45 protein-coding genes (1 of these 45 running past the window's edge) are annotated in these 57671 nt (G+C 67.0%); 29 read left to right on the forward strand and 16 right to left on the reverse strand.

The window, feature by feature from the left end; translation table 11 throughout:
- Window positions 1–271 precede the first annotated feature (271 nt).
- Genes F1654_RS12715 through astB form a run of 5 tightly spaced genes read left to right on the forward strand, consistent with a single transcriptional unit; the run spans window position 272 to window position 6692 of the window.
- Window positions 272–1564, forward strand: coding sequence for a cystathionine gamma-synthase family protein (locus tag F1654_RS12715; protein ID WP_150023942.1), 1293 nt, complete (start codon window positions 272–274; stop codon window positions 1562–1564).
- Between the two features lie 25 nt (window positions 1565–1589).
- On the forward strand, window positions 1590–2846 hold the full coding sequence (locus tag F1654_RS12720; protein ID WP_150023943.1) for a hydrolase: 1257 nt from the start codon (window positions 1590–1592) through the stop codon (window positions 2844–2846).
- A gap of 20 nt (window positions 2847–2866) precedes the next feature.
- The gene (locus F1654_RS12725; RefSeq protein ID WP_150023944.1) at window positions 2867–3892 is read left to right on the forward strand and encodes an arginine N-succinyltransferase; all 1026 of its coding nucleotides are present in this window, start codon (window positions 2867–2869) and stop codon (window positions 3890–3892) included.
- Complete coding sequence (gene astD / locus F1654_RS12730) at window positions 3889–5343, forward strand: succinylglutamate-semialdehyde dehydrogenase (RefSeq protein ID WP_150023945.1); 1455 nt, start codon at window positions 3889–3891, stop codon at window positions 5341–5343. The genes F1654_RS12725 and astD overlap by 4 nt, the downstream gene beginning before the upstream one ends.
- The gene (gene astB / locus F1654_RS12735) at window positions 5340–6692 is read left to right on the forward strand and encodes an N-succinylarginine dihydrolase (RefSeq protein WP_150023946.1); all 1353 of its coding nucleotides are present in this window, start codon (window positions 5340–5342) and stop codon (window positions 6690–6692) included. Before astD ends, astB begins: the two co-directional genes overlap by 4 nt.
- Here astB and F1654_RS12740 read toward each other — a convergent pair whose 3' ends face one another.
- The gene (locus F1654_RS12740; RefSeq protein ID WP_150023947.1) at window positions 6693–7259 is read right to left on the reverse strand and encodes an acyloxyacyl hydrolase; all 567 of its coding nucleotides are present in this window, start codon (window positions 7257–7259) and stop codon (window positions 6693–6695) included.
- A 169-nt stretch (window positions 7260–7428) separates the two neighbouring features.
- On the opposite strand from F1654_RS12740, the gene F1654_RS12745 reads away from it, so the two are divergent.
- A complete protein-coding gene (locus F1654_RS12745; protein WP_150023948.1) occupies window positions 7429–8304 on the forward strand; it encodes a hypothetical protein in 876 nt (291 codons plus the stop codon).
- A gap of 10 nt (window positions 8305–8314) precedes the next feature.
- Here the strand turns inward: F1654_RS12745 and F1654_RS12750 are convergent, their stop codons facing one another.
- From F1654_RS12750 to F1654_RS12780, 7 genes are all read right to left on the reverse strand, one after another.
- Complete coding sequence (locus F1654_RS12750; RefSeq protein ID WP_150023949.1) at window positions 8315–9133, reverse strand: dienelactone hydrolase family protein; 819 nt, start codon at window positions 9131–9133, stop codon at window positions 8315–8317.
- A gap of 64 nt (window positions 9134–9197) precedes the next feature.
- A complete protein-coding gene (clpB, locus tag F1654_RS12755) occupies window positions 9198–11813 on the reverse strand; it encodes an ATP-dependent chaperone ClpB (RefSeq protein WP_150023950.1) in 2616 nt (871 codons plus the stop codon).
- Window positions 11814–11945: 132 nt separating this feature from the next.
- The gene (locus F1654_RS12760) at window positions 11946–13688 is read right to left on the reverse strand and encodes a SulP family inorganic anion transporter (protein ID WP_150023951.1); all 1743 of its coding nucleotides are present in this window, start codon (window positions 13686–13688) and stop codon (window positions 11946–11948) included.
- A 5-nt stretch (window positions 13689–13693) separates the two neighbouring features.
- Window positions 13694–14101, reverse strand: coding sequence for a TIGR01244 family sulfur transferase (locus tag F1654_RS12765; protein ID WP_150023952.1), 408 nt, complete (start codon window positions 14099–14101; stop codon window positions 13694–13696).
- 951 nt (window positions 14102–15052) lie between these two features.
- A complete protein-coding gene (gene argC / locus F1654_RS12770) occupies window positions 15053–15997 on the reverse strand; it encodes an N-acetyl-gamma-glutamyl-phosphate reductase (protein WP_150023953.1) in 945 nt (314 codons plus the stop codon).
- Window positions 15994–17337, reverse strand: coding sequence for an acetylglutamate kinase (locus F1654_RS12775; RefSeq protein WP_150023954.1), 1344 nt, complete (start codon window positions 17335–17337; stop codon window positions 15994–15996). The genes argC and F1654_RS12775 overlap by 4 nt, the downstream gene beginning before the upstream one ends.
- Before the next feature lie 59 nt (window positions 17338–17396).
- Window positions 17397–18398 carry an N-acetylornithine carbamoyltransferase gene (locus tag F1654_RS12780; RefSeq protein ID WP_150023955.1) on the reverse strand — a complete coding sequence of 334 codons (1002 nt, stop codon included), beginning with the start codon at window positions 18396–18398 and terminating at the stop codon, window positions 17397–17399.
- 112 nt (window positions 18399–18510) lie between these two features.
- On the opposite strand from F1654_RS12780, the gene F1654_RS12785 reads away from it, so the two are divergent.
- Window positions 18511–19428 (forward strand): histone deacetylase family protein, encoded by a 918-nt coding sequence (locus tag F1654_RS12785; protein ID WP_150023956.1) that lies wholly within the window; start codon window positions 18511–18513, stop codon window positions 19426–19428.
- A gap of 99 nt (window positions 19429–19527) precedes the next feature.
- Here the strand turns inward: F1654_RS12785 and F1654_RS12790 are convergent, their stop codons facing one another.
- The 3 genes from F1654_RS12790 to F1654_RS12800 all read right to left on the reverse strand — a co-directional run bounded on the left by F1654_RS12790 (window position 19528) and on the right by F1654_RS12800 (window position 21398).
- Window positions 19528–20691 (reverse strand): hypothetical protein, encoded by a 1164-nt coding sequence (locus F1654_RS12790; protein ID WP_150023957.1) that lies wholly within the window; start codon window positions 20689–20691, stop codon window positions 19528–19530.
- Window positions 20692–20861: 170 nt separating this feature from the next.
- A complete protein-coding gene (locus F1654_RS12795) occupies window positions 20862–21020 on the reverse strand; it encodes a DUF2256 domain-containing protein (RefSeq protein ID WP_150023958.1) in 159 nt (52 codons plus the stop codon).
- A gap of 3 nt (window positions 21021–21023) precedes the next feature.
- Complete coding sequence (locus F1654_RS12800) at window positions 21024–21398, reverse strand: thiol-disulfide oxidoreductase DCC family protein (RefSeq protein ID WP_150023959.1); 375 nt, start codon at window positions 21396–21398, stop codon at window positions 21024–21026.
- Between the two features lie 66 nt (window positions 21399–21464).
- Between F1654_RS12800 and F1654_RS12805 the strand changes: the two genes are divergently transcribed.
- From F1654_RS12805 to F1654_RS12865, 13 genes are all read left to right on the forward strand, one after another.
- On the forward strand, window positions 21465–22451 hold the full coding sequence (locus tag F1654_RS12805) for an NAD(P)/FAD-dependent oxidoreductase (RefSeq protein ID WP_150023960.1): 987 nt from the start codon (window positions 21465–21467) through the stop codon (window positions 22449–22451).
- 76 nt (window positions 22452–22527) lie between these two features.
- Window positions 22528–23511, forward strand: a complete 984-nt coding sequence (locus F1654_RS12810) for a ZIP family metal transporter (RefSeq protein ID WP_150023961.1) — start codon at window positions 22528–22530, stop codon at window positions 23509–23511.
- Complete coding sequence (locus tag F1654_RS12815; RefSeq protein ID WP_150023962.1) at window positions 23508–24197, forward strand: ZrgA family zinc uptake protein; 690 nt, start codon at window positions 23508–23510, stop codon at window positions 24195–24197. The genes F1654_RS12810 and F1654_RS12815 overlap by 4 nt, the downstream gene beginning before the upstream one ends.
- Window positions 24198–24225: 28 nt before the next feature.
- Window positions 24226–24780 (forward strand): DUF3299 domain-containing protein, encoded by a 555-nt coding sequence (locus F1654_RS12820; protein WP_233205292.1) that lies wholly within the window; start codon window positions 24226–24228, stop codon window positions 24778–24780.
- 377 nt (window positions 24781–25157) lie between these two features.
- Window positions 25158–25814, forward strand: a complete 657-nt coding sequence (locus tag F1654_RS12825; protein ID WP_150023963.1) for a class I SAM-dependent methyltransferase — start codon at window positions 25158–25160, stop codon at window positions 25812–25814.
- Window positions 25815–25869: 55 nt separating this feature from the next.
- A complete protein-coding gene (locus F1654_RS12830) occupies window positions 25870–26316 on the forward strand; it encodes a MarR family winged helix-turn-helix transcriptional regulator (RefSeq protein ID WP_150023964.1) in 447 nt (148 codons plus the stop codon).
- A gap of 125 nt (window positions 26317–26441) precedes the next feature.
- On the forward strand, window positions 26442–27863 hold the full coding sequence (locus F1654_RS12835; protein WP_150024118.1) for an NAD(P)-dependent oxidoreductase: 1422 nt from the start codon (window positions 26442–26444) through the stop codon (window positions 27861–27863).
- A complete protein-coding gene (gene gltB / locus F1654_RS12840; RefSeq protein WP_150023965.1) occupies window positions 27860–32365 on the forward strand; it encodes a glutamate synthase large subunit in 4506 nt (1501 codons plus the stop codon). Before F1654_RS12835 ends, gltB begins: the two co-directional genes overlap by 4 nt.
- Window positions 32366–32459: 94 nt before the next feature.
- Window positions 32460–33086, forward strand: coding sequence for a peptide-methionine (S)-S-oxide reductase MsrA (gene msrA, locus F1654_RS12845; RefSeq protein ID WP_150023966.1), 627 nt, complete (start codon window positions 32460–32462; stop codon window positions 33084–33086).
- 175 nt (window positions 33087–33261) lie between these two features.
- Window positions 33262–34551 (forward strand): adenylosuccinate synthase, encoded by a 1290-nt coding sequence (locus tag F1654_RS12850; RefSeq protein WP_150023967.1) that lies wholly within the window; start codon window positions 33262–33264, stop codon window positions 34549–34551.
- Between the two features lie 6 nt (window positions 34552–34557).
- Window positions 34558–35325: an SDR family NAD(P)-dependent oxidoreductase gene (locus F1654_RS12855; protein ID WP_150023968.1), complete on the forward strand. Its 768-nt coding sequence runs from the start codon at window positions 34558–34560 to the stop codon at window positions 35323–35325.
- A 144-nt stretch (window positions 35326–35469) separates the two neighbouring features.
- Window positions 35470–36405: an alpha/beta fold hydrolase gene (locus F1654_RS12860; protein WP_150023969.1), complete on the forward strand. Its 936-nt coding sequence runs from the start codon at window positions 35470–35472 to the stop codon at window positions 36403–36405.
- 35 nt (window positions 36406–36440) lie between these two features.
- Window positions 36441–38348 (forward strand): N-acyl-D-amino-acid deacylase family protein, encoded by a 1908-nt coding sequence (locus tag F1654_RS12865; protein WP_150023970.1) that lies wholly within the window; start codon window positions 36441–36443, stop codon window positions 38346–38348.
- Here the strand turns inward: F1654_RS12865 and F1654_RS12870 are convergent, their stop codons facing one another.
- Entirely contained in the window at window positions 38349–38978 is a 630-nt protein-coding gene (locus F1654_RS12870; RefSeq protein ID WP_150023971.1) for a hypothetical protein, read from the reverse strand.
- Between the two features lie 121 nt (window positions 38979–39099).
- Between F1654_RS12870 and F1654_RS12875 the strand changes: the two genes are divergently transcribed.
- From F1654_RS12875 to F1654_RS12910, 8 genes are all read left to right on the forward strand, one after another.
- Window positions 39100–40125 carry a lycopene cyclase family protein gene (locus F1654_RS12875; RefSeq protein WP_150023972.1) on the forward strand — a complete coding sequence of 342 codons (1026 nt, stop codon included), beginning with the start codon at window positions 39100–39102 and terminating at the stop codon, window positions 40123–40125.
- A gap of 73 nt (window positions 40126–40198) precedes the next feature.
- Window positions 40199–45067, forward strand: a complete 4869-nt coding sequence (locus F1654_RS12880) for an alpha-2-macroglobulin family protein (protein ID WP_150023973.1) — start codon at window positions 40199–40201, stop codon at window positions 45065–45067.
- Window positions 45068–45164: 97 nt separating this feature from the next.
- Window positions 45165–47183, forward strand: coding sequence for a penicillin-binding protein 1C (pbpC, locus tag F1654_RS12885; protein WP_233205295.1), 2019 nt, complete (start codon window positions 45165–45167; stop codon window positions 47181–47183).
- A 77-nt stretch (window positions 47184–47260) separates the two neighbouring features.
- Window positions 47261–49309, forward strand: coding sequence for a S9 family peptidase (locus tag F1654_RS12890; protein WP_150023974.1), 2049 nt, complete (start codon window positions 47261–47263; stop codon window positions 49307–49309).
- Between the two features lie 106 nt (window positions 49310–49415).
- Window positions 49416–51725: a S9 family peptidase gene (locus F1654_RS12895; protein WP_150023975.1), complete on the forward strand. Its 2310-nt coding sequence runs from the start codon at window positions 49416–49418 to the stop codon at window positions 51723–51725.
- A gap of 72 nt (window positions 51726–51797) precedes the next feature.
- Window positions 51798–52733: a cupin domain-containing protein gene (locus tag F1654_RS12900; protein ID WP_199200580.1), complete on the forward strand. Its 936-nt coding sequence runs from the start codon at window positions 51798–51800 to the stop codon at window positions 52731–52733.
- A 75-nt stretch (window positions 52734–52808) separates the two neighbouring features.
- Window positions 52809–53591, forward strand: coding sequence for a hypothetical protein (locus tag F1654_RS12905; RefSeq protein ID WP_150023976.1), 783 nt, complete (start codon window positions 52809–52811; stop codon window positions 53589–53591).
- Between the two features lie 9 nt (window positions 53592–53600).
- A complete protein-coding gene (locus F1654_RS12910) occupies window positions 53601–54017 on the forward strand; it encodes a DUF1489 family protein (protein ID WP_150023977.1) in 417 nt (138 codons plus the stop codon).
- Between the two features lie 11 nt (window positions 54018–54028).
- On the opposite strand, the gene F1654_RS12915 is transcribed toward F1654_RS12910, so the two are convergent.
- The 4 genes from F1654_RS12915 to F1654_RS12930 form a co-directional block, all read right to left on the reverse strand.
- Window positions 54029–54811 (reverse strand): META domain-containing protein, encoded by a 783-nt coding sequence (locus F1654_RS12915; RefSeq protein WP_150023978.1) that lies wholly within the window; start codon window positions 54809–54811, stop codon window positions 54029–54031.
- A 34-nt stretch (window positions 54812–54845) separates the two neighbouring features.
- Window positions 54846–55304, reverse strand: coding sequence for an META domain-containing protein (locus tag F1654_RS12920; protein WP_150023979.1), 459 nt, complete (start codon window positions 55302–55304; stop codon window positions 54846–54848).
- Between the two features lie 83 nt (window positions 55305–55387).
- Window positions 55388–56356, reverse strand: a complete 969-nt coding sequence (locus tag F1654_RS12925) for a glutathione S-transferase family protein (RefSeq protein WP_150023980.1) — start codon at window positions 56354–56356, stop codon at window positions 55388–55390.
- A gap of 46 nt (window positions 56357–56402) precedes the next feature.
- Window positions 56403–57233, reverse strand: a complete 831-nt coding sequence (locus tag F1654_RS12930; RefSeq protein ID WP_150023981.1) for a pirin family protein — start codon at window positions 57231–57233, stop codon at window positions 56403–56405.
- A 193-nt stretch (window positions 57234–57426) separates the two neighbouring features.
- On the opposite strand from F1654_RS12930, the gene rimK reads away from it, so the two are divergent.
- On the forward strand, window positions 57427–57671 hold the start of the coding sequence (gene rimK / locus F1654_RS12935; RefSeq protein WP_150023982.1) for a 30S ribosomal protein S6--L-glutamate ligase. Its footprint extends 1165 nt past the window's final position; 245 of the gene's 1410 nt are visible here — the first part of the coding sequence; it begins with the start codon at window positions 57427–57429; its stop codon lies off the right edge, out of view.

Below are 57671 nucleotides of genomic sequence, written 5' to 3' on the forward strand. Positions count from 1 at the left end.
CGTTCCGACCCCGGACGGCGTGCGTGAGCCGCTCAACCGGCGTGTGGAAGTCCTGATCAACCTCAACTGATCACGGATAAACCAGGACTAAAAGCGCGGCCCGCCGGGATGTCCCGGCGGGCCGTTTGCTGTGGGGGGTCGAGGTTTCCGGGGCGGCTAGGCCAGCGCCCGGCTTGACCGGCGCGTGCGCCCGTCGCAAGACAGGGGGCTAGCTGATCCCATTGCAATACGCCGTGCGGGCGCGTCCATCGCGCCCCGGCAGGAGCCCGCCATGAGCAAACCTGAAACGCCCTACCGCAAGCGCGCCCTGGGCGCGCGCGCCCTGAGCCCGGAAACCCTGATGATGAGCTATGGCTTTGACGCCAAGCTGTCGGAAGGGTCCATCAAGCCGCCCATCTTCCAGACCTCCACCTTCGCCTTCGCCACCGCCGAGGAGGGCGCAGCCTTCTTCCGCGTCATGGGCGGGCGCGCGCAAGCGGGCGATCCGGTGGAGGCGGGCCTGCTGTATTCGCGGTTCAACAACCCGAATATGGAGGTGCTTGAAGACCGGCTCACCCTGTTTGACGGGGCCGAGGATGCGCTGGTCTTCTCCTCGGGCATGGGCGCCATCTCCACCGTCATCATGGCCCACGCCCATGCCGGCGACGTGGTGCTGCAATCGACCCCGCTCTATGGCGGCACCGAGACTCTGATCCGCGCCATCCTGCCTCAGTACGGCATCCGAAGCGCCGACTTCTTCGCCGGCGCCAGCGAGGCGGAGATCAATGAGGCGGTGGACGCGGCCCTGAAGCTTGGCCGCATCGCGGTGATCTTCTGCGAAACCCCGACCAATCCCACCAATGAGGTGGTGGATCTGGCCGTGATGAAGCGTCTGGCAGACGAGATTGGCGCGCGCCAGGGCCATCGCCCGCCCGTGGTGGTGGACAACACCATTCTCGGCCCCATCGGCCAGAGCCCGCTGGCTCATGGCGCGGACATTGCGGTCTATTCGCTGACCAAATATATCGGCGGGCATTCCGACCTGATCGGCGGCGCGGCCATGGGGGCCAGCGCGCTGATGGCGCCGGTGCGCAAGCTGCGCTCAGGCATGGGCACCAATCTCGATCCCAATACCTGCTGGATGCTGGCGCGCTCGCTGGAGACGGTCTCCTTGCGCATGAAGGCGGCTTTCGAGGGCGCGCGCCGTGTGGCCGAGTATCTCAAAGGCCATCCCAAGGTGGAGAGGGTGCGCTATCTCGGCTTCCTGGAGCCCGGCTCGCGCGACCATGAGGTTCATAACCGCCAGTCCGGCGGCCATCACGGCTCCACCTTCGCGTTTGACGTGGCCGGAGGCCAGGAGGCCGCCTTCCGCATGCTCAATGCGCTCGGCGTGCTGAAGCTGGCGGTAAGTCTTGGCGGCACCGAAACCCTGATCTGCCATCCCGGCAGCACCACCCATGCCGGCGTGGACGAGGCCCTGCGCGAGCGTCTGGGCTTTACCGGCGGCATGGTGCGGGTCTCGGTGGGGATTGAAAACCCCGATGATCTGATCGCCGATCTCGAACAGGCGCTGGAGCAGGCCTGAAGCTGAAACGGACGGCACGCATATCATGACATCGCTGACGCTGGACCGGGACGAAAACGCCGTCCTCGACTGGATCGAGGGCGAGGGGGACGCCATGGCGGCGCTGGTCAAGCGCTGGTCGGCGATCAATTCGGGCAGCCGCAACGCCGATGGTCTTGAAGCCATGCGCGCCGAGTTGGAAACGGCTTTCGCGCCGCTGGAGGGTGAAATCCGCGCGGTGGAGCTCAAGCCCTCCCTGACGGTGGAGGTTGATGGCGAGCTGCGCGAGGTGGCCTATACGCCCGCCTTCCGCCTGACCAAACGGCCCGATGCGCCGGTGAAGATCGTCCTGACCGGCCATCACGACACGGTGTTCCCGCCCGGCTCCGGGTTTGATGAGTGGCGCATGCTGGACGAGGACACCATCAACGGGCCGGGAACCGCCGACATGAAGGGCGGGCTGATCGTCATGCTGCACGCCCTGATGGGGCTGGAGCGCAGCCCCTGGGCCAGTGAAATCGGCTATGACTTGCTGATCAGCCCGGACGAGGAGATCGGCTCGCTGGGCTCCGGCCCGGTGCTGGCCGAGCTGGGCGCCAAGGCCCATGTGGGCATGACCTATGAACCGGCCCTTGTGGACGGCTCGCTGGCGGGCGCGCGCAAGGGCTCGGGCAATTTCTCCCTGCGCTGCCGGGGCCGCGCAGCCCATGCGGGGCGGGAGCATCATCTGGGCCGCAACGCCATCGTGGCCGCCGCCGATTTCGCCCGCCAGCTTGACGCCCTCAACGGCCAGCGCCCGGACGTGACCTTCAATGTCTCGCGCATTGACGGGGGCGGAGCGCCCAATGTGGTGCCGGAGCTGGGCATTTGCCGCTTCAATGTGCGCGTGAAGACCGAGGATGACGCGGTGTGGGCCAAGCGCGAGATCGATGCGCTGGTCCAGCGCGCCAATGCGCGCGACGGCATCACGGCCGACCTGCATGGCGGCTTCACCCGTCCGCCCAAACCAATGAGCCCGGCCAATTTGCGCATGTTCGAATGGACCCGCGCGGCCGGCGAGCCGCTGGGCCTGGACATTCGCTGGAAGGACACCGGCGGGGTGTGCGAAGGCAATAATCTGTGGGCGTCGGGCTGTCCGAATGTGGATACTCTGGGCGTGCGCGGCGCCGATATTCATTCCAGCCGCGAGATCGCCAAGCTCTCCAGCCTGCCCGAGCGCGCCCGGCTCTCGGCGGTGATGCTGATGCAGTTTGCGCGCGGGCGCTTCGACGCCGCCGAGGCGCGGGCCTTGGCCAAGGGGTAGGGCGGGGACAAGGGGGTTTCATGCTGGTGGTGCGCGCAGCCCGGTCGGGCGATGTGGACGGATTTCTCAAACTGGCCGGCGCCGCCGGGCCCGGCTTCACCAGCCTCGCCCTGCCCGATGACGCCCTGGCGGCCAAGCTCGCCGCGTCCGAAGCCGCCTTTGACGGGCGCCTCTCCGATCCGTGCGACTGCAGCTACCAGCTCATGCTCGAAGACACCGAGACCGGCGCGATCCTGGGCACCTCGGCGGTGAAGGCCATGGTCGGGATCAAGAAGCCGTATTTCGACTTCAAGATATTCACCTTCGCCCAGGCCTCCAAGGAAGCGAACCGGCGTTTCGACATGGACGCCATGCTGCTGGTCAATGATTTCGCCGGCTCCACCGAGGTGGGCTCGCTGTTCGTCAGCGATGAGGCGCGCGGCGCCGGGGCGGGCAGCCTGACCGCCAAGGCGCGCTACATGCTGGTGGCGTCCGCGCGCGAACGCTTCGGCAAGCGCATCCTGTCCGAATTGCGCGGCGTGGTGGACGAGAAGGGCGATTCCATCTTCTTCGAACATGTCACGCGCCCCTTCTTCAAGATGAGCTTTGAAGAAGCCGACCGGCTCTCGGCGGCCACCGACAACCAGTTCATCCTGGACTTGATGCCGTCCCATCTCATCTATCTCGACCTGTTGCCGCGCGAGGCCCGCGCGGTGATCGGCAAGACCCATCCCCATGGGGTGAACGCCCTGCGCCTGCTGGAGGCCGAGGGCCTGCGCTATGAGCGCTATATCGATATTTTCGACGGCGGCCCGCTGGTCTCTTGCGGGACCGATGAGGTGCGCACCATCCGCGACAGCCAGCGTGTGAGCGTGGCGGACGGACCGCTCGGGGGCGGGCGCGTGCGCGCGCTGGTCTCCAACGATCGCATTGGCGATTTCCGCTGCATCTACGCCGACATCACGCCGGGCGAGGGCGCTGCGGCGCTGAGCCCCGAAGCCTGCCGCGCGCTGGATGTGACGGCGGGCGAGCCTGTACGCATCTGGACCAAGGACACTGTGTCATGAGCGGATCGCTCTATATCAACGCCGCCTGGCGCGAGGGCGCGGGCGCGCCCTTCACCTCCCTCAATCCGGGCAGCGGCGAGGTGGTATGGGAAGGCGCAGCCGCAGACGCCCATGATGTGCGCGCGGCGTTCGCCAGCGCCCGCGCGGCCTTCGCGGACTGGGCGCTGGCCGGGTTCGAGGCGAGGAAGGCCGTGGCCGAGCGCTTCGCTGGCCTCCTGAAAGAGCGCAGCGAGGCCATCGCCGAGCTGATCGCGCGCGAGACTGGCAAGCCGCTGTGGGAGTCGCGTACCGAAGCGGGCGCCATGACCGGCAAGATCGCCGTCTCCATCGCAGCCTATCTGGACCGCACCGGAACCACGCGCACCGCCACCGATTTCGGCGAGCAGACGCTGGAGCACAAGCCGCTGGGCGTGATGGCGGTGCTGGGGCCGTATAACTTCCCCGGCCATCTGCCCAACGGCCATATCGTCCCGGCCCTGCTGGCCGGAAATACGGCGGTGTTCAAACCGTCTGAACTGACCCCGGCCGTGGGCGCCTTCATGGCATCGCTGTGGGACGAGGCGGGCCTGCCCGCGGGCGTGCTCAATCTCGTTCAGGGCGGGCGCGAGACCGGCGCGGCCATGCTCGATGACCGCGATCTCGACGGCGTGTTGTTCACCGGCTCCTGGGGTGTGGGCTCTTTCATCCATAAAAAATTCGCCGGGCGCACCGGCATCCAGCTGGCGCTGGAGATGGGCGGCAATAACCCGCTGGTGGTCTGGGACGCCGCCGACGCCGAGAACGCCGCGCGGGTGGCGGTGCTGTCGGCCTATATCACGGCGGGCCAGCGCTGCTCCTGCGCGCGCCGCCTGATCGTGCCGCAAGGAGCGGCCGGTGATCAGGTGATCGAGGCCATCGCCGCCCTGATCGCCAGACTGCCCATCGGCGCCTGGGATGCGAGCCCCGAACCCTTCATGGGCTCGCTGGTCAGCGCCCATGCCGCCGATCAGGTGCTGAAAGCCCAGGACCAATTGCTGGCCTCTGGCGCGCGCGCCATCGTCAAGGCGAAGCGCGGGCAGGGCCCCGCCTTCGTCACCCCCGGCCTGATCGATGTGGACGGGATCGAGACACCCGACGCGGAAGTGTTCGGCCCGCTTTTGCAGGTGCGCCGCGCTGCGAGCTTCGACGCCGCTATCGCCGAGGCCAATAACACCGCCTATGGCCTGGCCGCCGGGCTGGTCAGCGATGACTCGGACCTGTGGCCGCGCTTCCGCGCGCTGGTGCGCGCGGGCATCGTGAACTTCAACCGGCCCACCCCCGGCGCGGCCTCCACCATGCCCTTCGGCGGTCCCGGCCAGTCGGGCAATCTGCGCCCCAGCGCGTATTACGCGGCCGATTATTGCGCCTACCCCGTGGCGGCCCAGGCCGCGCCGGCGCTGATGCGCCAGGCGATCAAGGGGCTGGATGCATGAGCGGCGCGGTAGAAGCCAATTTCGACGGGCTGGTCGGCCCGACCCATAATTATGGCGGGCTGGCGCCGGGCAATCTGGCCAGCGCGAAAAATCGCGGCTCGGTCGCGCGCCCGCGCGACGGGGTGATCGAGGGCCTGGCCAAGGCGCGCAGCCTGGCCGATGCGGGGCTGGCTCAAGGCATTTTGCCCCCGCAGGAACGCCCGGACATCCCGGCCCTGCGCGCGCTGGGCTTTGCGGGGGCCAGCGATGGCGCGGTGTGGGAGGCGGCCTATAAGGCCGCGCCGGAACTGGCGCTGAACATGCTCTCGGCCTCGTCCATGTGGGCGGCCAATGCGGCGACCGTGTCGCCGGGCGCCGATACGTCCGACGGACGGGTGCATTTCACCCCGGCCAATCTGGTCACCGCCCTGCACCGCTCCATCGAGCACGCCCAGACCGGGCGGGCGCTGGCGCGCATCTTTGCTGACGAGGACCGATTTGAGGTCCATGGCGCGCTGCCCTCCCAATCCCATTTCGCTGATGAGGGCGCGGCCAATCATGTGCGCCTGTGCGCTGATCATGGCGCGCCGGGGGTGGAGATTTTCGTCCACGGGCGCGATGCGTTCGAGGACTGGCAGGCGAAATTTCCCGCCCGCCAGACCCTGCAGGCCTGCCAGGCGGTGGCGCGCCGCCATGGGCTCGATCCGGCCCGCACCGTCCATATCCGCCAGTCGCGCAAGGCCATCGAGGCGGGCGCGTTTCATAATGATGTGGTGTGCGTGGGGACGGGGCCGGTGCTGTTCTATCACGAGCATGCGTTCGAGGACCGGGACGCGGCGCTCGCCGCCATCCGCAAGGCCGCTGACGGGCTGTTCGAGCCGGTGTTTGTGGAGGTCCCCGACGCCGAGGTTCCGCTCAGCGACGCCATCACCTCCTATCTCTTCAACTCCCAGCTCCTGATCTGGCCGGGCGAGGGGCGTCAGGTGCTGCTGGCCCCCAAGGAGACCGAAGAGACCGGCTCCACCCGCGCCTATTGTGAGCGCCTGACGGCGGGCAACGGCCCCATCGGGGCGGTGCGCTTCGCCGATGTGCGCCAGTCCATGCGCAATGGCGGCGGGCCGGCCTGCCTGCGCCTGCGGGTGGTGCTGGATGAGGCCCAGCGCGCCGCGGTCAATCCGCGCGCCTGGCTGACGCCGGAACGCCATGAGGAGCTGACCGCCTGGGCCAACGCCCATTACCGCGAGACGCTGGCGCCGGACGATCTGGGCGATCCCGCCCTGGTGGACGAGAGCCGCGCCGCGCTGGACGCGCTGACGCAGATTTTGGGGCTGGGATCGGACTTCTATCCATTCCAAAGAGCCGGGGCCTGATTACCGACCGAAACGGTAGCCCAGCCGTACACCCACCTCGTCCAGGGCCTGGTTGCGGCCATTGCCCAGGATCTGGCCGTGGGAATAGTGCTCGTAGAACACGCCCACGCGCCACTGGTCGGTGAGGGCGTAATCGGTCCCCAGGCGCATGTGGAACAGGGTGCGCGAGCCCAGCGCGGCGCGGGTGGAGGCCAGACGCAGGCGCTCGGGATCATCGGGCGGCAGGTGGGCGAAGTCCTTCACTCCGTCATTATACGAGATGCCGAAAGAGCCCTCGACCGAGAAACGCTCGGTCAGACCACCCTCCCAGGCCAGTCCCGCCGCGCCCAGATTGGTGAGCCCTGCGGTGTTGAACGAGCCCATCAGATAGGGCCGGGGCGAGAACGCCCAGCTGAGGAAATCGGGGCTGTCAAACAGCGCCTCGACCACGATCTGCACCCCGTCCTCGGTGCCGTTATAGACGTCATGGGCGGCCACCCCGGCGCGCAGCTCGCTGAGCTGGGCGTGGGCGGGCGCTGCGACCGCGCAGGCGATCAGGGCGCTGGACGCGAGCAGGGCAAGGCGCATGGTGAAGTCCCCCGGAAAAGAAAATCTGGCGCGAATCTAAGGTGCTTGCCGCGCGGCGCCTAGCGGGGATTTTCGGGGCGGGGCTCAGCCGCGTTCAGTGGGCTTTTTGTATTATGCGGACATCACGAATCTACAAAGAATGTCATGGCGTCGCCGAACGAGGTTTTCATTGGACAAGTACCAAAAATACTGGCCTGGCATAGTGGTTGCTGGCGTTGTTGTGCTGTTCGTTATCGCGAGTTTGGTGCCTATTTATCAATTGCGTTTGGGTTCGAATTTTCAGGCAATTTTTGAGTCTGATGACATAAAGCGAAAGCTCGCCTTATGTGCAGAGGTTGAGAGCCAAATTGAAGAAGTTTCCTGCCAGATTGAGGTGTTGCGGTCGGACGGCCAACTCCAACAATCCGCTTTTCTGGCAAGAATTCAGCGCGACTCGGCAGCATTTACTAAAGGTCTGATGTTAGCAGGGTTCGTTGGGTTGCTACTTTCTGGTGTTGGTATTTATTTGATTTTCCAGACCTTTCGTGAAACTCGGAATTTGGCTGCGGACACAAGGCGAATTGGTGAGGCGCAAGTTCGACCATATTTGCACATAAGTGACCTGTCAGTAAAAGTCACCAGAGATGGTCGATTGGTTTTTGCGTTAAAATGCAAAAATACTGGACTTTCCCCAGCATATGATGTGATTGCCTCACTTGGGTTTGATAGTTCGGAGTTGAAGCTCGGAACTTTGTATGCAGAATTCGGCACATTGCCATCCCAAACTGAATTTACAAGAGAGATTAGGCTTAAGGATGAGCTGTTTACAGGGGAAAAGCTCGAATACGATAAAACAATAGCGGTTGATTTGGTTTTATTTTATAGGAGTATTTTTTCTTCGAAAAATGGGCTCGATGGGTATTTCTCATATCGATTGCGGGTTCTGAATAAATCGGGGAGGCTGAGAGCGGCAATTGGACACAAACCCACATTAAGTAAGGGATACATCAATAAGCGCTGTTTATTGCATTTAAAGGCCTACGAGATAGCAAAGGAAGGCGATTAATTTTGATCATTTATATGCAGTAAATCAGCCGCGCAGTCAGATAGCCCAGCACCTCGCGCGCGGCTTCAAATGTCGGCTGGCCGTCGGCGGCGATGAGGTCCCGGGTTAGGACCGCATGGGGGAAGGGATTGCCCCCGGGGTTCTTGGCCTCGTCGGGCAGGACGCGGGTGAGGGCGCGCTCCGGGCCGATGAGATCGGTGAGGGCGGCGAAACGCTCGGCCTTGCACGAGGGGTCGCCGTCAAAGCGCAGCGCCATGACCGGCAGGTCCGCGCGCGCTTTCAGCCCCTCGGCCTCGTCGCGCGACAGATGCAGCCCGCCCGGATTGTTGAACGGCACGGCGGGCTCGGCAGCCACGGCGGCCTGAACGCTGGGCTCCACCGCCACCGACCAGGCGAAATTGCCCGACAGGCACAGCCCCACCGCGCCCACGCCCGGCCCGCCGCACTCGGCGTGAACCTGACGGGCCAGCGCGCGCAGCCAGTCGGAGACCGGGCTGCCGCCCTCGCGCGCGAACAGGCGGATCTCTCTGGAGACGCAGGCGCGCGCCATGCCGCCCACGCGGCCATGCAGGGCCAGCACCTCTTCCAGCGCGCTGCCGGCGGGGTCCAGATAGGCCGGGGCATAGACCCGGAATCCCGCCGCCTCGATCCAGCGCGCCAGGCGCCAGAATTCGCTCACAAAGCCGGGCAGTTCATGCATCAGAATGACGCCCGGCCCGTGCCCGCTGGCCAGCACCGGATGGGCCATGCCGGCGGCCTCGAAATCGAACATGTCCTCGAACGGCGTGCGGTTGTCCGTATGGAGGATGTCGGCGAAGGGCTGGGGCATGGGGGCGTCCTTGGAAGGGCCGGGCGGCGGGATCATTCCCCGCCCGGCCCTCCAGGTAAAGCGCCTACTGGATCACCGCCTGCGCCGGCGGGCGCGCATTGCGGCTGACCGCGCGGCCATTGACGGTAAGGGCGCCGGCTTCGGACGAGACGGAGAGGGCGTCGCCGTCTTTGAGCGTGCCGTCCAGGATCAGCCGGGCCAGCGGATCCTGCAGCTCTTTCTGGATGACGCGCTTCAGGGGACGCGCGCCATAGGCCGGGTCATAGCCCTTCTGCGCAAGCCAGGCCCGGGCCGCGTCGTCCAGCGCCAGCGTCATGCGCCGGTCGGCCAAGAGGGCCTCAAGGCGCTTGAGCTGAATGTCCACGATTGAACCCATGTGCTGCTCTTCCAGGCGCTTGAACAGGATGATCTCGTCAATCCGGTTCAAAAATTCCGGCCGGAAGGCGGCGCGCACCGCGCCCATCACATCCTCGCGCGCAGACTCCACATCGCCTGAGAGCAGGAATTCGGAACCCAGATTGGAGGTCATGATCAGGATGGTGTTGCGGAAATCCACCGTACGGCCCTGACCATCGGTCAGGCGGCCATCATCGAGCACCTGCAGCAGCACGTTGAACACGTCCGGGTGGGCCTTCTCCACCTCGTCGAACAGGATCACCTGATAGGGCCGCCGGCGCACCGCCTCGGTCAGGGCGCCGCCCTCGTCATAGCCCACATAGCCCGGCGGGGCGCCGATCATGCGGCTGACCGAGTGCTTCTCCATGTATTCGGACATGTCGAGCCTTGTGACCGCGCCTTCATCGTCGAACAGGAACTCGGCCAAGGCTTTCGTCAGCTCGGTCTTGCCCACGCCCGTGGGGCCCAGGAACAGGAAGGAGCCGATGGGCCGGGCCGGGTCTTTGAGTCCTGCGCGCGAGCGGCGCACGGCGTCGGAGACCGCTTCGAGCGCATCGTCCTGACCGACCACGCGCGCGCGCAGCCCGTCTTCCATCGCGATGAGTTTCTCGCGCTCGCCCTCGAGCATCTTGTCCACTGGTACGCCGGTCCAGCGGCTGACCACGCCGGCGATTTGCTCCTCGTCCACCACCTCGTTGACCAGGGCGCCCTGGCCATTGGCCGCGCTGGCGGCCTCGGCGTCGGACAGGCGCTTTTCCAGCTCCGGGATGCGGCCGTATTTGAGCTCCGAGGCGCGGGCGAGATCGCCCCGGCGTTCGGCGTCGGCGAGCTCGGCGCGCAGCCGGTCGAGCTGCTCCTTCACCTCGGTGGCCGAGGCCAGCTTGTCCTTCTCGGCCCGCCAGGCGGCGGTCATTTCGCTGGAGCGCGATTCCAGATCGGCGAGTTCCTTGGTCAGCGCCTCCAGACGGGTGCGCGAGGCCTCGTCCTTTTCCTTCTTGAGCGCTTCGGCCTCGATCTTCAGCTGGATGATGCGCCGGTCGAGCTCGTCCAGCGCCTCAGGCTTGGAATCCACCTGCATGCGCAGGCGCGCCGCCGCCTCATCCATCAGATCGATGGCCTTGTCGGGCAGGAAGCGGTCGGTGATGTAGCGGTTGGACAAGGTCGCGGCGGCCACAATCGCGCTGTCGGCGATGCGTACCCCGTGATGGACCTCGTACTTTTCCTTCAGGCCGCGCAGGATGGAGACCGTGTCCTCAACGCTGGGCTCGTCCACGAAGACCGGCTGGAAGCGCCGCGCCAGGGCGGCGTCCTTCTCCACATGCTTGCGGTATTCATCCAGCGTGGTGGCGCCGATGCAGTGCAGCTCGCCGCGCGCCAGGGCGGGTTTGAGGAGGTTGGAGGCGTCCATCGCTCCGTCCGTCTTGCCCGCGCCTACCAGGGTGTGCATCTCGTCGATGAACAGCACGATGCCGCCACCCGCCGCCTCCACTTCGGAGAGGACGGCTTTCAGACGCTCCTCGAACTCGCCGCGATATTTCGCCCCGGCGATGAGGGCGCCCATGTCGAGGGCCAGCAGCTTCTTGTCTTTCAGGCTCTCGGGCACGTCGCCATTGACGATGCGCAGGGCAAGTCCTTCGGCAATCGCGGTTTTGCCCACGCCCGGCTCGCCGATCAGGACCGGATTATTCTTGGTGCGCCGCGAGAGCACCTGCACGGCGCGGCGGATCTCCTCGTCGCGGCCAATGACCGGGTCGAGCTTGCCGGCGCGCGCGGCGGCGGTGAGGTCGCGGGCGTATTTCTTCAGCGCCTCATAGCCGTCCTCGGCCGACTGGCTGTCGGCGGTGCGGCCCTTGCGCAAATCATTGATGGCGGTGTTGAGGCCCTGGGCCGTCACGCCCGCCTGCTTGAAAATCTCCGCCGGCTTGGTGCCCTGCACCACGCTCAGCGCCTGAAGCAGGCGCTCGGCGGTGACATACTGGTCGCCAGCCTTCTTGGCGGCGTCCTCGGCGGTGGTGAACACCTCCGCCGTGCGCGGGGCGAGATAGAGCTGGCCGCCGCCGTCCACGCGCGGCAGGGCTTCAAGGGCGCGGTCGGTGAGGTCCGCCACCAGTTCCGGGCGTCCGCCTGCGGCGCGGATCAGATTGGGCGCCAGCCCGCCCTCATCCTCCATCAGCGCCCTGAGCAGGTGCTCGGGCGCGAAGTGCTGGTGGCGGCGCTTCATGGCAAGCCCCTGGGCGGCTTGCAGGATCGCTCGGGCGCGATCGGTATAGATCTCGATATTCATGACAGGTCCGTCTCCTGAATGTCAGCGAGACAGGCGGGCCGGGACCTTGCTCGAGGCGCCCCGTCCGCCCGGTTCAAAGCGCATGTAGGTGTTGCATATCGGGCACACAAGAGCCGGCAGACTGCGGCGAATTTACACTGATTTGTCCGCCAGCGCGCGCTTTGCCGTTTCCGGGTCCAGCGCGGCGAAGGCCTCGTATTGCGACAGGAACACCTCGCCGGTCAGCGCGTCCAGGAAATGCGAGCGTTTGAGACGGTCCATCACCGGGCCCTTCACCTCGGACAGGTGGAGCTTCACGTCCGTGCTGTTAAGGCGCGTATTGATGGCTTCGAGGCTTTCGAGCGCGCTCATATCGATGAAATTGACCGCCGGGCACATCAGGATGACATGGCGCGCATCCGGATTGTCCGCGATGAGCTTGTAGATGCGATCTTCGAGATAGCGCGCATTGGCGAAATACAGGCTCTCATCCACCCGTAGCGTCACGACGCTGGGCGAGGTGATGACGGCGTGGCGGTCCACATTGCGGAAATGCTCGGTGCCGGGCACCTGGCCCACCACCGCCGCGTGAGGCCGGCTGGTGCGGTAGAGGAAGAGGGCCAGCGACAGGATCACGCCGACGGTCACGCCGGCTTCGACCCCGAACACCAGCGTCACGGCGATGGTGGCCGCCATGGCTGCGAAATCGGCCTTGGAATAGCGAAACGCCCGCCCCAACGCGCCGAAATCCACCAGCGACAGCACCGCCACGATGATCGTCGCGGCCAGCACCGCCACCGGCAGGTGATAGATAAGCGGGGTCAGGAAGGCGGCGGCCAGCAAGATGCCAACAGCTGTGAAAGCGCCCGCCGCCGGGGTGGCCGCCCCGGCGTCGAAATTAACCACCGAGCGGGCAAAACCGCCAGTGACCGGAAACCCGCCGCTGAGCGAGGCCGACACGTTCGAGGCGCCCAGCGCCACCAGCTCCTGATCGGGATCGATGCGCTCGCGCTTCTTGGCCGCCAGCGTCTGGGCCACCGAGACCGATTCCACAAACCCGATCACCGAGATCAGCATGGCCGAGGCCAGCAGTAGCTGGACCAGCTCCAGCTCAAAGCTGGGCAGGGTGAAAGGCGGGAGGCCCTGGGGCACAGTGCCCACCACGGCCACGCCCTTCGCGCCCAGATCGAAGACCACCACCGCGCCGATGGAGGCGGCCACGGCGAAGACCGGCCCGGCCTTTGTGATGATGTCGGCGGCCCGTGCGGGCAGGCGCAGCCTGATCAGCAGGGGCTTTAGCCCGGTGCGCACGAACAGCAAAAAGCCCAGCGCCGCCGCGCCCACCGCCAACGTGTAGACATTCGTATCCATCACCGCGCCCGACAGGCTCACGGCGATGTCGAGAAGCGTGTGGCCGCCGCCCGGCACGCCGAGCAGATAGCGCAGCTGGCTGGCTGCGATGATCACACCCGAGGCCGTGATGAAGCCGGAAATCACCGGGTGGGACAGGAAATTGGCCAGGAAGCCCAGCTGGAACACGCCCATCAGCAAGAGGATCACGCCTGACAGGAAGGCCAGCGTCAGCGCCGCCGTGGCGTATCCTATCGTGCCGGTTTCAGCGATCTGTCCCACCGCCGCCGCCGTCATCAGCGAGACCACCGCCACCGGCCCGACCGCCAGCGCCCGGCTGGTGCCGAAAATGGCATAGGCGACAAGCGGCGCGATGGAGGCGTAGAGCCCGGCCTCGGGCGGCAGGCCCGCCAGCATGGCGTAGGCCAGCGATTGCGGGATCAGCATGATGGTGACGATCACCGCCGCCATCAGATCGCTGGAGAAGGCCGCGCCATTATAGCGCCGGCCCCAGTCCAGGATCGGCAGATAGCGCGACAGGCGCACGGGGCTCAGTCCCCCAGACGCGGGCGCAGGCCCGAGAGGTCATAGCCCGCATTGGCCGCGCGCGCGATGATGTCGTCCCCGCTCATCTCGCCAGCCTGGCCCAGCGCCCACAGCACGGTGCAGCGCGTGCCGGTGCGGCAATAGGCCAGCGTCTTACCCTGCGCCGCCGCCGCCTTGAAGCCGTCCACGGCGTCTTTGGTGAACTGCCCGCCCGAGACCGGGATATGCACATAGGTCAGCCCCGCCGCCTCGGCCAGCGCCTGCAGGTTCGCCGCCTCCGGCTGTCCGGGATCCTCGCCGTCAGGCCGGTTATTGATGATCACGTCAAAGCCCGCCTCGGCGGCGGCCTTGATGTCCTCGGCGCTGATCTGGGGGCTGACCGAGAGCTGGTCAGTGAGCGGTCTGGGGGTCATGGCGGTTGGTCTCCATGGATGTGGAGCGGAAACTATGTCGTCCCACTCATACGCCGCCGGGCAAGTGGCGTCGACCAGCCCGGCTCACAAGGGCGTCACAGCGCCGCAGGGGGCTATCCTATGGGGTGTTGACATACCTCCATACCTCTATACTATCTGACTGTCAGATATGGAGGTCTCTATGCGTTCGATTGAGGTTTCTACCGATGTTTTTGCGAAGATTTGGGCGCTCAGGGCGCCCTGTGAGGACTCGGAGGATCAAATTCTGCGAAGGGTTTTGAGCTTCACAGACCCAGGTGCTCCAAAGACAATTAGCGGGCAGCTGTCAAAGGGAGGAGCCGTAGGATTCTATGACTCTAGGCACGATGTCCGCTTTCCTGAGGGTTTCGAGGTGTCGCGAACATACCTCGGAGTCAATTATAGCGCCCAAGCGCAAAATGGTGTGTGGCGGCTGCAAGGAGACAGTCGCGCATATCGGAGTCTGAACAGCTTAAGCCGTGCGATAGGAGCTAAGACGGAGAATGCCTGGATCAACTGGTTCTACCTTGACGAAGCTGGAGTGCGCCGCCCGGTTTCTGACTTGCGGAAACCCGAAACTGTGGCAGCGCGACACGCACCGCAGACTATGAATGCTGGCGAGGACACCAAGCCAGTCATTGATGAGTCAGAGAAAACTGACGGGGAAGAGCGGGTAACTTGGCGTGACGATGTGCAGTCAGCACTTTCGCGCCTTGGCGGGCGCGCATCGCTGGCTCATATCTATCAGGAAGTCGAGAAGGCCCGTGGCGCGGCTCGCCGTTCCTTGCCGCGCACACTGGAAGCGACAGTGCGCAAAACTCTAGAGGAGCATTCGTCTGACTCACACAATTATCGTGGCGGGCCCGATTTGTTCTTTATGCCAGAGGGAAAAGGTGCAGGTATCTGGGCTTTGCGGGAATGAGCACCTGATCCTCAAACCCCCAACCCCTCAAACTCCGGCAGGTCCAGCGCCAGGGCGAGGTTCTGCATCGCCTGGACGGCGGCGCCTTTGAGAAGATTGTCCAGCGCGCACACGATCACGGCCCGGCGTCCGTCAGCGGTCAGAGACAGCCCGCCCAGCACCGCGCCGGGGATGTTCGCCCCGTCTGTGATCTCCGGTATGGCGTCTGTGAGGCGGATCAGCGGCTCGCCCTCATAGGCCTTCGCGTACGCCGCGCGCAGATCCGCTTCGCTCACGGGCGTTTTGAATTCCAGCTGGGCGGTCATCACAATGCCGCGGAAGAAGGCCGCCACATGGGGGCTGAAGCGCACTTCGTGGCCGAGATGCCGGCTCATCTCGCGCTCATGGATATGGCCTGTGAGCGTGTAGGGCATGAGATTGTCTTTGAGCGCGGCAAGATCATTCTTGCGGCTGGGCGTGGTGCCCGCGCCGGAATAGCCCGACACGCCGAACAGATGGGCCGGGCCGGACAGCCATGGGCGCACCGGCGCCGTGCACAGCTGCCCCGCCGTGGCGTAGCAGCCCGGATTGGAGATGCGCCGCGCGCGCTTCAGCCGCTGGCGTCCATAAATCTCCGGCAGGCCATAGGCCCAGCTGTCGTCAAAGCGGTAATCGGCGGAAAGATCGACCAGCACGATGTCCGGCGCGGCGGCCTCAAACGCGGCGACATAGGCTCCCGCCTCGCCATTGGGCATGGCCAGGATCACGGCGTCCGCCCCGCGCGCGGCGCAGGCTTGCGCGTCCAGCGCTTCAAACTCCAGCCCGTCCGGCGCTTCGGGCGCCAGATCGCGCACCGGCTTGCCGGCCATGGCGCGCGAGACGGCGAAGGTCAGGCGCATGTCGGGCCTGCGCGCGATCAGGGCGATCAGCTCACGGCCCGTATGGCCGCGCGCGCCAACGAGGCCGACGGTCTTCATGCCTCCTCCAGCGTGGGCGGCAGGGCGGCGATGCGCGCCACCATCTGCGGGATGCGGGTCAGATCATCCTCGCCGCGCCAGAACACGGTCCAGCGCCCCTGCTTCACCGCGCCATGACAGGTGGAAAAGTAGAAATCATTGACCGGATTATCGCTGCGCGAACGCCAGTAGAGGCGCGGCGCGTGGGCGATCAGCCGCTTCCACACCGCCCCGCCCAGGCCCTCGCCGCGCGCCTCGTCCAGCACCGCGAACTTGTCCAGATACACTGCATCGCCCAGGCGCGCCGTGATGGCTGCGGCGCGGTATTGCTCGGTGACGAAGGCGCGGTCGAAATCGAGCCGATTGAAATAGTCCGCTACCGGCTTGCGTCCGAATGAGCGCTCGATCAGCTCGGCCATGCGCGGCTGGTCCATCTGGTCAGTAGAAGCCAGCTCCAACATGCGTTCGCCCCGGCGCACCAGCGTGCCGGCGCCGGCATGGGTGAACAGCTCCTTGGCGAGCTCCGAAGGCCGGGTGATGGACACCGAGCTCGACAGCGGCAGATCGTCCAGCAGGCGCTTGATCTCCTGCAGTTTCAGGCGCATGCCCCCGGTCACCCAGTCCGCCGCCATGAGGTCATCGTGGTCTGTGGCCAGGTTGATCGCCGAGATCGGCGCGCCTTGCGCGTCGAGCAGGGCTCCGGTCCCGGTCAGGAACACGATCTTGTAGGGCTGCAGCGCATGGACCAGCGCGCGCACCGCGCTGTCGGCGTTCACATTGACCAGCCGCCCGTCAGCCGTATCGCCCAGACAGCCCAGGATCGGCGCCTGGCCTGCGCGCGCGGCGGCGGCCACGAGATCCAGGCGCACGCCGGACGGCTCGCCCACCCGGCCGAGCTTCACCTCGTCGATCAGTTCAGCCTCGAACACGCCCGACGGAATGGCGGCGGCGCGCCCGCCGCAATCGCGCACGGCCTGGACGAGTTTGAGATTCACCGCCGTCAGCGTGTCGCGCACAGCGCCCATGGCGTCCGGCGGGGTGATGCGCAGGCCGTCGACGCGCTGTTCGGGAAACCCGGCCGCTTCCAGCGCGGTGTTGAGCTGCGGCCCGCCGCCATGAACGACGATGGGCGCCAGCCCCACCGATTGCAGGAAGGCCAGCGCGCCCGCCAGCGCCTCGAGATCCTCCTCGATGATCGCCCCGCCCACCTTGATCACGGCGAAGCGCTCCTGGTCGAGGGCGGAGAAGCGGGTGAGGTATTCGCGGATCTCCTTGCCGTCGCGCATATTGGACAGAAGCTGCACGATGGCGGCGCGCACCGGCGCGGGCTGGGCGGCGGGAGAGGCGGATTCGCGGGTCATGGGCGGATCATCCGGTCAGAGGCGTATCGAAGGAAGAGGGCGGCAGGTAAAAGCGGCCCTCATCGCTCCTGGATCATGCGCTCCATCAGCGCCTTCTGCACGTGCAGGCGGTTTTCCGCCTCCTCGATCCCGAGGAAGGCCGGGCTGTCGACCACGGCGTCGGCGATCTTCACATTGCGCCGCATGGGCAGGCAGTGGCTGACCACGCCCCCATCGGTGAGCGCCATCTTGGCCTCGTCGATCATGAAGCCCGCGCCCTTGGCGCGCACCGGCGCCTCGTCGGCCCAGCGGCCATAGAAGGGCAGGGCGCCCCAGCTCTTGGCGTAGACCGCATGGGCGCCGGCATAGGCGGCTTGCGGATCGGTGGTGACGGTGAGCGAGGTTCCGGCCTCGGCGCAGAAGCGCTGCGCCGCGCCCATATAGCGCTCGTCCAGCCGGTAGGCCTCGTCGGGGATGAGCAGGCGCACATTCATGCCGAACTTGGACGCGATCAAAAGCGCCGAATTGGCCACCGCCGTGTTGAGCGGCTTGGGATGCGGCACCCAGGTCAGCAGAAACTCCTTGCCGCGCACATCGCCCAGACGCTGCTGCAGCGCCATCATCAGGGCCAGTTCCTGACAGGGATGGACGATGGTCTCCATATTGATCACCGGCACAGTGGCGTGCCTGGCGTAGGCGGTGATCAGCGGGTCCTCGCGCTCGGACGCCCAGTCCTGGAATTTCGGGAAGCAGCGGATCGCGATCAGGTCCACATAGCGCGACAGGACGCGCGCGGCTTCGCGCGCATGCTCCTCGGGCTCGCCATCCATTACCGTTCCGTCACCGATCTCCACCGGCCAGGTCTGGCCGCGCGCGTCCAGCACGATGGCGTGCCCGCCCAGCTGGCGCGCGCCCAGATCAAACGAGGTGCGCGTGCGCAGGGACGGGTTGAAGAACATCAGCGCAATGGACTTGCCCTTGAGAGCCTCGCCATGGGGGCTGTCTTTGAGCACGCGCGCGCGGTCGATCAGGGCCTGCAGCTCGGTGCGGGACCAGTCCTCGGTGGTCAGGAAATGACGCATGGCGTTCAGCTCCGGCGCGCGCGGCGATAATCGAAGCCCAGCGGTGTAATCGCCTTGCAGGGCCTTGGCAAATGGCGTTGCAGGCGCGCGCCGGGGCGCTAAGTCTGTCCTCATGGTCGAGCTGGTGTTTCATGATGCGTATGTCGCGGCGGGCGTGCCCGCTAGCCACCGCTTTCCCATGGGCAAGTTCAGGGCGGTGGCCGAAGAACTGGTGCGCGCCGGTCTTGTGACGGGGTGGGACGGGTTTCACCGGCCCGCCCCGGCGCCGGCGGCCTGGCTGCAGCTGGCTCACGACCCGGCCTATGTGGATCAGGTGCTGGGCGCCGCCGTCCCGCCCCCACTCGCCCGGCGCATCGGGTTCGAGATGACGGCGTCCGTGGCCCTGCGCTCGCGGTGCGCGGTGGCGGGCACGGCTCTGGCGGCAAGACTGGCGCTGGAACATGGCGCGGCGTGCAATACCGCCGGCGGCAGCCATCACGCCGACGCGGACGGCGGGGCGGGGTTCTGCGTGTTCAATGACGTGGCGGTGGCCGCCCGGCTCCTGCTGGCCGAAGGGGCGGTGGCCCGCGTGCTGGTGATTGATCTCGACGTGCATCAGGGCGACGGCACGGCGCGCATTTTCGAGGACGATCCGCGTGTTTTCACCCTGTCCGTCCATTGCGAGGACAACTGGCCGCGCCGCAAGGCCATGTCGGACATGGATATCGGCCTTTCCAAAGGGACCGGCGACGACGCCTATCTCGCCGCGGCGCGCGCGGCGGTGGATGATGCGCTTGAAGCCAGCCGCCCCGATCTGGTCTTCTTCAATGCCGGGGTCGATCCCCACCGCGAGGACCGGCTCGGCCTCCTGGACCTCACCGATGCGGGGCTCGCCGCACGCGAAGCCATGGTGTTTGAAGCCTGCCTGAAACGCGGCGCGCCTGTGACAGGCGTCCTCGGCGGCGGCTATGCGCGCGATATCGAGGCTTTGGCGCGGCGCCACGCCTTGCTGCACCACGCGGCGGATGCGGCATTGAGGCGGTGGGGGTGATGCTGAAAAAACTTGTGGGACTAATTAGGCAATCTGTCTGACAGCAGATCTAATATACGTTTACAATATTGTGTGCCGACGCAATATTAATTAATGCATTTATAGGGCCTCGAACGCATCAATAATTTTTTCGACGTGCGCCACAATAATTTTGAGTGTAGACACAACTTCATGCCCGGCAAAATCCCCAGAATCATCAAAAACCACTTGGAAAAAAGGGGGAAGATCATCCTCAATATCTAAATGTATAGGAATTCCAGTGTCAAGTATTTCTCCAGTCTCTAATTTAACAAACGCACTATCTATATCTCGCATAAGATAAATCCCTTTCTTTGGGTTGATGCGCATTGTTGCTTGTACCGCTTGCCCAAAAATAAGAATGATTAATTTATGCTTATCTATAATATCTAAGTTGTGCAATCCTCGAAGAATGGAGGTGTCGCCGACTTTTGGGCTGCCTCCAGCATAAGGATTAAAGGTTTTAAGGAGTTCCACAGCCCTATCGCCGGCACGGGTAAACTTATTTTTCTTTATTAATTCCGGAAGTGATTCCTCGTTAATCGCAATAGGGAAGTATACTCCTTTTCCATTGCCATGGTTTTTTTCTGCCATCTGCACTGCAACATGATCAAGCGCCGATCTGGCATTGTGGATCGCATCCCCAATCATAGCTGGTAATATTTCAGGAGGGGGGTGAAGCACATCTATATATCGAGTATAGTGAGAAAATGAATCTGGCTTTCTATAAACTCTATAGGGTTTGGAATTTCTATAGTCATCTAATGTTGACTCAATTTCTTTAATATGCGACCTTGCCCTTGCAGCCTTAACCCGTGCGGAGCTTATTTGTGTGGGTATGGGCTCAGATATAGGATAAAAATCAGGGTTTTCATTGTTCTCATCGAGCTCAATTGAGCAATAATTAACGCTGTAAACCGGAGGGTAGATCAGTTCTGCAATTAATAACCCCTGAGAGTGCACTCTAATATATTTATTAAGATTATATTCGACAGCTATTGAAAAATTTCCAGATCCGTTAAGTTTTACGGGCATAGATGAAAGCTTAATCACATATTCTGACGGAAATATAAGTACGAAATTGAAAATATTTTTCTCTTGTGTTATAAAAAGAGAGCAAGCTATATTTCGAAATATGTTTATGGCCAAACCTATGGGAACTTCATCATATATCTTCCCGAGGCGCGGCTGAACGGTCAGTTTGCGTGATTTGTATATCAAGTTTTTTGAAAAAACTGTATCCATTTCAAATCACCATTGCAGTAAAGACATGTGCGTGTGTCCTAGGAAACCCTTTTGATGCGGCACTGGAATCTAACATACAGCCTCAGATGCGCCGCAGTGGATTGTGTAAGGAATGAAGCAACCACATGCAATTTTGGCATTTTAAAAGATTATTCAATAAGATGCGACATCTAACCCCGCCCCCCGCACCGTTTCGAGCAATATTTCACCTCATCCCAGACCCGCGCCCATTTCTTGCGCCAGGTGAAGGGGCGCCCGCAGGTGGCGCAGGTCTTTTGCGGAAGATTGCTTTTGGCGACCGTCTTGCGGCGGTTTGAGCCCTTGGCCATAGCTCAGCCGGTCTTGCGCCGGGCGAGGCGCTGCAGGGCGGGGCGGAAGATCAGGAAGGCGCGATAGGCGACTTCAGCGATCCAGACGAAGGGCGGAAGGGCTGTGAGATGGCCAAGCCAGCGCCAGCCGGGCGTGGCTTTCCACAGCGCGGCGAAGGCGGCCGCGCCCGAGACCAGCGTCCCGTCCGCCCGGCGCACATGGAAGCGTTTGAGCGCCGCTTCGGGCGTGATCTCTCGAGGCGCGCTGCCCGCGCTCACATCGACAAAGCGCGCATCCGCGCCCTGGCGCTGATACAGCCCGATCTCGGCCCGGCACAGCGGGCAGGCGCCGTCAAAATACACCTCGCAGGCGGGCTGCGCAGGCGCTTCACCGGTCATTTGCGTTTCCTGTCGCATAGGGTCACACATAGGGCGCACTCGTGGCCAGGAAATGGAAAGCGCCCAATGCTCGCAGCGGTCATCGGAGCAGGACTGGCCGGCGCCGCCGCGGCGCGCGCCCTGGCCGCAGCGGGCGCGGACGTCATCCTGTTCGACAAGGGGCGCGGGCCGGGCGGGCGGCTGTCCACCCGCCGCGCCGAGACCCCGCTGGGGCCGGTGCGCATCGATCACGGCGCCCAGTTCGTCACCGCCGAAACCCCCGCCTTCCAGGCCCTGCTGGACGAGGCCGAAGCCGCAGGCGCGGCGCAGGTCTGGGACGCGCGCCTGGTCTCCATCGACCGCTCGGGCGGGGTGGAGGCACTGCGCCCCAAGCCGCGCTGGATCGGGACGGGGGGCATGAACGCGCTGGTGCGCACCGCGCTGGCGGGGTTCGACGTGCGCTTTGGCGCGCGCGCCCAGCGCCTCACCGGCGGGCCTGGCGCCTGGCTCATTCATTTCGACGACGCGCGCATTGAAGGCCCGTTCGAACGCGTGGCCATCACCCTGCCGCCCGAACAGCTCATCGATCTGCTCGCCCGCTCCGACGCCGATTTCTCCGGCCTCATCGCCGAAGCCCGCGCTGCGCGCATCGGCCCCTGCTGGACGGTGATGGGCGTGCATGAGGCCGCGTTCGATCCCGCCTTTGACGGCGCCCAGATGCTGGGCGGGGCGATCCGCTGGATGGCGCGCATGAATGCCCGCCCCGGTCTGGACGGCCCCGAATGCTGGGTGCTGCAGGCCTCGCCGGACTGGTCGCGCGCGTTTCTGGAGGATGAGCCGGAAACCGTGGCGCGGCGTTTGAGCGAGGAGGCCTTCATCCGCTTCGGCCTGCCGGAGGCCGTCTGGCGGCGCGCCCATCGCTGGCGCTATGCGCTGGTGGAGGCCGCGCCGGGATCGCCCTCCGCGCTGGATGCGTCTGCCACGCTGGGCGTGGGCGGCGACTGGCGCCTGGGCCCGCGCGCGGAGTTCGCCTGGACGTCCGGGCTGGCGCTGGGCGCAGCGCTGGCGGCTTGAGCCTTGCCAGAGCCGGTGTCAGCCGGTAAGACGGGGCGTAACATTATAACACTCTTCTGATGGAAAGGCGGCGCGGGTGGGTCCGGTCGGTTCGGCATTGATCTTCGCAGCGCTGATGGCGGGCGCGGTGGCGCTGGCCCTGGTGATGGCGTTGAGCGCAGCCGGCTTCACCCGCCGTCATGCGCCGCTCTTCGCCGCGTTTGCGGGCGGGCTGATCGTCACCCTGGCGGTGGTGGAGATGATTCCCGCCGCCTTTGCGCAAAGCGCTTACGGGCCGTGGCTGGTGCTGGCCGGTTTTGCTGGCGGGTTTTTGCTGCAGGGGCTGACCGGCGGATCGGCGGGCGCGGCCGCGGCGAAAGCCGGCACGGGCCGAGGGCGCGCTGCTGCGCTGGCGGCGGTGGCGGCGCTGGCGATCCACTCGGCGCTGGACGGGGTGGTGTTCGCGGTGGCCCATGCGGTGGACCCGGCGCTGGCCGCTGGGGCGGCTGTGGGCCTCATCCTACACCAGGCGCCGGTGGCGGTGGTGTGCTTCCTTCTCCTGCAGCGCGCAGGCCTGTCCGACCGCATGGCCGCCCTTACGGGCTTCGCCGCAGCCGGGCTGACGGCCTCCATCGCCTCCATAAGCGCTGCGCCCTTCGCCGCTACGCTCGACATGGCGGTGCTGGGCGTCTTGATGGCGCTGGTGGCCGGGCTGCTCCTGCATGTGGGCGCGGCCCATCTGTTAAGCGAGGCGTTCGCTTCGGGCGTGGTGCGCGGCGGAGGCGCGGTGTTTGCAGGCGCAGGCGCGGGCGCGCTCATGCTCATGGCTCATGTCCATGATCATGATCACGCCCATGGCGACGCCGCCCATGCCGCGCCGCATCACCATCACGGCCATCATTTCGGCCATCCTCGCACCCACGATCATGAGCACGGGCATGACCATGATCATGCGGATGGCGCGCGCCACAATCACGCCCATGATCATGATCACGATGACCGGCGCGGACATCATCAACTCGGCCATGACCGCCATGGTCATGACCATCGCCATCATCCGGAGGAGGAGCCTTCACCATGACCGCTTTGCGACTGACCGCTCTGGCTGCTGTTCTGTCCATGGGGGCCGCCCCGGCGGCGCTGGGCGATGAAACCCATCGCCAGCTGGGCGCCCATGTCCATGGCGCGGCGGAGCTTGACGCCGCCATCGACCGCGAGAGCGGCGCGGCGCTCGTGGTGCTGTCGGGCGCGGCGTATAATTTCTTCGGCTTCGAGCGCGCGCCGGCCAGCGATGGGGAACGCGCGGTGATCGACGCGGCCTATGAGGCTTTCGCGCGCGTTCCGGTGGCCTTCCCGGCGGCGGCGGGCTGCACCCTTACCGATGCTGAGATCGAAGGCGTGCGCGGCGGCCACGGCCATGACCACGGCCACCAGCATGATCACGGGCATGAGCACGGCCCCGATCACAGCCATCACCATGGCGATGATCACGGCCACGGCCATGACCACGGCGATGAGCACGGCCACAGCCACAGCCACAGCCACAGCCATGATCATTCCCACGATGACGGGCGCTATGACGGCCATAGCGATATGGTGGTGAGCTGGACCTTCGCCTGCGAGGCGCCGGCGCGCGCCGGCCAGCTGGACGCATCAGGCGTGTTCGAGGCGTTCGGACATCTGGAGCGTCTGCAGGCGAGTTTCACCGACGGGCGGGCCGCCGTCACGCGCACCCTGACCGCCCGCAGTGCGGTGATCGCACCGTAACGCACACGCACCTGTTACAGGCGCGGGCTTGAAGACGGAGACCGGCGCGCGCATCTTGCCCGGCATGATGCGCGCGTTTTTCTTGTGTCTGATCGTGTCGGCGGCAGCCGCCCTGGCCGGCGCTGAATCGCGCGCAGGTGAATATCGCGATCTGATCTGGCACGACCTCCTGCCCGAGGGCGAGGCCGAGCGTATCGCCCGCCTGCAGCAAATGCAGGCCGTGGAGTTCGGCTTCAATCATTTCGGCACCGACCAGATGCCGCAATTGCGCACCTTCAACGTGGTCGAGGAGCTGGACGGCGAGCGGGTGCGCATCGCCGGCTTCGTGCTGCCGTTTGATTTCGCCGCCTCGGGCGAGGTGTCGCGCTTCCTTCTGGTGCCTTTTATCGGCGCCTGCATCCACGTGCCGCCGCCCCCGCCCAATCAACTCATCTATGTGCAGGCCGACCCTTCGGTGAATGTGCGCGGTATGTGGGATCCTGTGTTCGCTGAAGGCGTGATGCGCACACGCCGCCAGGACACAGATCTGGCTGACAGCGCCTACACGCTGGAGCTGACGGCGCTTCACCCCTACCGCAATTGATGACCTGAAGCTGAATGGGTCCGCCCCGATTGTGGCGGGTCCGCGGCGGCAATTCCTCATTCCCGAACGATTGGGGCCGCACTTGCCCGCCAGATTGAGTCTCAAGGTGGCGGGCGTGCTGATTTGAACGGCTCCGGTTTCTCCCCCCGATGGCGCCTTTCCCGGCGCGCCCGCCGCCTCCTGAAAGGATCGGACGCCGCCTAGCACGCGCCTTGCGGGGTCTGGTCCGGGGCTCGCCTCGAGTGTGCCAGCGCGGCACGCTTTCGTCAGAGGGGGGCGATCGAGCGCCAGCGCGGCCTCGAGGCGGGTCCCACCTTCCTCGTCCATCAGCGCCTTGCCCGCTGGCCAGACCGGCCCGGCGGGCGTATGCCAGCGCCATGACCCTGACGCCTGAGGCCGCAGAGGCCTTCATCCGCACCCATACCCGCATCGCCAGCGCTCCGCTGACGCCCGAACTGCGCTTTCATCTCGCCGACGAGACGGTGGAGATCTGGTCGCAGACCGAAGAGGCGCTGGGCGGGATGGGCCTGCCGCCGCCTTTCTGGGCTTTCGCCTGGGCGGGCGGGCAGGCGCTGGCGCGCTATGTGATGGATCACCCTGACATGGTGGCGGGCGCTCATGTGCTCGATTTCGCCTGCGGCTGCGGCATTGCCGGAATCGGCGCCGCGCGCGCCGGGGCGCGCCGGGTGGACGCCAGCGAGATCGACGCCTTCGCCGTGGCCGCCACGCGCCTCAACGCCGCGCTCAATGGGGCCAACCTGGAGGCGGCGCTGGGCGATGTGGTGGGCGAGGATGCGGGATGGGACGTGGTGCTGGCCGGCGACGTGTTCTACGAGGCGCCCGGTGCGGCGCGCATCGCAGACTGGCTCGCCCGCCTGCATGCGCGCGGCGCCAGGGTGCTTATCGGCGATCCTGGCCGCACCTTCCTGCCCAAGACAAAGCTCGAGGCGCTGGCGCGCTATGACACGCCGGTCTCTCGCGATCTGGAGGATCGCGATGTGCGCCTGGCGCAGGTCTGGCGCTTTGCCGGCTGAGTACGAACGGGCGAAAACTCTTTCACACCCGAATGAATCAGCAAATGGTCGCATCATGGCCCGTGTTCGCGCCGTAGACCGGCGGCTGTTTTTGCTGATTGAAATCGCGGCCCGGCGCCTGAGCCGGGACGCTGACCAGCGTTTGCGCGCCAGCGCCGGGGTCAGCGCCAGCCAGTCGGCCGTATTATTCCTGCTCTTGCGCCGGGGCGAGCGGCGCATGGGCGCCATTGGCGAAGTGCTGGCGCTGGGCGCGCCGGCGGTGACCGGCCTGGTCACGCGCATGGAGGAGGCGGGCCTGGTCACCCGCCGGCGCGATGTGAAGGACCGGCGCGGCGCGCTGGTCGCCCTCACCGAAGCGGGACGCCATGCCGCCGAACAGGCCGATGCGGTCTTGCGCGCCTTCAATGCCGAGCTGGACGAGCGCCTGGGCGACGAGGCCGCCGACACCCTGTATGATGCGCTCACCCGGCTGGCCGCCGACGCACCCGACGCGTCCCGATAAAGCGGACCTTGCGCCGGTTGCGGATTTTTGCTGCAATGCAATAAGTCCGGACATTTGTGCAGACAAATCTGCGCCAGGCCGAACCGGCGGCGGGTGAGGAGACGCGTGTGCTGAAGTTTACCGTTATGGATCAGCGCTATCCCGACAAGCGCCCGGCTCACGAGCGCCGGCGTGATTTCGAGGAAATCTATGCGCCATTTTCGCCCGAGCGCGGCGCTGAGCAGGCTGAACGCTGCTCCCAGTGCGGCGTGCCGTTCTGCCAGTCCGGCTGCCCCTTGCACAACGACATCCCCGACTGGCTGATGCTGGCCGCCGAAGGGCGCATGGAAGAAGCCTATGCGCTGTCAGCGGCCACGTCCTCCATGCCGGAAATCTGCGGGCGCATCTGTCCCCAGGACCGTTTGTGCGAGGGCGCCTGCGTGATCGAGCAATCAGGCCATGGCGCGGTCACTATCGGCTCGGTGGAGACCCATATCACCGAAACCGCCTGGGAAAATGGCTGGGTCAAACCCATCCGGCCCAGAGCCGAAACCGGTTTTTCCATCGCGATCATTGGCGCCGGCCCGGCCGGGCTGTCGGCCGCCGAGCGCCTGCGCGAGCGCGGTCATGGCGTGACCATCTATGACCGTCATGACCGGGCGGGCGGCCTGTTGGTTTACGGCATTCCCAATTTCAAGCTGGACAAGGCCGTGGTGGCCCGGCGCGTGACGCGCCTGGAAGAGGGCGGGGTGGTGTTCCAGCTCAACACCGAAGTGGGCCGCGATGTGACGCTGGACGCGCTGCGCGCGCGCCATGACGCGGTCTATATCGCCGCGGGCGCCTATGCCGCCCGCGCCCTGGCCTGTCCCGGCGGCGGCGGGCGCGGACTGGTGGCCGCGCTCGATTACCTCACCGCCTCCAACCGGCGCGGCTTTGGCGAGACCATCGCGGACAATGGGCGCCTGGACGCCTCGGGCAAGCGCGTGGTGGTGATCGGCGGCGGCGACACCGCCATGGACTGCGTGCGCACCGCCGTGCGTCAGGGCGCGGCCAGCGTCGCCTGCCTCTACCGGCGCGACCGCGCCAACATGCCCGGCTCGGCCCGCGAGGTCGCCCATGCCGAGGAGGAAGGCGTGGTGTTCGACTGGCTGAGCGCGCCCGCCGCCATTCTGGGCGACGCCGATACCGCGACCGGCGTGCGCGTCCAGCGCATGACGCTGGGCGCACCGGACGCCAGCGGCCGCCGCCGCCCGGTGCCGGCGCCCGGCCAGGAGCAGGACGCGCCCGCCGACATGGTGATCGCGGCTCTGGGCTTTGAGCCGGAAGACTTCCCCGTCCTGTTCGGCGCGCCGCAGCTGGAAATGACCGCGCGCGGCACGCTGCGCGTCGCCTCACGCTGCCGCACCGCCATCCCCGGCGTCTATGCCGGCGGCGATGCGGTGCGCGGCGCCTCGCTTGTGGTCTGGGCCGTGCGCGACGGGCTGGACGCCGCCGAGGCGATCCATGCCGACCTGATGGCCAAAACCAAAGCGGCCCAGGCCCCTGCTGAAGCGGAGATGGCGGGATGAGCGATATGGAGCGTTACCTCGCCAATCGCCAGCGCCTGATCGAGGCGGGCGCCTATGAGGCGGAGTCCGAGCGCGACGCCTGCGGCGTCGGGCTGATCGCCGATATCAACGCGCGCCCGCGCCGCGAGGTGGTGGAGCTGGCCATCCAGGCGCTGAAAGCCGTGTGGCATCGCGGCGCGGTGGATGCGGACGGCAAGACCGGCGACGGGGCGGGCCTGCGCGTGGGCATCCCCCAGGACTTCTTCAAGGCCCAGGTCGCCCGCACCGGTCACACGCCCGGCGAGGGCGTGATCGGGGTGGGGATGATTTTCCTGCCGCGCACCGACTTCGCTGCCCAGGAGCGCTCGCGCACCATCGTCGAAACCGAGGTGCTGCGCGCCGGGCTGCGCCTGTATGGCTGGCGCCAGGCCCCTATCGACCCCTCATGCCTGGGCGAAAAGGCCGCCTCCACAAGGCCCGCCATCGAGCAGATCCTGTTTGAAGACCCCAAGGGCCGCGCGCCGGGCGTGCTGGAGCGCGCGCTGTATCTGGTGCGCCGGCGCATCGAGGCGCGCGCGAGGGAAGACGCCCTGCCGGGCTTCTATGTCGCCTCTCTGTCGGCGCGCGACGTGGTCTACAAGGGCATGTTCCTGGCCGAGGCCATTGACCGCTTCTATCCCGATCTGCGCGATGAGCGCTTCGTGTCCTCGTTTGCGATCTTCCACCAGCGCTATTCCACCAACACTTTCCCGGAGTGGCGCCTCGCCCAGCCCTTCCGGATGCTGGCCCATAATGGCGAGATCAACACGCTGAAGGGCAATCGCAACTGGATGAAGAGCCATGAAATTCTCATGGCGGCCAAGGCGTTCAAGGACGCCCAGGACGTGGTCAAGCCAGTGATCAGCGCCGGCGCGTCGGATTCTGCGGCCCTGGACGAGGTATTCGAGGTGCTGGTGCGCGCCGGGCGCACCGCGCCCATGGCCAAGACCCTGCTCATCCCCGAAGCCTGGTCCAAGCGCGCCGAGCTGATGCCGGGCGCCTGGCGGGGCCTTTATGAGTATTGCAACTCGGTGATGGAGCCCTGGGACGGACCGGCGGCGATCATCGCCTGTGACGGGCGCTGGGCCATCGCCGGGCTCGACCGCAACGGGCTGCGGCCCCTGCGCTGGAGCCTGACCGGTGACGGCATTCTGGCCGTGGGGTCAGAAACCGGCATGGCGCCGCTGGACCCCGAGACCGTGATCGAGCGCGGCGCGGTGACGCCCGGGCGCATGATCGGCGTGGATCTGCAGGACGGCGGGCTGGTGCGCGAGCATGACATGCTCACCATGCTGGCCTCCAAACACCCCTACGAAGACTGGCTCAAAAACGTCAAGAATATCGAGGCTGAAGTCGGCCCCGGCCCGGAGGACCTGCTCTTCAGCGACGAGGAGCGCGCGCGCCGTCAGGCCGCCGCCGGGCTGACGCTGGAGGAGATGGAGATCATCCTGTCGCCCATGGCCGAAACCGGCAAGGAAGCCATCGGCTCCATGGGCGATGACAGCCCGCTGGCCGTGCTGTCGAACCGTTACCGGCCCGTCTATCACTATTTCCGGCAGAATTTCTCCCAGGTCACCAACCCGCCCATCGATCCCTTGCGTGAGGGCCGGGTGATGAGCCTGAAAACCCGGTTCAAGAATCTGGGCAATATCCTGGCCACCGACGAGGCCCAGACCAATGTGTTCGTGCTGGATTCGCCAGTGCTGACCAATGGCATGTATGCGCGCCTGCGCAGTGTTCTGGACGGGCGGGTCGCCGATATCGACGCCAGCTTCCCCGCTGAAGAAGCCACCGGTGCGGGCGGCGGTCTGATGCGCGCGCTGGACCGCATCCGCGCCGACGCGGAGGCTGCTGTGCGCGAGGGCGCCGAACATCTGGTCCTCACCGATGAGGCCCAGGGGCCGGAGCGCTGCCCCGTGCCCATGGCGTTGGCTGTGGGCGCAGCTCACACGCACCTGACCCGGAAAGGCCTGCGCACCCATTGCTCGCTCAGCGCGCGCGCAGCGGACGTGTCCGACGCCCATGGGCTGGCGGTCCTCATCGGCCTGGGCGCCACCACGGTCAACCCCTACATGGCGTTTGAAAGCGTGGGCGCCCGGCGCCAGCGCGGGCTCGCCGCTCTGTCGCTGGAGCAGAAGGCGCTCAACATGAAGGCCGCCTTTGATGCGGGCCTTCTCAAAATCATGTCCAAGATGGGCATCTCAGTGGTCTCGTCCTATCGCGGCGGCTGCAATTTCGAGGTCCTCGGCCTCTCGCGCGCCGTGGCGATGGAATATCTGGGCGGGGTGACCAGCCGCATTTCCGGCATTGGCCTGGCCGGCCTGGAGCAGAAGCTTGCCGAACTGCACGCCTGGGCCTGGCGCGATGAGGGCGCGGTGCGCCTGCCCGTGGGCGGCTTCTACCGCCAGCGCGCGTCTGGCGAAGTGCACGCCGTCGAGGCCCGTTCCGTCACCGCCTTGCAGACAGCCGTGCGCGACGAGGACTACGCCTCCTTCCGCGAGTATGTCCGCCTGCAGACCCGCGAGACCGATCCGGTCCAGCTGCGCGATCTTCTGGAGCCGCGCCCGCTGGGGCCTGCTGTCGACCTGTCGCGCTGTGAAAGCGTCAACGAGATCCGCCAGCGCTTCGTCACGCCGGGCATGAGCCTGGGCGCCCTGTCGCCTGAAGCCCACGGCGCGCTCAATGTGGCCATGAACCGCATCGGCGCCAAATCGGTCTCCGGCGAGGGCGGCGAGGACCGCGCGCGCTACACGCCCATGGCCAATGGCGACAATATGAATTCGGCCGTCAAGCAGGTGGCCTCGGGCCGCTTCGGCGTGACGGCCGAATATCTCAACCAGTGCCGCGAGATCGAGATCAAGGTCGCCCAGGGCGCCAAGCCCGGCGAGGGCGGGCAATTGCCCGGCTTCAAGGTGACGCAGATGATCGCGCGCCTGCGCCACGCCACGCCCGGCACCACGCTGATCAGCCCGCCGCCCCATCACGACATCTATTCCATCGAGGATCTGGCCCAGCTCATCTACGATCTCAAACAGATCAATCCCGAGGCACGGGTCTGCGTGAAGCTGGTGGCCGCCGCGGGCGTCGGCGCGGTGGCGGCGGGCGTGGCCAAGGCCCATGCCGACGTGATCCTCATCTCCGGCAATGTGGGCGGCACGGGCGCCAGCCCCCAGACCTCCATCAAATTCGCCGGCGCGCCGCTGGAGCTGGGCCTGTCGGAAGCCCATCAGGTCTTGTCGCTCAACGGCTTGCGCGAGCGGGTCACCCTGCGCGCCGATGGCGGCATCCGCACCGGGCGCGATGTGGTGATCACCGCCATGCTGGGCGCCGAAGAGTTCGGCATCGGCACCACCAGCCTGATCGCGCTGGGCTGTCTGATGGTGCGCCAGTGCCATTCCAACACCTGCCCGGTGGGCGTGTGCACCCAGGACGATGATCTCAGGCAGCGCTTCACGGGTCTCGCCGATCACGTGGTCAATCTGATGACCTTCATCGCCCGCGACACCCGCGAGATTTTGGCTAAGCTGGGCGCGGAGCGTCTGGAAGACGTGATCGGGCGCGCTGATCTGCTCGACCAGGTCAGCCGGGGCGCCGATCATCTGGACGATCTCGATCTCAACCCGCTGCTGGTGCGCGTAGACCCGCAGGCGCGACCGCCGCGCTCCACCCGCGCCCAGCGTAACGCCGTGTCGCCGAGCCTGGACGAGCAGATCCTTAAAGACGCCGCCCCGGTCTTCACCCGGCGCGAGAAGATGCAGCTGGTCTATGACGTCAAGAACACCGACCGCGCGGTGGGCGCGCGGGTGTCGTCCGCCATCGTGCGCGCCTTCGGCCCGGACGGTCTCGAAGACGGCCAGCTCACCTTGCGCCTCGCCGGTTCGGCGGGGCAGTCTCTGGGCGCATTCGCGGCCCGGGGCCTGCGCATCGAGCTGGAAGGCGACGCCAATGACTATGTGGGCAAGGGCCTCTCAGGGGCCACGCTCGCCATCCGCCCCTTTGCCGGCGTGCGCCGTCACGGGCCGGGCGATGTGATCATCGGCAATACCGTGCTGTACGGGGCGACCTCGGGCCGGCTGTTCGCCGCGGGCGGGGCGGGCCAGCGCTTCGCCGTGCGCAATTCGGGCGCCAGCGTGGTTGTGGAGGGCTGCGGCGCCAATGGCTGTGAATACATGACCGGCGGCGTGGCGGTGGTGCTCGGCCCCGTGGGCGACAATTTCGCCGCCGGCATGACCGGGGGCGAGGCCTTTGTGCTTGATGAAGACGGACGGCTGGAGCCCCGGCTCAATGGCGAAACCGTCTTCCTGTCCGAGCTCAAGGGCGAGGCCGAGGCGCGTTGCCGCGCCCTCATCGAAGCCCACTACGCCGCCACCGGCTCGCTCCACGCCGGCGCCCTGCTCAATGACTGGGACGCCCGCCGCGCCGACATCCGCCACGTGATCCCGTTTGAGCCGGCGAAGATTGAAGCCGGCGCGAAGCGGGCGTGAAGGGTCACACGCAAAGGTGACCGGGGCTCGCCTTGGCGAGGGGCCGGAGTGAGCCACATTGGTTCGGACATCGCGTTGAAACCGGAGCCTGCCCATGATCGCCCGCTTCGCCCTTGCCCTGCTCGCCGCCCTCACGCTGAGCGCCGCGAGCTCCGCTGACGACTACTTGCGCCCGGCCCAGGCCGAAGGCGCGGACCTCTCCGACGGGCTGGCGCACGCCATTGTGGCGTCGGGCTGTTTCTGGTGCACCGAAGCCGATTTCGAGCCGCTGCCGGGCGTCATCGCGGTGGTGTCGGGCTTTGCGGGCGGGAGCGAGGCGAACCCCGGTTATTACGACGTGGTGCGCGGGCGCACCGGCCATGTGGAGAGCGCGCGCATCATCTTCGACCCGGCCGTGATCAGCTATCAGGCCCTGCTCGATCATTACTGGCGCAATGTGGACCCCTTCGATGGCGGCGGCCAGTTCTGCGACCGGGGCGCGGCCTACGCGCCCGCCCTGTTCCCTGTGGACGAGGCGCAGCGCGCCGCCGCCGAGGCGTCGAAGGCGGCCATGGCCGAACGCTTCGGGCGCGAGATCGCCGTGCGCATTGCAGACTTCGACACGTTCTGGCCGGCCGGCGCCGAGCATCAGAACTATGCGGCCAATAACCCGATCCGCTATCAGCGCTACCGCTTCGGCTGCCGGCGCGACCAGCGCCTGCGCCAGATCTGGGGCGGCTAGAGCGCAATCCGAAAGGGGGGGACCGGTTTTCGGATAAATTGCGCTCCAGATCATAGACCTGGAGCGTGCGGCCTGACGCAGTCAGGTCGGATCACGCTCCAGCCTCGCGCCTTGCCCGCCCGCACGTGAGGGTCTAAGCCTCCCCACGGTTTCACACCGTTAGCGGAGCATCCCCATGTCGAACGTGGTGGTCGTCGGCGCCCAGTGGGGCGACGAGGGCAAAGGCAAGATCGTGGACTGGCTGTCCCACCGCGCCGATCTGGTGGTGCGCTTCCAGGGCGGCCACAATGCCGGCCACACGCTGGTTGTGGACGGGGTCACCTACAAGCTCTCGCTCATGCCCTCGGGCGTGGTGCAGAAAAAGCTGTCTCTCATCGGCAATGGCGTGGTGGTCGACCCCTGGGCCTTTATCGCCGAGATGGAGAAGGTGCGCGCCCAAGGCGTGGATGTGACGCCGAAGCTGGTGCGCGTGGCCGAGACCGCGACCCTGATCCTGCCGGTTCATCGCGAGCTGGATGCTTTGCGCGAGAACCGCGATGACGGCATGAAGATCGGCACCACAAGGCGGGGCATCGGCCCGGCCTATGAGGACAAGGTGGGCCGTCGTGCGGTGCGGGTGATTGATCTGGCCGACGAGCGCCATCTGCGCCGGCGCATTGGCGAGCTTTTGCACCATCACAATGCGCTGCGCCGCGGCTTTGGCGTGGAGGAGTATGACGCCGACGCCCTGACCGCCGAGCTGATGGCCATTGCGCCGAAAATCCTGCCCTTCGCCGATCCGGTCTGGAAGACGCTGGATGCGGCCATTGCCGACCGCAAGAAAATCCTGTTCGAGGGCGCCCAGGGCGCGTTCCTGGACGTGGACCATGGCACCTATCCCTTCGTGACCAGCTCCAACACCGTGGCCGGTCAGGCCGCGGCGGGCTCCGGCGTGGGGCCGGGCCAGGTGGGCTATGTGCTGGGCATTGTGAAGGCCTACACCACGCGCGTCGGCGAGGGGCCGTTTCCCACCGAGCTGACCGACGCCACCGGCCAGCGCCTGGGCGAGCGCGGCCATGAATTCGGCACCGTCACCAGCCGCCAGCGCCGCTGTGGCTGGTTCGATGCGGTGCTGGTGCGCCAGAGCGCCAAGATCAACGGCATTACCGGCGTGGCGCTGACCAAGCTGGACGTGCTCGACGGGTTCGACGAACTGAAAGTGTGCGTCGGCTACAAGCTCAATGGCGAGATGTATGACCGCCTGCCCGCAGGCGTCGAGGCCCAGGCGCGGGTGGAGCCGGTCTATGAGACGCTGGAGGGCTGGAGCGGTTCCACCGCCGGCGCGCGCAGCTGGATGGACCTGCCCGCCCAGGCCGTCAAGTACGTGCGCCGCATCGAGGAGCTGATCGAAACCCCCGTGGCCATCCTCTCCACCAGCCCCGAACGCGACGACGTCATCCTCATGCAGGACCCGTTCAGGGGGTAGGGGGCGATGGCCGCGCTTCAAAACCGCCTGATCCTTATCACCGGCGCCTCGCGCGGGGTGGGGGCGGCGATTGCGCGCGCGTGCGCCAATGCTGGCGGCGATGTGCTGGTCCATTACGCACGCAACCGCGCGCAAGCTGAAGCGGTGGCCGCGGCGCTCGGCCCCCGCTGCGCCGGGCTGATCGCGGCGGATCTGGCCGAACCGGACGCGGCGGGGGCGCTGTGGGCGGCGGCGGTGAAGACCGCCGGGCGCACGCCGGACGCTCTGGTGCTCAATCACGGCATTTTCGAAGGCGCTGGCGTTGCTGCGGGCGAGGCGGACTGGCGGGCCAACTGGGCGCGCACGCTGCAGGTCAATCTGACGTCTTGCGCCGATCTGGCGCGCCTCGCCGCCCGCGACTGGCTCCCCGGTACGGGCTCCGGTTCGGGCGGAACCCTCCTGGCCATCGCCTCGCGTGCGGCCCATCGCGGCGATGACGCGGACCATGCGTCTTACGCCGCCTCCAAGGCCGGGCTCATCGCCCTGATCAAGACGCTGGCGCGCGCCCATGCGGGGCAGGGGCTTCTGGCCTACGCCATCGCGCCGGGCTGGGTCGATACCGACATGGCCCTATCGGACCCGCAAGCGCGCGCCCGGGCCGAGGCGGACATCCCGCTGGGCCGGATGGCGGACGCAGACGAGATCGGCGCCCTGGCCGCCCTGCTCCTGTCGGGCGCGTGCGCGTCGGCGACGGGCGCCACATTTGATCTTAACGGCGCGAGCTACGTGCGCTGAGCGTTCACGATCGCGTGAACAGCCGCGAGGCGCCCACGGGTGCGTTTTCAGCACCAAAACGGCTGTTTTGAGTACGAAACCGGCGGTTTCCGGCGCCGGATCAGGGGGATAAGCTGGGCGGCCCACAAGCTGCGAGACCCCAAGATGTCCCCCTCCCAGTTCCCGCCTCCCCAAGCGCCCCTATCCCTCGAAGACTGGCGCGCGGGCGGCAGCTATTTCGGCTATCGCGGCCATCAGATTTTCCAGCGCACCGGCGGCGACTGGCGCGATGAGGCCCGCCCCGTCCTGATTCTCATTCACGGCTTCCCCACCGCCAGCTGGGACTGGGTTCACCAGTGGGAGGCGCTGTGCGAGCGCTTTCGTGTGGCTGCTATCGATATGATCGGCTTCGGGTTTTCCGACAAGCCGGCCCGGTATGACTATTCCATCCAGGACCAGGCCGACCTGCACGAAACCTGGCTGGACCGGCTGGGCGTCAGCGCCTGTCACATCCTGGCCCATGACTATGGCGACACGGTCGCCCAGGAATTGCTGGCGCGCGTCATCGACCGGCGGGACAAGGGCCTGGCGGGGCTGGAGATTGTATCGGTCTGCTTTCTCAATGGCGGGCTCTTCCCCGAGCAGCACCGCGCCACCTTCACCCAGCGCCTGCTGCACTCTCCCATAGGGCCGCTGCTTAGCCGCATGATGACGCGAAAGCGTTTTGAAACAGGGCTTTGCGAGGTGTTCGGGCCGGACACCCAGCCCACGAAAGAGACCCTGGACGCGTTCTGGGCGCTGGCCACGCATGGCGGCGGCATGCCGCGTATTGGTCACAAACTCATCCGCTATATCGCCGAGCGGCGCGCCACGCGCGAACGCTGGGTGGGCGCGCTGGTGGATTCTCCGGTTCCCTTAAGGGTCATAGACGGGGCGCTGGACCCGGTATCAGGCGCTCATATGGTCGAGCATTATCAAAAGCTTGTGCCCAATCCCGACACCGTACTCATCGCTCACGCGGGCCATTACCCCCAGCTCGAAGCGCCTGGCGAGGTGCTTGACGCCTTCCTTCAATTCCAGTCCGCTATGACCAAGGCCTGAAGCACAAGGGCCATGACTCGGGGAGGAGGCCGATCATGAGCGCGCGTTATGACTGCATCATCACGGGCGGGCTGGTGTTTGACGGCACGGGCGCGCCGCCGGTGCGCGAGGATGTGGCCATCAGCGCCGGGCGGGTCGCCGCGCGCGGGACGGATCTGGACCGCTCCAGGGCCGATCAGGTCATTGAAGCGCAAGACCTGTGGGTGATTCCGGGCCTGGTGGACCTGCACACCCATCTCGACCTCGAGGTGGAGTTTGACCCGGCTCTGAAAGAGGCCGTGCGCCACGGCACCACCACCGTGATGATGAGCAATTGCTCGCTGGGCCTGGCTTATGGCAATCAGCGCCGCAATGGCGAGGACCCGCTGGTCGACTGTTTCGCCCGGGTGGAAAACATGCCCAAACCCGTGCTGCGCAAGGTCGCCGACAAGGCGGTCTGGACCAGCTCGGCGGGCTATTACGCCCATCTCGATGACTTGCCGCTGGGCTGCAATGTCATTCCGCTCATTCCACATTCCATGCTGCGCATCGAGGTCATGGGCCTGAACGGCGCGGTCTCGCGCAAGGCCGGCGAGGACGATCTCAGACAGATGGAAGCCCTTCTGGAGACGGCGATGGAGGAGGGCTATCCGGGCTTCTCCACCGATGCGCTGCCTTTCCATTTCCTGTCCGAAGATCCCAATCGCCGGGTGAAGATCCCCAGCCAGTTCGGCCAGTATCGCGAGCTCAAGCGCCTCACCAGCGTGCTGCGCCGCCATGACCGGATCTGGCAGGCGACCCCGCCCAAGGACAGCCCGCTGGCCGTGGCGCGCAATTTCGCCCTCACCTCGGCCCGCCTGCACGGCAAGCCGCTCAAGGTCACGGCGGTGGCCGCGCTTGATGTGGCGGCCAACAAGTCCCTGCGCCGGCTCGCTCTTTTGCTGACGAAGTTATACAACTCACCGCTCTTCAAGGGCCATTTCCGCTTCCAGGCGCTGGCCGCGCCGTTCAAGGTGTTCTGGGATGGGCCCATCAATCCGCTGGCCGAGGAAATCCCGGCCCTGCGCGAGCTCAACGAGCTGGATCTGGAAGACGCCGCCGGCCGGCGCGCCCTGCTGGACGATCCGGCCTTCCAGGCGCGCTTCTCCAGAATGTGGATGACGGGCAAGACCGGCTTCGGCCCGGCCCGGCTGAAGCGGCTCCTGAACATGGAGACGCTGGCGTTTGACCGTGATTTCAACGAGATGGTCTTCCACTCCGGCGGGCCGGACATCTGGACGGGCGAGACCTTCGCCCAGGTCCATGGCCGCTATCAGGCCTGGCGCGCCGACGCCTCGCTCGCCCGCTCTGACGATGAGCGCGCCGCCTTCGAGGCCATGCCGGACAGCGCCGTGGAGGAGGCGGGCTTCATGCTCCATCTCCTGCGCGAATATGATCTGGCCTTGCGCTGGTGGACGGTCTCGGCCAATCGCGATCCGGCGATCGTGCGCGCGCTTCTCAACCACCCGCAAATCCTGCCCGGCTTCAATGATTCGGGCGCCCACATCACCAATATGGCCTTCTATGACGGCAATCTGCGTTGCCTGCAGATCGCCCAGTCCGAAGGGCTGGAGCGGGTCGCCAGCCAGATCCGCCGCCTGACGCGCGAACCGGCCGAGTTCATCGGCGTGGATGCGGGGCGGCTGGAGGAGGGCGCGCGCGCCGATATCGCCATCATCGATCCCCGGGCCCTCCAGGCCTATGATTCAGAAGCCAGTTCCCGCTTCGTCTGGCGCGAAGACTATGAGCACGAACAGATGGTCAACCGCTCTGACGGCGTGGTGCGCGCCGTACTGGTGAGCGGCGTTCAGGTCTGGGACGGGGCGGGCTTCACCGAGGCCGCCGGGCGCCAGACCCTGGGCCGCGCCCTGCGCCACAAGAGTTGGGCGCCCCAGGGCGAGGCGCTGAAAGTGGCGGCGGAGTGATCACTCCCCCATCCGCTCATCCATCCGCAGGCGCAGATGGATGACCAGAAGCTCCTGGTAGAAGCCCCGGGCGTCAGCCTCGGCGTGATCGAGAAAGCGTGCGATTTCATCGCGGTCGATGCGCGGCTGGTCTGACGGGCAGCCTGCAAAGCGTCCGGTCAGGGCGTAGTGGGGAAAGCCCACCAGCCCGGCGAAGCGCCCGGCCCGGGCCGAGCGCCGGATCAACTCGCCGCCATAGCAGGCGTCAGCCGGGCGCCCATCCCAGCCGGTCAGGCGGATATAGCCCACCACGAACAGCGATTGCGGGTATCCCGCGCGCAGGGCCGCATCGCGAAACGGCTGGCCCTCGTCATGGCTGCCCGCATAGCCGTTCACCCGCGCCAGCTGGTAATTCAGGCGCGGATTGTCCGGGTCCGCCGCTACCGCCGCCTCGCACGCCGCACGCGCCGCGACGAGGTCCACATCGCCCTGCGCCACGCCTTCGGCCACCCGTTCAGGATCATCAGGGTGGGCCGCCAGCCGGTCGCACTCGGTCACCTCGCGCGGCCAGTCCAGCCGATCATAAACCGCGATTTCGTCCAGGCTGACAGGGGCGGGAAAGGCGGCGGCGAGCAGGGCGGCGATCAGCATGGCGGTCTCCCATGGGGCTGAGCTTGTCCGGACATTCTAGTTCCTCTCTGGCGGTCCGCAAAGCGGCGCCGGGCAAGCCCTGTCTTGACGCCGCGCTGCTGTGTGCGGCTTCCTCCGCATCATGCGAGCGGATGCGGATGTGATCATTATCGGGGCGGGCATGGCGGGTCTGGCGCTGGCGCGGGCGCTGGCGGGGCCGGGCCTGGGCCTGTCCCTGCTGGTGATTGACCCGCGCGAGGCCCGGCCTGACCGGCGCGTGTGGGTGTTTCCCGCCCCGCCGGGCCATGCGCTGGCGCGCTTTGCGGTGAATGAGACCCGGGCCGTGCGCTATGCCGGGCGGGCCGGGACCCTGAGCGCCGCGCCCATCTGGACAGTCGAGGCGCAGGCGGTTCAGGACGCCGCGCTGGACGCGCTCAGCGCCTCCTCCCACGCCCGGCTGGCGCGTGGCGTGCGCCTTGACGATGTGCGCGCCAGTGCAGGCCGGGCGGAGCTCTCTTGCAGTCTGGGGCTCCTGCGCGCACGTCAGATTATCGATACGCGCCCGGCGCCTGGCCATGGCGTGGCCGCCGGGGCATTCACCCAGATCATTCTCTCCGCCGAAGCGCCCGCGGACGGGGCCGAAGCGGGCTTCGAACTCTCCGCCCCCCAAGTGCAGGCGGGCGGCCTGATGCTGGTCCAGCGCCATGTCCTGGCCGATGGCCGGATGTTGGCCGAAGCCGTGCGTCTCGCCCCGCCCGGCGATGACGGCGCGGGACTGAAAGCGGTTCTGGACGAGGCGCTGGGCGGGCGATCACACACGCCCGCGCGCCGGGCGGTGCTGCCGCTGGTCCCGCCCGAAGCGCGCAAGGCGCCGCCCGGTCCCGTGATCAACGCGCCTGCGCGGGCGGGCGGCTTGCGGTTTGCGGTGGGGCTGGAGGCGTTGCGCCTGGCCCGCTGGGCTCAAGGCGCGACCCATGACTGGATCAGCGGACGCTTGATCAGCGCGCCGCCCGACCCGGGCGCCGCTTCGCGCGCCGCCGCCCTTGCCCTGCACAAGCGTTTGCGCCAGGCCCCGAAGACGGCGGCGGACTGGCTGAATGCCCAGATGACCGCATCTGATCCGGACGCCGTGACGGCGTTTCTGGCCGGAACGGCGCGCGGCGACTAGGGACGGGCCTCGACATCGCGGCCAAACCTGCGAAAATCTCCTAAGGGACACGCACATACGAGGGGACGCCGCCATGATCGCGCGCTCACTGCTTCGCCTTTCCGGTCTGATGATGCTGGCGGGGGCGCTGGCCGCGTGCGATCCCGGCGGCGGCGCCGACGCGCCCGCGCCGCAGGGTCCGCTGCTGACGCCGCGCGCCGCCGATGCGCCGCGCGCGGCGGAAGAAGCGCCCGACCGGTTCGAGTATCTGCGCTACGCCATCAATCTGGAATCGCCCGCCCCTGAGCTGTGCCTGACCTTCTCCGCCCCCCTCGACCCGGATGTGGACTACTCGGCCTATATCGCCATCGACGAGCCGGTCTCCCTGGCTGTGGACGGCCAGCGCCTGTGCGTGGGCGGATTGCAATTCGGCCAGACCCGCACGGTGACCTTGCGCGAGGGCCTGCCGTCGGCGGACGGCCAGCGCCTGGCGGCGGATGAGGAGGCGGTGCTGAACTTTGACGACCGGCCCGCCTTTATTGGCTTTGCCGGCGACGGGATCATCCTGCCGCGCGTGGACGCGGACGGGCTGGCCATCCAGACGGTCAATGTGGACCGGGTGCGCGTCATCGTGCACCGGGTGACCGACCGGGCGCTGGCCTTCCGCGAGATCACCTCCGGCTTCAACGCCGCCAGCGGCGAATGGCGCTGGGCCTATGGCGAGGAAGTGCCCGGCGACGCCGGAGTGGAAGTCTGGCGCGGGGCGATGGACACGCCCGGCCCCGTCAACGCCCAGGTGACCACGGTGTTCCCGCTGGCCGAAGCCATCGGGCGGCTCCAGCCGGGCGCCTATTATGTGGAAGTTGATGATTATGAAGCCGTTTCAGGCAATGGGGGGCGGAATAACCATGCCCGCGCCCGGCGCTGGCTGATCGTCACCGATCTGGCCTTCACCGCCTGGCGCGGGGCGGACGGGATGGAGGTGACGGTGCGCTCGCTGCAAAACGCGCGCCCGGCCCAGGGCGTGGACGTGCGCCTGATCGCCCGCTCCAATGAAGTGCTCGCCACCCAGACCACGGGCCTGGACGGCAAGGCGCGCTTCAGCCGGGCTTTGATGAGCGGCGCCGACGGCAATGCGCCGCGCATGCTGGCCGCTTACGGGGCCGATGGCGATTTTGCGCTGCTGGATCTCACCCGCAATCCGGTGGATCTTTCGAGCCACCCCGTCTCGGGGCGCGACCGTCCCGCAGCGGCGGACGCTTATCTCTATCTCGACCGGGGTGTTTACCGGCCCGGCGAGACGGTGCAGGCCAGCGCCCTGATCCGCGACGCGGCGGCGCGGGCGGTGGAGGACCGCGCGGGGGCCCTCATCGTCTATCAGCCCAATGGTCTGGAGCTGACGCGCCACCGTTTTGACGGCGCGCGCAATGCTGGCGGGCTTTCCCACGGCTTTGAGCTGCCGCGCAGCGCTGCGCGCGGGCAGTGGCGGCTGTCCCTGACGCTGGACGGGGCGGGCGAGGTGGGCTCGGCGCGCTTCGCGGTGGAGGATTTCGTACCCCAGCGCGTGGAGCTGAGCCTGAGCGCCGACACCGATACGCCCCTGCTGGCGGGGCAATCGCGCATGGTCGATGCGCGCGTGCGCTTCCTCTATGGCGCACCCGGCGCGGGCCTTCCTGTGGAGGGCTCGGCGCGGGTGGAGCCTGATCCCAATCCCTTCCCGGACTGGGAGGGCTATCGCTTCGGACGCCATGACGAGCGCTTTTCGGAAAGCTTCATGGACCTGCCGCGCACCATGGCCGACGGGCGCGGCGAGGCCAGCGTGCCGGTGTCCGCTGACGGGCGCGGCGAGGATTCGAGCCTGCCCCTGCGCGTGCGCGCGGTGATCCGCGTGCAGGAGCCCGGCGGGCGCGCCGTGGCTGATGATGTGCGCATCCCATACCGTCCGCTTGAGCGCTATGCCGGCCTGAAGCCGGAGTTTGACGGGACGATTGACCGCAATGCCCCGGCCCGCTTCTCCCTGGTGGCGGTGGATGTCGAGGGCGCGCCGGTTCGCGCCGATCTGCAATGGCGCCTGGTGCGCCGCGATTACAGTTATGACTGGTACCGCACCGATGGCGGCCAGTGGCGCTGGCGGCGTTCCGAGCGTGTCGTGCCCATCGAAAGCGGCCAGGCGCGCCTGGACGGCGCAGAGCCGGCGGCCATTTCCACCGGCGCGCTCAGCTGGGGCGATTACGCGCTGATCGTGTCCGATGGCGAGCGCGATGTGGCCTCGTCGGGCTTCTGGGTCGGTTATGGCGGCCGCGCCCGTCCGGGCGAGGAAGCGCCCGACACCGTGCGCGTGGCCGGTCCAGATCGCGCGCCCCAGACCGGCGGCAACGCAACCATCACTATCCGTGCGCCTTATGCAGGCAGGGCTGAAGTGGTGGTGGCCAATGACCGGATCCTCGCCTCGCGTCAGATCGAAGTGTCCGAGGCTGGCGCCGAACTCACCCTGCCGGTCACCCGCGAATGGGGATCGGGCGCCTATGTGATGGTCAGCGTCTATACCGGCCGCGATGCGGTCAATCAGCCCCGTCCGCGCCGCGCGGTGGGGGTGGCCTTCGTGCCGGTGAATGTGGACGGGCGCCGTTTTGACGTGACGCTGGGTGCGCCCGAGCGCGTCCATCCCGAACGCCCGCTGGTGGTCGATGTGCGCGCCGGGGACGGCCCGTCCGGTGAGCGCGCCTGGGTCACCCTGTCGGCGGTGGACGAGGGTATTCTGCTGTTGACCAATTTCACTTCGCCCGATCCGGAAGCCTGGTTCTATGGCAAGCCGGCCCTGGGGGTGGATCTGCTTGATGATTATGGCCGTCTGCTTGATCCCAATCAGGGCGCGGCGGCGGCGGTGCGCTCGGGCGGTGACCAGATCGGCGCGGCCGGGCTTTCCGTGGTGCCGACCCGGACCGTGGCGCTGTTCTCCGGACCGGTTCAGCTCGACCGTACGGGCCGGGCCTCCATCCCGCTGGATATCCCTGAATTCAATGGAGAATTGCGCCTGATGGCCGCGGTCTGGTCCCAGACCGGGCTGGGCTCGGCCTCCCGGGCGGTGACGGTGCGCGAGGATGCGCCGTCCGAACTGATCCTGCCGCGCTTCCTGGCTCCGGGCGATACCGCCCAGGCTACGGTCACGATTGACAATATCGACCTGCCCGAGGGCGCCTTCACCGCGCGCGTCAGCGCGGAGGGTCCCTTGAGCGCGCCTGGGGAGGCCGTGAGCCTGGATCTCGCTCCCGGCCAGCGTGAGGACCGCCGTGTTGCTCTGACGGGCGAGGCGGTGGGCGTGGGTGCCCTGCGCCTGTCGGTGGACGGACCTGAAGCCTTCGCCACCGTGCGCAACTACCCCATCGAGGTGCGCTCGCCCTGGCTGCCGGAAACCCGAATCAGCCGGCAGATCCTCAGCCCTGGTGAGCGCTGGTCGCCGCCGCGCGATGCGCTGGCGCATTATCTCGACGGATCAGGTTCGCTGCAGGTGACGGCCTCGGCCTTCCCGATTGATCCCGGCCCGCTTTACCGCGATCTGGCCGCCTATCCCTTCGCCTGCACCGAACAGAGCCTCAGCCGGGCCTGGCCGCTGCTCTACGCCGCTCAGCTGGCGGCGCTGGCGCGCGATGATGCGCCCGGCGGAGCTGCAGCCGACGTGCGCCGCACCATCGAACAATTGCTGTCACGCCAGAGTGCGGACGGGGCGTTTGGCCTGTGGCGCATGGGAGACGGCCTGGCCACGCCCTGGCTGGGCGCCTACGCCACGGACTTCCTGACCCGCGCCGCCGAGGCCGGCTACAGCGTGCCGCGCGCGTCTGTCGAACGCGCTCTGGCCCAGCTGCAGCCCGTGGCCCGGGGTGAGCTGTGGCGGGCATCCGGCTATAATTCGTCCGTGCCCGAAGCGCGCTGGAGCCGCGACACCCGCGAGCGTCTGGAGGACCGCAGCTCGGCCTATGCGCTCTATGTGCTGGCCCGCAATGGCCAGCCGGACCGCTCGCGCCTGCGCTATATGCATGACGAGCGCATCCGGCGTATCGAGAGCCCGCTGGCGCGCGCCCATATTGGCGCAGGCCTGGCCGCCATTGGCGATCAGGCGCGCGCAGCCAGCGCGTTCGAGGCCGCTATGGAGGCGCTGGGCTATCGCAATGAAGGCGACTGGTATCAGTCGCCCCGCCGCGACATGGCCGGTGTTCTGGCCCTGGCCGCTGAAGCCGGACAGGGCGCTGTGGTGGAGCGTCTGTCCGGACCTCTGGGCACGAATGTGCCCGAGCCTTCGCGCCTGACCACCCAGGAAAAAGCCTTCCTGATCATGGCCGCGCGCGCGCTGGCCGGTGAGGGGACGCAAGTGTCAGTGAGCTATGACGGCGTGGCGGAGGATCCAGCCGCGGTGAGCTATGACGCCGCCGCCCTGGCCGAAGCCGGGACGTTCGAGAACACCGGACGCAATCCGGTCTTCCTGACCGCCATGGCCCGTGGCGCGCCGGCGTCCGCGCCGCCCGCCTCGTCGAGCCAGCTGGATCTTGAAAAACAGGTGTTTACCGTGTTTGGCGACGCCGCTGACCTGTCGGCGGTATCCCAGGGAGACCGGCTGGTGGTGCTCATCGAGCTGAGCCCGGTGCGTCAGGCGCTGGCGAGCTACGCCATTGCCGATCTCCTGCCTGCGGGCTTTGAGATCGAGGGCCTGCTGGAGCCCTCGGACGGCGCGCCGGACGGTCCTTACGCCTTCCTGGGCGATCTGAGCTACGCGCAGGTCACCGAGGCGCGTGATGACCGGTTTGTTGCCGCGATCGAGTCGCGCCGGGGCCGCACAGAGCGCTTCGCCTATCTGGTACGGGCGGTGACGCCGGGCGATTTCGCCCTGCCGGGCGCGGTGGCCGAGGACATGTACAGGCCGGACGTGACGGCGCGCACGGGCTCCTCAAGGCTGGTCATCGGCGAGTGACAAGATGGGCGCTATCCCCCCCTTCCTGGCGAGGATAAGTCCGCACTGGCGGATGCCGGGCAGGCCGGTTGTCGTGCTCATCTCGGGCGTTTTCGTAATGTTATCGGCGGTTTTCGTCCTGAAAATAGCCGATTTGGTATTGCCGCCGCCCATCGAGGCCGGCCGCAGCGTGTCGCTCGTGGTCGCTGACCGCGAGGGGCGGGCCCTGCGCGCGTTTCCGGTCGAGGAGGGGCGCTGGCGCCTGGCGGCTGATCTGGACCGGATCGACCCGGCCTTCATCGACGCGCTGCTGGCGGTGGAGGACCGGCGTTTCTACCGCCATGGCGGGGTGGACGCGCTGGCGATGATCCGCGCCGTGGGCCAGGCGGTGATGAGCGGGCGCATCCAGTCGGGCGCATCCACCATCACCATGCAGACCGCGCGCCTGCTGGAGCCGCGCCCGGACCGCACTATCGGGGCCAAGCTGATCGAGATGGCGCGAGCCGTGCAGCTGGAGCGCCGGCTCAGCAAGGACGAGATCCTGGAGCTGTATCTCACCCTCGCGCCCTATGGCGGCAATCTGCAAGGGGTGAGGGCGGCGAGCTGGGCGTGGTTCGACCGCGAGCCCGACCGTCTGACGCCCGACCAGATCGCGCTGCTGATCGCCCTGCCCCAGGCGCCCGAGGCGCGCCGGCCGGACCTGCGCCCCGAAGCGGCGCGCTCGGCCCGCGCGCGCCTGCTCCAGCGCATGGCGCGTCTGGAGCTGATCAGCGAAACCCGCGCCGCCGACGCTGCCGACGAGGCGATCCCTGAAGGCCGTCACGCCTTTCCGGCGCGCGCCTGGCATGCCGCCGAGACCATTCGTGCGCGAGCGACTATTGCAGGCGAGGTGCGCTCCACCCTCGATGCGCGCCTGCAGGGCGAGGCCGAGCGTCTGGTGGCGGCGCTGGCGCAAGGGGCGGGCGAGGCGGTGCAGGCCTCCGCCCTGATCGTGGAGATCGAGACCCGCGCGGTGCGCGCGGCCGTGGGCTCGGCGGGGCTGGATCGGGCGGGCGGCTGGCTGGATCTGACCGACCGCCGTCGCTCGCCGGGCTCGGCGCTCAAGCCCCTGATTTATGCGCTGGCCTTCGAGGACGGGTCGGCGGCGCCGGGCACCCGCATCGCTGACCTGCCCGCCCGCTTCGCCAGCTATCAGCCGGAGAATTTCGACCGCCTGTTCCGCGGCGAGGTGACGGTGGCAGAGGCCCTGCAGCATTCGCTTAATGTGCCCGCCGTGCGCGTGCTCGACCAGGTGGGCGCCAATCGCTTCACCGCCGTCCTGTCCCAGGCGGGCGGCGCGCCGTCTTTGCCGGGCGCGCGGGGCGGGGCGACGGGACTGGCGGTGGGGCTGGGCGGGCTGGGCCTCAGCGCGCGTGATCTGGCGCTGGTCTACGCTGCGCTGGGCGATGAGGGCCGGGCCAGGCCGCTGGTCTGGACCGAGGGCGAGGAAAGCGCGGCCCGGCGCGCCCCGGTGCGTCTCATCGCTGCGCCCGCCGCGCGCGAGGTGATCACCATTCTTGAAGGCTCGCCCGCTCCGCCGGGCCGTATGCCCGCGCGGCTGACCAGTTCGGCCCCGGCTATCGCCTACAAGACCGGCACCTCCTACGGCTATCGCGACGCCTGGGCGGCGGGGGTGGCCGGGGGGTATGTAATCGTGGTGTGGACCGGGCGCCCGGATGGCGCGCCGCGCCCGGGGGTGACGGGCCGGGCCGCCGCGCTGCCGGCTCTGTTTGATCTTTATGACGCGGTGGCGCGCATTGATCCGGGCTTCGCCGCGCGCGCCCGCCCGCGCTCAAGCCAGAGCGCGCCCACGCCCCGCCCGCTGGAGCGGTTCGAGCGCGACGGCGCCCCGCCGGAAATTTTGTTTCCGCCTGATGGCGCGGAGATCTGGGCCGAAGATGGCGCGCGCGGCTTCGTGCTCGCCGCGCGCGGGGAGGGACGGCTGGGCTGGTATGCCGATGGTGCGCCGGTGCCCCGTGACGCTGGCGGTTCGCCTTTGTGGACGCCGGGCGGGCCGGGCTTCTACACCCTCACCGCCGTGGACGGCGCCGGGCGCACAACGCGCGTGCGCGTGCGGGTGCGCATGCCGGCGGGTTGAGGCGCCTGACGTCTCGACGCCCGGACTTGCGGGCGGTTAGTGTGCGCCATCATTCACTCGAGGAAGGATGGCCTGTCATGACCCTCCCGATCCTGCGCGGCGCTCTGGCGCTGATGGCTGCAGCGCTGCTCAGCGCCGCCGCCGGGGCCCAGCAGACCCCGCTGACCATTGAAGACCTGTTCCAGATCCGCCAGGTGGGCGCGGCGGTGATCTCGCCTGACGGCGAGCGCGCAGCCTATACCGTCACCGTGCCGCGCGACGTGCCCGGCGGCGCCTCCGATGGCGTAGCCCATATCGAGCTTCATATCGCCACCGGCGAGGGGCAGAGCCGCGCCTTTGTAGCTGGCGAGGGCCGGGTGGCCGCCATCGCCTGGACCCCGGACGGGCAGGGCGTGACCTTCCTGGCCAACCGGTCCGGTGACAGCGCCATGGCGCTCTACCGCATCGATCTGGCCGGCGGCGAGGCGCAGCGCATCTTCTCCCATCCCCAGGCGATCCGCAGCTATCAGATCGCGCCCGATGGCCGCACGCTCTATTTCGTCGCCCAGGACCGGCCCGATCCCATGCGCGCGCGCCTGGCCGAGCGGGGCTTCCGGGCCAATGTATTCGAGGAGCAGCAGGTCTTCTCCCATGTCTGGCGCGCCGATCTCACCGCGCCCGATACGCCCGCCACACGCTTCGATCTGGACGGCCACGCCACCCAGGTGATCGTCAGCCCGGACGGCGCGCGCCTGGCGGTCGATCTGGCGCCGACCGCGCTGGTGGACGACAATCTGATGAGCCGGCGCTGGCATGTGGTGGATGCGCGCAATGGCCGCGTGATCAGTGTGGCCGAAACGCTCAGCAAGCTTGGGCCGGCGGCGTTTTCGCCGGACAGTGCGCGCCTGGCTTTCCTGGCCGGCGCCGACCGGGCCGATTCCACCGACGGCACGCTCCACATCGCCGATGCGCGCACCGGTGAGATGGCCTATGTGGACCGCTGGGCCGAGCAACATCTCTATGGTCTGGCCTGGCTGGACAATGACACCATCCTGACGCTGGCCCACACCGGAACCACCAGCGCGCTGTTGCAGTATGGCGTGGATGGCGAGGAGCGCGCCCGCACCCCGTTCGAGGGCGGCGTATTGCGCAGCATCGACCTGCACCGCGATAGCGGCGCCATCGCCGCGGTGGTGGACGCTCCCACCCATCCGCGTGAGTTGTTTTTCGCCCGGCCCGGCGAGGCGTTCGCGCGCTGGACCGATCACAATCCGCAACTGGCCGATATCGCCTGGGGCGTCCAGCGCACCGTGGAATGGGAAGCCCGCGACGGCGAGCGGGTCGAGGGCGTGCTGATCACGCCGCAAGGCCGCGCTCCGCGCGGCGGCTGGCCGCTGATCATGACGGTCCATGGCGGGCCGGAAGCCCATGACAGCGATGGCTGGCTCAATAATTACTCGCGCTTCGGCCATATCGCGGCCGGCGAGGGCTTCGCCATTCTGTATCCCAACTATCGCGGCTCCACGGGCCGGGGCGAGCGCTTCATGAAGCTCGACCATCTCGACCCGCCGGGCGACGAGTTCTGGGACATTGTCGACGCCATCGCCCCGCTGGCTGAAGAGGGGATCATCAATCCTGACCGCGTCGGCATCACCGGCGGCTCCTATGGCGGCTTCGCGGCGGCCTGGGGCGCGACGATTGCTACCGAGCACTTCGCGGCCTCGGCGCCGTTCGTGGCGCTGACTGATCTCATCTCCTTCTTCGGCACCACCGAGATTCCGGTTGAAATGGTCGATGTCCATTTCATGGAATACCCGTGGGAGAACTGGGATATGTGGCTGGATAAAAGCCCGACCCGCCACGCTGAAGGCTCGCGCACGCCGACCCTGATCCTGCATGGCGAGGCGGATCTGCGCGTCCACGCCACCCAGTCCTACACCCTCTACCGCTATCTGAAGATGGCCGGCGAGGCGCCAGTGCGTCTGGTCACCTATCCCGGTGAGGGCCATGGCAATGCCCGGGCGGCGGCGCAGTATGACTATGCACTGCGGGTGATGCGCTGGATGAAGCATTATCTGCAAGGTCCTGGCGGAGAGCCGCCGCCTGCAGACCTGCCCCTGCCTGACATGCTGGGCCTGGAGCAATAGACCTGACACCCGCCCGGCGCATCCAGCGCCGGGCGGCGTCTTTTACATCGTCAGCTCCGGCATTAGCGTGGCGGGCGCAATCGTCTGACAGCCCGGAGTTCCGCCCATGCGCGCGCTCGCCTTTACCGCTCTTCTTCTGGCCACCGCCTGCGGGGCGCCCGCGCCGCATCTGGGCCCGGACGCGCCGCGCCCGAATGCGGCCGCGCCCGATTTGCGCCCTGAGCGGGAAGCCCCGGGCGATGAGGTCCGCGAGGGCGAGGCTCTGACCATTGAGCGCGTCTTCGCCTCGCCGTCCCTGTCCGGTCCGGCGCCGCGGGGCCTGCGCTTCTCGCCCGATGGCAGCCGGATCAGCTTCCTGCGTCCGCGCCAGGATGACCGCACCGTGCTTGATCTGTGGGCTATGGACGCAGCCGACGGGCGCACCTACCGGTTGGTGGATGCGCGCGCTCTGGCGCCGCAAGAGCGTGCATTGTCAGAGGCTGAAATCCAGTTCCGCGAACGCGCCCGCATCAGCGAGACCGGCGTGGTCAGCTATGACTGGGACAGCGAGGGGCGCGCCATTCTGGTCCCGCTGGACGGCGATCTGTTCCATGTGGATGTGGAGACGGGCGAGGCCCGGCGCCTGACCGATACGCCTGAATTCGAGACCGATGCGCGCATCAGCCCGGACGGGCGCCATGTGTCCTTCATCCGTGAGCAAAATCTCTGGGTCCATGATCTGGAAACCGGCCAGGAGCGCGCGCTGACCACAGAGGGCGAGGGCGCGGTCAGCTGGGGCGTGGCCGAGTTCGTGGCCCAGGAAGAAATGCGCCGCATGACGGGATACTGGTGGTCGCCCGACGGCGCCCGCATCGCCGTGGTGCGCCTGGACGAGACGCCGGTGGACATCATCCCGCGCTTTGGCGTGACGGCGGACGGAGTCACGGTCACCGATCAGCGCTATCCGCGCGCGGGCCGGCCCAATGCGCTGGTGACGCTGTGGGTGATCGATGTCGCCACGGGCGCGCGCAGACCGGTCTATCTCGGTGAGGAGACCGATATCTATCTGGCGCGCGTGCACTGGAGCCGGGACAGCGCGCGGATATGGATCCAGCGCCAGAACCGCGCCCAGACCGGGCTCGACATCCTGTCCGCCGATGCCGCGTCGGGGCGTTCGCGCACGATCCTGAGAGAGCGGGCGGACACCTGGATCAATCTGTCGGATGACTTCATCACGCTGGAAGATGGCGGGTTTCTTTGGACCTCCGAGCGCAGTGGTTTCCGCCATATCTATCATGTGAGCGCAGACGGGCAGGCGCGCGCGCTGACCGGCGGAGACTGGATGGTCACAAGCCTGGCCGGACTCTCTGAGGATGGCGAAACAGTCTATTTCGAGGGCTGGCGCGAGACACCGCTGGAGCGCCATCTTTACGCCGTATCTTTCGAGGGCGGCGAGCCGCAGGCGATCACGCAAGGCCAGGGGCGCTGGTCGACCGTCATGGGCCGGGGCGGCGAGGCGTTTATCGGGACGTGGTCCGATCCCGACACCCCGCCCCAGGTCGGCCTCTACGCCATTGACGGGTCGCGCATCGCCTGGATCGAGGAAAACGCGCTGGATGAAGGCCATCCCTATCACCCCCATATCGGCGCCCATGTCTCGCCTGAGTTCGGAACCCTCACTGCGGCTGACGGCCAGACCGAGCTGCACTGGTCCATGCTGCGCCCCGATCACTGCACGGCGCAAAACCCCTGCCCGGTGATCGTGCAGGTCTATGGCGGGCCGCTGGTCCAGACCGTTCATCGCGGCTGGACCAATCCGCGCGACCAGCTGTTTGCGGCCCACGGCTATATCCTGTTCAAGCTGGACAATCGCGGCAGTTCCAATCGCGGCCACGCCTTCGAGGCGGCGCTGCACCGGCGCATGGGCATTGTCGAGGCCGCCGACCAGATCGCCGGGCTGGATTATCTGCAAGGCCTGGACTTCGTGGATTCAGACCGGATCGGGCTGTGGGGCTGGTCCTATGGCGGGTATATGGCGCTGATGACCACGCTGCAGGCGCCCGGGCGCTTCGCTGCGGCCGTCTCCGGTGCGCCCGTCACGGACTGGGCGCTCTACGACACCCATTATACCGAGCGCTATATGGGCACGCCGCAAGACAACGCCGAAGACTATGAGGCCGGTTCGGTGTTCGCCCATCTGGATGGTTACCGGACGCCGACCCTGATCATTCACGGCATGGCCGATGACAATGTCACCTTCGACAATTCCACCCGCCTGTTCGCGGCCCTGCAGGAGCGCGGCGAGCGTTTTGACATGATGACCTATCCCGGCGAGCGCCACGGCATCCGCCCGCCGCCCCTGCAAGTGCATTTGTGGCGCACGATCTTCGGCTATTTCGAGCGGGAGATGCCTGCGTCCGCAGACGACGCGCCCTGAGCGCTGGCATGAAGCCTGCGTCCCTTGCCTGCACGCGCCTGTGCGCGTCTCGCAATGTGACGGGGTCCGACCATGACCGAACCTGTGCTGATCGACTGGAATGAGGACAAGCGCTCTGAGTTCCGCAAGGGCGTGATGACCGCGCGTCACCGCCTGCATATGGCCCGAGAGTTCACTGAGGAAGCGCTGGCCGCCCTACTGGAGCGCCATCCGCGCGAGCTCACCGATATCTGCACCATGGGCGACGACCCGTCCGATTTTGACAGTTGGCGCGCGGGCTCGGCTCATAATCTGTCGGGCATGCAGCTGCTCGAGGCGGTGCGCGAGGGCAAGCTGTGGATCAATCTGCGTGAGGCGATGAATCGCGATGCGGTCTACAAGCCGCTGTTTGAGGGCCTGTTCGCCCAGCTGCGCCGTCTCAATCCGGGATACCGCCCGATCAGCGCCTATGGCGGCATTCTGATTTCCTCGCCCAAGGCCCAGGTCTTCTATCACGCCGACGTGTCCGAGACGCTGCTTCTCCACGTCAAGGGCGTCAAACGCTTCCGCATCTATCCTCCCCATGCGCCCTGGCTGCATGAGCCCTCCATGGAGGGCCTGCTGCACAAGGAAAAGACCGAGGACATGCCGTTTGATCCGGCCTGGGATGCAGACGCCGCCACCATGGATCTGACGCCGGGCAGCTTTGTGAGCTGGCCGCTGCACGCCCCGCACCGGGTGGAGAATGTGGAGGGGCTCAATGTCTCCATTACCTGCGAGGTGGTGACCAAGGCCTCGTTGATGCGGAATGCGGTGCTGCACGCCAATGGCGCCATGCGCCGAATGGGCCTCAAACCGCGCAGCACCAGCACTCAAGGCGTGCAGGCGCTGGCCAAGCTCGCTTTCTCCAAGGCCTGGAAGGCCGGGATGAAGATCGCCGGTCCGCGCAAGCCCATGCCCAAGAGCGAGGACACGTTCGAGGTGGATCTGGGCGCCGATACCGGCTATCGCGACCGCGCGGCGGCCTGACCTGTCGGGTTTGTAAGTGGAATGCCGCCTGCCTGCCTGTCATCGTGCCGTCACGATCAGGCAGAGGGTGTTCCCATGACCGCACGCTTTTCACTGACAGCTGCGCTGACGCTGACGCTGATCACCGTTGCCGGCGCGCACGCCCAGCTGCCCGATCCGCTGGAGACGGCGCTTTCGGCCACGGTCAGCGAGCGCACGCCCGCGCGCATGGCCCTGCGCTGGACGGTGGAAGGCGAGAGCGTCACCGTCGAACTGCTCCGGTCAGATGATGGCGCGCGCGAGTATGTGCTGCTTGAACCTGAGGAGGACGCTCTCAGCGACGGCCAGCGCGATGTCTGGGCCTCCATCCGGCGCGGGGGCCGTTCAGAACAGGCTGACGAGGACGGCGCGCCCCGGACCAGAATGAATGTCGGATCGGTGGATTTCAGCGACTTGCGAGCAGCGATCGGCGAACGCGCCACGCTGGAGCGTACGTTGGACGATGGCGGCAAGGTCTACAGTTTTGCGCCCCTGGCCCTGCCGGGCAGCGAGGACGCCAGCGCGGCCATGCTGCGGGCGCTGCGCGGCGAGGTGATTGTCGATCCTTCAAGCGCAGAGATCCGGGGCTTCAGGTTTTTCGCGGCGGAAAGCTTCAAGCCCAATGTCGCGGCGCGGCTGGACCGTTTCTCGATGAGGCAGGACTTCGTGCACGATCCTGACCTGGGCGGGCCGCGGTTTTCGGCTATGGAAATGAGCCTGGCCGGATCGGCGGCGTTCCGGCGCTTTGAGCAGTCCATGCGCATCGAACTGTTGTCCGTCGACTGGCGCGATGAAGGCGGCGCCGGGACCGGTCTTGGCCCGGCGGCGGACTCGCCCTAGATCAGTCTTATGCCGCTTCATCTGGTCAAGCTGTGCGTGGGCGCCGATTCCATTGAGGATCTGGAGGCCTGGCGCGACACCATCGCCCCGGACGGGCGTCCCATGGAGCATGTCACGCGCATGACCCCGAAGCGGGCGGCCGAGCTCTTGGACGGCGGCTCGCTCTACTGGGTGATCCGGCGGGTGATACAGGTGCGCCAGCGCATTGTGGATCTTGAGGAATTTACAGACGAGGACGGTGTGAAGCGCTGCGCGATCCGGCTTGATCCCGAGCTGGTGCGCACTGCCCCTTCGCCGCGCCGTCCCTTCCAGGGCTGGCGCTATCTCAAGGCCGAAGACGCGCCCGCCGACCTGTCGGTGCAGGCCGGCGGGGAGGACTTGCCGGACGATCTGCGCACGCAGCTGATCGAGATCGGCGCCTGGTAGAGGCGTGCGGCTCAGTGTTCGCGCCGGGCCGTGACGGTTTCGTTCCGGCCGGTGCGCAGCACCAGATCGCCCTCATCGGTGAGGTCGAACATCTGCACGTCCGAGAGCACTTCCAGAAGGCGTAATTCCTGCTCCATCACCCCGTCCTGGCTGCACGCCATCTGGGTGGAGGCCATCTGGGTGAGGGTGAGCATCTCGCCGGTGAGCTCATAGCCGCCCATGAAGCGGTTGCAGCCGCTGGCGCCGGAGACCCGGCCCTCGTCAAAGCGGATGGACAGCTCTCCTTCGCTCACGAAAGTCTCGCCTTCCAGCTCGCCCAGCGTCCAGTCGATGCCGGAGAACAGGGTTTCAGGATCGCCGCCGCAGCCCTGGAACGCGTCCTCGTCAGTCTGGGCCGAGACGGTGAAGGGATGGGGCATGCCGGTGGCTATGTCGCGGCAGACTGCGCGGGCGAACGCCACATGGGCCAGCCCGTCCGGGTCCTGCAGGTGCACGCCGCCGCTGGCGTCCTGACGGGCGCGGGTGGGGAAGCTCACGATCGGGTCGGTCTGGCGGTAAAGGGTAGTGGTCTCGGCCTCTACCCGCACATGCCAGTTGGGCTCATGGCCAAAACCCCTGAGCGGCAAAAGCCCAGCGATCTCATCCGGGAGCAGCGCGTCCGCCTGCGCTTCCGCCCCGGCGCCTTCACGCGCGGCCTCGTCAGCGGCTTCTTCTGCGGTCTCCTCCGGCGCCTGGCAGGCGGCGAGCAGGAGGGCGGCTGAGGCCGACGCGATCAGTATGGCGGCAAGTTTCATGGCGGCAGGTCCCCTCTACCGGTGAATGATATTGCTAACGCGTGGCGGTGATGGTGCGGCCGTCCGAGGCGGTCAGGGTCAGTCCCGTCCCGTCATCGCTGGCCTCATAGGACACGATCTGGCTGAGAATGGTCAGGAAAGCGCGCTCCTGCTCCATGCGGTCCTCGGCGCAGGCCATGCGCGTGGTCGCCAGCGCACCGAAGCTCAGCGTCATATCGTCGGCCTCATAGCCGCCATTGAAACGGTTGCAGCCCGCCGCCCCGGTCACCCCGTTGGGCAGGAAGGCGATGGTGGGCGCGGCGTCCTCGATGACGTCCGCGCCGTCAATGGCGGTGACGATCCATTCCGGCCCGGTCAGGGCGTCCGCCGCGCCGGCCTCCAGAACGGTTTCGGGCGCGGCGTCCAGGTCTTCGGATCCCGGCGCCGGGTCGGGCGCTCCGCAGGCGGCGATCATCAGGGCGGGCAGGGCGAAGGCCAAGGCGGTGCGGATCATGGGGTCGGGCTCCTGTCAGCGGCGCTTCCACAGCGCCTTTCGCCCATGATCCTAGCAGCCCTCACGGATTCGCGGGAGGGGTGTCAGCCAGACCCGTCCGCCGCATGGCGCAGCGGGCCCAGAGGCGCCACGCCGGACGGATTGATCATGTCATGGCTCTCGTAATAGTGGCGCTTGGCGTGCTCGAGATTGAATAGTCCCGCCACATCCTCATGGGCGTGCAGGCGCCGGGCATAGGCGGCCAGGTGCGGATAGTCGATCAGGCGTTTCAGATTGCATTTGAAATGGCCGTGATAGACCGGGTCAAAGCGCACCAGCGTCGTATAGAGCCGCCAGTCCGCCTCGGTGAGGGTTTCGCCTGTCAGATACGGCCCGCCCTGGGACAGGCGCGCTTCGAGCCAGTCCAGGCTCTCGAACAACGGCCCCACGGCCTCCTCATAGGCGCGCTGGCTGGTGGCGAAACCGGCCTTGTAGACCCCGTTATTGACCGTGTCATAGATGCGCGCGTTCAGCCCATCGATCTCCTCGCGCAGGGCCTCGGGGTAATAGTCGCCCGCCTTCGCGCCCACGCCGTCAAAGGCGGAATTGAACATGCGGATGATGTCCGCGCTCTCGTTGGAGACGATGGTTCCGGTCTGTTTGTCCCACAGCACCGGCACGGTGACCCGGCCTGAATAGTCCGGCGCGGCCGCCGTGTAGACCTCATGCATGTAACGCGCATTGTGGATGGGGTCGGGGATGACGCCGGGGCCGTCCTGGAACGTCCAGCCGTTCTCCTTCATCAGCCAGTGCACCACCGATAGCGAAATCATATCCTCCAGGCCTTTGAGGCGGCGGAAGATCAGCGTGCGGTGCGCCCAGGGACAGGCCAGCGACACATAGAGATGATAGCGCCCCGGCTCGGCCCTGAAGCCGCCCTTGCCTGCCGGGCCGGGCGCGCCGTCCGCGGTGATCCAGTTGCGGAACACGCTGTCCCAGCGCTCGAACTTTCCGCCCGTGCTTTCAGTGTCATACCATTCGTCTGTCCAGACGCCGTCGATGAGCCGGCCCATGGTCGGTCTCCTTGTGCAGCTTGCAGTGATTAGCGGTTCAGGCGCGTCAGAACCGGCCCTGCTGATAGTCCAGCATGGCCTGGCGCACCTCGCCCTCGGTGGTCATCACAAACGGGCCGGCCCATACGATGGGCTCGCCGATTGGATAGCCCGCCGCCAGCATGGCGCGCGCGCCTTCAGGCCCGGCCTCGATGCGCACGGCATCGCCGGGACCGTAAACGCCGAGCTGGGCTTCGCTCAGGCTTGCGCCGCCGGTGGTCACCGCGCCTGAATGCACGGCCACGAAAGCGGTCTTGCCCGCCGGGACCGGCTCTTCAAACACCGCGCCGGGCTCCATGCGCAGCTCGGCGTAGAAGGGCTCCACAGTGACATCGCGCACCGGCCCCTCCACGCCCGTGGAGGTGCGCCCGGTGACGATCTTGGCCGTCACGCCCTCGCGCGCGTCGGTCGGAATCTGGCCTTCGGCGAATTCCTGATAGCCGGGATCCTTCATCTTCTCGGCGCGCGGCAGATTCACCCAGAGCTGGAAGCCGCTCATCAGGCCATTGTCCTGCTCTGGCATTTCCGAATGGATGATGCCGCGCGCAGCCGTCATCCACTGCACCCCGCCCGGCCCGATCACGCCTTCATAGCCTTTATTGTCCTGATGGCGCATGCGCCCCTCGACCATATAGGTCACGGTCTCGAACCCCCGGTGGGGGTGGGGCGGGAAGCCGGCGATATAGTCGCCCGGATTGTCCGAATGGAATTTGTCGAGCATCAGGAACGGGTCCAGCACCCGCAGGTCGGGCGTGCCCAGAAGGCGCGTCAGCTTCACGCCCGCCCCGTCCGAGGCCGGCATGCCGCGCGTGGTCTTGATGATGGGACGCAGGCTCATGGCATTGGCTCCTGATTGTGTATGCTGGCTGTCAACATGGCCCTCCCGGCGCGATCTGGCGAGGGCGCCATCCGGCCAAACAGTGTTTCCCCGCGCGCAAAGAAACAGGCAGGCGCGGCGCGTGGCGCATGGACAATCGCCCTCATTGCGGGCTAACGCTCCCGCGCGCACAGCGATCAGCAGGACCGCCTTCATGACGAGCGACCCGTTTGTACTGGGCTGGGAGGAGTGGGCCGCATTTCCCGGCCTGGGCCTGCCCGCCATCAAGGCGAAGGTGGACACCGGCGCGCGCACCAGCGCGCTGCACGCCGTGGCGGTGGAGCCGTTCGGTCCGGAGGCGTCGCCCCAGGTGCGTTTCATCATGCACCCTGTTCCTGATCGCCCGGATCTGGAAATCACCTGCGCGGCCCCGGCGGTGGACCGGCGCGAGGTGATTTC

This window comes from Alkalicaulis satelles, from assembly GCF_008630495.1.
Lineage (GTDB): Bacteria > Pseudomonadota > Alphaproteobacteria > Caulobacterales > Maricaulaceae > Oceanicaulis > Oceanicaulis satelles.

What these genes read in the sequence shown, in the direction of transcription:
- F1654_RS12905 (WP_150023976.1), top strand. Translation starts at nt 52,809, where the DNA reads ATGACCGCACGCTTTTCACTGACAGCTGCGCTGACGCTGACGCTGATC.
- F1654_RS12910 (WP_150023977.1), top strand. Translation starts at nt 53,601, where the DNA reads ATGCCGCTTCATCTGGTCAAGCTGTGCGTGGGCGCCGATTCCATTGAG.
- F1654_RS12750 (WP_150023949.1), bottom strand. Translation starts at nt 9,133, where the DNA reads ATGCCCCAGCCCTTCGCCGACATCCTCCATACGGACAACCGCACGCCG.
- astB (WP_150023946.1), top strand. Translation starts at nt 5,340, where the DNA reads ATGAGCGGCGCGGTAGAAGCCAATTTCGACGGGCTGGTCGGCCCGACC.
- F1654_RS12865 (WP_150023970.1), top strand. Translation starts at nt 36,441, where the DNA reads ATGAGCGCGCGTTATGACTGCATCATCACGGGCGGGCTGGTGTTTGAC.
- F1654_RS12715 (WP_150023942.1), top strand. Translation starts at nt 272, where the DNA reads ATGAGCAAACCTGAAACGCCCTACCGCAAGCGCGCCCTGGGCGCGCGC.
- F1654_RS12815 (WP_150023962.1), top strand. Translation starts at nt 23,508, where the DNA reads ATGACCGCTTTGCGACTGACCGCTCTGGCTGCTGTTCTGTCCATGGGG.
- F1654_RS12855 (WP_150023968.1), top strand. Translation starts at nt 34,558, where the DNA reads ATGGCCGCGCTTCAAAACCGCCTGATCCTTATCACCGGCGCCTCGCGC.
- F1654_RS12780 (WP_150023955.1), bottom strand. Translation starts at nt 18,398, where the DNA reads ATGCGTCATTTCCTGACCACCGAGGACTGGTCCCGCACCGAGCTGCAG.
- F1654_RS12900 (WP_199200580.1), top strand. Translation starts at nt 51,798, where the DNA reads ATGACCGAACCTGTGCTGATCGACTGGAATGAGGACAAGCGCTCTGAG.
- F1654_RS12795 (WP_150023958.1), bottom strand. Translation starts at nt 21,020, where the DNA reads ATGGCCAAGGGCTCAAACCGCCGCAAGACGGTCGCCAAAAGCAATCTT.
- F1654_RS12740 (WP_150023947.1), bottom strand. Translation starts at nt 7,259, where the DNA reads ATGCGCCTTGCCCTGCTCGCGTCCAGCGCCCTGATCGCCTGCGCGGTC.
- F1654_RS12775 (WP_150023954.1), bottom strand. Translation starts at nt 17,337, where the DNA reads ATGACCCGCGAATCCGCCTCTCCCGCCGCCCAGCCCGCGCCGGTGCGC.
- msrA (WP_150023966.1), top strand. Translation starts at nt 32,460, where the DNA reads ATGATCGCCCGCTTCGCCCTTGCCCTGCTCGCCGCCCTCACGCTGAGC.
- F1654_RS12920 (WP_150023979.1), bottom strand. Translation starts at nt 55,304, where the DNA reads ATGATCCGCACCGCCTTGGCCTTCGCCCTGCCCGCCCTGATGATCGCC.
- F1654_RS12805 (WP_150023960.1), top strand. Translation starts at nt 21,465, where the DNA reads ATGCTCGCAGCGGTCATCGGAGCAGGACTGGCCGGCGCCGCCGCGGCG.
- F1654_RS12725 (WP_150023944.1), top strand. Translation starts at nt 2,867, where the DNA reads ATGCTGGTGGTGCGCGCAGCCCGGTCGGGCGATGTGGACGGATTTCTC.
- F1654_RS12790 (WP_150023957.1), bottom strand. Translation starts at nt 20,691, where the DNA reads ATGGATACAGTTTTTTCAAAAAACTTGATATACAAATCACGCAAACTG.
- F1654_RS12860 (WP_150023969.1), top strand. Translation starts at nt 35,470, where the DNA reads ATGTCCCCCTCCCAGTTCCCGCCTCCCCAAGCGCCCCTATCCCTCGAA.
- F1654_RS12835 (WP_150024118.1), top strand. Translation starts at nt 26,442, where the DNA reads ATGGATCAGCGCTATCCCGACAAGCGCCCGGCTCACGAGCGCCGGCGT.
- F1654_RS12800 (WP_150023959.1), bottom strand. Translation starts at nt 21,398, where the DNA reads ATGACCGGTGAAGCGCCTGCGCAGCCCGCCTGCGAGGTGTATTTTGAC.
- F1654_RS12765 (WP_150023952.1), bottom strand. Translation starts at nt 14,101, where the DNA reads ATGACCCCCAGACCGCTCACTGACCAGCTCTCGGTCAGCCCCCAGATC.
- F1654_RS12870 (WP_150023971.1), bottom strand. Translation starts at nt 38,978, where the DNA reads ATGCTGATCGCCGCCCTGCTCGCCGCCGCCTTTCCCGCCCCTGTCAGC.
- F1654_RS12785 (WP_150023956.1), top strand. Translation starts at nt 18,511, where the DNA reads ATGGTCGAGCTGGTGTTTCATGATGCGTATGTCGCGGCGGGCGTGCCC.
- F1654_RS12890 (WP_150023974.1), top strand. Translation starts at nt 47,261, where the DNA reads ATGACCCTCCCGATCCTGCGCGGCGCTCTGGCGCTGATGGCTGCAGCG.
- argC (WP_150023953.1), bottom strand. Translation starts at nt 15,997, where the DNA reads ATGAAGACCGTCGGCCTCGTTGGCGCGCGCGGCCATACGGGCCGTGAG.
- pbpC (WP_233205295.1), top strand. Translation starts at nt 45,165, where the DNA reads ATGTTATCGGCGGTTTTCGTCCTGAAAATAGCCGATTTGGTATTGCCG.
- F1654_RS12925 (WP_150023980.1), bottom strand. Translation starts at nt 56,356, where the DNA reads ATGGGCCGGCTCATCGACGGCGTCTGGACAGACGAATGGTATGACACT.
- F1654_RS12875 (WP_150023972.1), top strand. Translation starts at nt 39,100, where the DNA reads ATGCGAGCGGATGCGGATGTGATCATTATCGGGGCGGGCATGGCGGGT.
- F1654_RS12915 (WP_150023978.1), bottom strand. Translation starts at nt 54,811, where the DNA reads ATGAAACTTGCCGCCATACTGATCGCGTCGGCCTCAGCCGCCCTCCTG.
- F1654_RS12825 (WP_150023963.1), top strand. Translation starts at nt 25,158, where the DNA reads ATGACCCTGACGCCTGAGGCCGCAGAGGCCTTCATCCGCACCCATACC.
- astD (WP_150023945.1), top strand. Translation starts at nt 3,889, where the DNA reads ATGAGCGGATCGCTCTATATCAACGCCGCCTGGCGCGAGGGCGCGGGC.
- F1654_RS12895 (WP_150023975.1), top strand. Translation starts at nt 49,416, where the DNA reads ATGCGCGCGCTCGCCTTTACCGCTCTTCTTCTGGCCACCGCCTGCGGG.
- clpB (WP_150023950.1), bottom strand. Translation starts at nt 11,813, where the DNA reads ATGAATATCGAGATCTATACCGATCGCGCCCGAGCGATCCTGCAAGCC.
- F1654_RS12850 (WP_150023967.1), top strand. Translation starts at nt 33,262, where the DNA reads ATGTCGAACGTGGTGGTCGTCGGCGCCCAGTGGGGCGACGAGGGCAAA.
- F1654_RS12930 (WP_150023981.1), bottom strand. Translation starts at nt 57,233, where the DNA reads ATGAGCCTGCGTCCCATCATCAAGACCACGCGCGGCATGCCGGCCTCG.
- gltB (WP_150023965.1), top strand. Translation starts at nt 27,860, where the DNA reads ATGAGCGATATGGAGCGTTACCTCGCCAATCGCCAGCGCCTGATCGAG.
- F1654_RS12880 (WP_150023973.1), top strand. Translation starts at nt 40,199, where the DNA reads ATGATCGCGCGCTCACTGCTTCGCCTTTCCGGTCTGATGATGCTGGCG.
- F1654_RS12720 (WP_150023943.1), top strand. Translation starts at nt 1,590, where the DNA reads ATGACATCGCTGACGCTGGACCGGGACGAAAACGCCGTCCTCGACTGG.
- F1654_RS12830 (WP_150023964.1), top strand. Translation starts at nt 25,870, where the DNA reads ATGGCCCGTGTTCGCGCCGTAGACCGGCGGCTGTTTTTGCTGATTGAA.